Genomic DNA, 57,671 nt, shown 5'->3' on the forward strand with positions numbered 1-57,671 from the left:
TTACTGCTGTACCGGCGTCTATAATGCTTTGATTTAAAATTGTAACCTCGCCTGCATTGTAATCGACGCTATAATCTGAGCCTTCAACCAGACGTACTCCACCTGCCGTTACCACTACCGAACCTTGCGGAACATTGTATGCTCCTAACGAAATAACATTAGCACTTGTACCACGATATTGTCCAACAAGCAAGTATTTGTCTTTCTCTGCAATTTGTTTCGCTACCGTTTTGGTAGAATCGTATAATTCTGTGAAGGCATACTTATTAGCCTTTGCTGCTGGAACTCCTTTCGACACCAAATAGTTGTACATATATTCGCCGAATGGTTCTGTAACGGGAAAGAACACACGACCGTTTGAAATGGTGTATCCTTCTACATAATCGTAATATCCATTTGGGTGCGGATTGTTGTTGTTGTCTAAACGATCGGCACCTAACAGTCTTATAATTGGCTGGCTTTTTACTTGTGGTTCTGGTATGTAGGGTAGATAAACGCCGGCGGTATCGCTCTGATACTTTACATCTAAACGGAACTTATCGCGCTCAACTGTAGAGGCAAGGTAGTACACGTTCTTCATCATTAGGTTCCAGTTTGCTTGCTTTGGATTGCTGCTGGTATTTTTTAATGACTTTACAAACAGTGCTTCTGAGACATCGGTTCGATCGCTCGAAAACTCTCCAACTTGATGGGTAACTCCTCCTGATGTATATTCGTAAGCAATAGCAAGCACTTGATCGGTTTGCAAACCAGTACGTAACGACACGTAGCCTAGTGCTTGGTTTACAGTATATTCGGAGCTATTGAGCAGGCGAGCGTTCGACAGTTTCTCGTAGTCTACTCCTCCTATCATACCTAAACCGTCTAGTACTGTATTTACTTGGTCTATGTTGCGTGCTTGTGGGTGACCTTGTGCTATGGTGTTGTACTCGGTATTAGCGTTGTTAGATGGAGTGTTGCCTGTTCCACTTCCCCATAAATCGGTGCGGCTGATTTTTGAGTTTTCGCCTAAATCGCTTAGTGCTATAATGTTTCGTGTATTGGTAGTTGTACCAGTCTTATTGGTAACCCAAATCTCTACACGATTTATGGTGATGCCCGTTGTTAGGTTAGGCAACGTTTTCATAGCATCGTTATAGTGCTCGCGGAATGTATGTGCTAAGAAGAAGTGGCGATTCTCTTCGTAGTCGGCTGCGTCTATCTCGAACGGAGTAAGCTGTTTTCCTCCCCTTGAACTTACGCTTTTGTTTGCCGATTTTTTCTGCGATAGCACAGTTTGTAGCTTCAACTTTCCAAACTGCATATCGGTTCTGATACCAAAGAGCGATGATGCTCCTTGTACGAGCGAATTGTTAGATGGAAACGACACGTTGCCACCTTCTACAAGTTTTATTATTTCGTCTTCCTTTCCCTCGTAGCGCAGCTTGAAGTTTTGTGCATCAAAATCGAATGTGGCATCTGTGTTGTAGTTTAGGTTCATATTCACCTTGTCGCCCACCTTTCCATTCACATTCAAATTTATCTTTTCATCGAAGTTCATCGTTGTCATCTTGCGATTTCTGATGGGTAACGATGGGTTGTCTATATTCTTCAGCGTAGCCCCAAAGCGTAGTTCGGCTGTTCCTTGTGTTCTTACACGTACTCCGCCGGGGCCGAATATCTTCTCGGCAGGACCAAGTGCAAAGTGCATATCTGTGAAGTCGAACTTCTCTTTGCCCTTCTTTTCCAGTATCTCTTTGTTTTTTTGGCGGTAATAGTCGGCAAAGCTACGTTTCTCGCTCCATGCTCTATACTCGTCGGGAGTCATCATAATAGGTGTCGTAATATAGGTATCGCCTATTTTGTTACCTATTATATACATATTTAGCGAGTCGTTATATTCTACACTTTGTTTCAGGTTTTCGGGGCGGGCTAAGTCGTACGACCCTTGCTGCAAATCGTTATATGTAATGGGGGTAGTGCGTTGCACTTTCCAGCGTGGGTGCAATAGCGAGTCGGGTATGTCTTCGTTTTCTAGCTCAACGTCTAATGCTTTTACCTTCTTCGTGGTGTCTGGTGGCGCAATTAGGCTTTGTAGCACGTTTGTAAATGGCAAACTATTTACAAGCGAGTGCCCCAATGCTAACAAGCTAATGCCTGCAAGCAGTAGAAGAATAGGTAATATGTATTTTCTTTGATTCATTAGCGATGACTTTGCATAGCCTTTCTTATCGGAATGTGTTGTGCGATGGAAACGAATGCGCTACGTCTTTTCTTTATTTTATTTGCTTTAATGCTAATTTTACAACTTGTTCTACGGGTAATTCTGGTTGTTCTGTTAATATAGAAACAACAACTTTGGCAGATGGGGCAGGCGAGAAACCTAACATAGTGAGTGCTCCAACTGCTTCGTCTTTCACAGCGTTGTTTACATTAGATGTGTTAGATTGATTGTTTACGTGTACTTCGTCGGCAATGCCGCTTTGCACAATCTTATCTTTCAGGTCTACAATAATGCGCTGAGCTGTTTTTAGTCCGATGCCTTTTACAGTCTTTAGCATCTTGTCGTCGCCATTGGCTATTACATTGCAGAGTTCGGCTGTTGTGAGCGATGATAATATCATACGTGCAGTGTTCGCTCCAACCCCAGATACTGTTATGAGTAGTCGGTAGAGTGAGCGTTCTTGTTTGGTGGCAAAGCCATATAGTGTGTAATTATCGTCGCGTCCGCCAGTCATAATGGCTTCGTGTACGTATAGTTTTATGTTTTTCTTGCCTTGAACTGTGCTATAAGTGTTTAGCGAGATATTCAGTCCGTAGCCTACGCCGTGTGCTTCAACAACCGCTAATGCTGGCGAAAGGTCGGTTAGTTCACCTTTTATATATTCTATCATAAAAAACTTCTTTTGCTTTCCTGCCCTAACAGGTTTTTGTATATACATTTTGATAAACGGACAGGACCGTTGTTTATTGCATTATACACCGAAAAAGCATATTTTTATATCAAAAGAAAGATGTGTGTTAGAGAGAAGTGCTACTGAAAATATAGCACAGCTCCATAAATAATGTTGTGAATATACATACTGATTTCAAAGGAATTATGCTCTTGTTAAATTGCTAAACACAAAAATATTGACTCAATAAAGAAGAAGTGAAGATATTTTAGGAAGGTGGACGATTGTAATGATTTCCATTCTGATATAACAAAACTCTGAGCAATATATTGTTAATCAGGTATTTGTAATAGTACTTAAAATGCGACAATATATAATACAGGTATGCATAATAATCATCTGAATTAATATCTTTTAAGTAGTATAATATCGAATAATAAAGGAGGCTTTTTTTTGTGATATCTAATTCGCAACTGACAGATATCTGAGACGCAACTGACAGATATCTGAGACGCACGCGACAGATATCTGAAAAAAGAGTGTCTAACATCTGATTAATTTTTATAAAATATCTGAGAGCTTAATTTGGAATATGAGTACCAGTAGACACTGTTTATACTTCTCCCATCTATATTCTATTAAACCCAGATATTGCAGAAACAGAAAAACAAATGCTATTTAGCCATATATAGATATATAGATATAATGAGCAATGCGTGTTTACAATATTTTAAGGGCGGCGATATAAGCAAATGGGGAGAGATGGATACAAATGCGAAACTTTAGTAGTGTTATATTGGTGCTTAACTCGATACAACAGAACCATTTATGCATTAAAAACTCTATTTAGTAAGTATTGTAAGTAAACAATAGCTCGCTAAATAGAATTTTTTACGATATGAATAATGGTTCTCTATGTAAGTGCTTGTTAAATAGTAGTTAAGGTGTGTAAACTTAAAAATTGTAAGCTACCTTTATAGCTTTGTCGCGCGATAGTTGTCCTGGATTTGTGCCAGGTTCTCCTTCTGGTACTTCACGGTGATAGAAAGAGTAGAATTGAATCCAGAAATCTAATATTTTTCCGTTTTCATCGTGAAAAGACATCGGGATAGTTGGAAATACATTGTGTCCACGGTGATCGATGTACGATTTCTGCACCAGTTCGCTGCAATATATTTCCTTGTCATCGGGCATATAAAAATGATCGTAAGGTCTACCCAAATAGTTTAATGCTCGTTTCATAGAAGCGCTCATATCGCAATCGGCAATTACTCTTCCAACAGCAACGAGCGGTTTGCCTTCTTTTCCTTTCGTACGTTCAAGAAATTTAGCTAAAGGTGTAAGTACAACCCCTTTGCTGATAGCTTCTAATGCATAATCGGTACTGTCGGTATGATGAAATATAGCTACGTGGTCAATCTTCAGTCCGTCAATACCTTGTGTAGCATCGGTAATAGGATTACTCTCTTCTTTAACAACAAACATTAAGTCGCCTTCATGTAAGTTCTGTAACGATATATTTTCCTCTTGAATAGATTCAGCAGAACAGCCGGTTAGGAGAATCAGCGATAATAAGATAAGGTTTGATAAGGTTTTCTTTAGCTTCATAATAATTGTGTTTATGTGTATTATTGATTTAAGTTCTTACTAAAAAGGCGACCATCTGTTTGTTGATAGTCGCCTTTTGGTTTTATTTTTAGAATTCTGCATTCTTTGGTGTACGTGCAAATGGAATTACATCGCGAATATTTTGCATTCCAGTAACGAAGAGAATTAGACGTTCGAAACCGAGACCGAATCCACCGTGTGGACACGTTCCATACTTACGAGTGTCGAGATACCAATCGTAAACTTCTTCTTTCATACCACGAATGTGTATTTCTTCGAGCAGCTTATCGTAGCTTTCTTCACGAACAGAACCTCCGATAATTTCGCCAATGCGTGGGAAGAGTACGTCAGTACCTTGCATAGTTTTTCCGTCAGCATTCTTCTTCATATAGAACGATTTAATCTGACTTGGATAGTCGGTCATAATTACTGGACGTTTAAAGTGTTCTTCCACTAAGTAGCGTTCGTGTTCACTACTTAAGTCCATTCCCCATTCGGTTATAGGGAATTCAAATTTTATTCCATCTTCTTGTGCTTTCTTCAATATATTAAAGCCTTCTGTGTAGGTAAGACGCACGAAAGTTTCTTTTAACACACCTTCGAGACGAGCAATAAGTTCCTTATCTATCATTTGGTTCAGGAACTCAAGATCGTCCTTACAGTGCTCTAACGCCCAACGAACACAGTATTTAATGAAGTCTTCTTCTAAGTCCATCAACTCTTGTTGGTCTATAAAAGCCACTTCTGGCTCTACCATCCAAAACTCAGCTAAGTGTCTTGGTGTATTAGAGTTTTCTGCGCGGAATGTAGGACCAAATGTATAGATGGCTCCAAGTGATGTTGCTCCGAGCTCGCCCTCCAATTGTCCAGAAACAGTGAGATGCGTTTTTTTGCCAAAGAAGTCGGCACTGTAATCCACTTCATTCGATTTTGCCACACGGTCTAAATCGAGCGTGGTAACTTGAAACATATTTCCCGCACCTTCAGCATCGCTACCTGTAATAAGCGGTGTATGGAAATAGTAGAAACCATGCTCGTGGAAATACTGGTGAATTGCCATTGCCATGTTATGACGAATGCGAAAAACAGCTCCGAATGTATTTGTGCGAAGGCGTAAGTGAGCGTACTTACGCATATACTCAAAGCTCTGCCCCTTCTTTTGCATAGGGTAATCGCTTGGACAAAGACCATAAATTTCAATCTCTTTACACTGAATTTCAGATGTTTGTCCCTTACCCTGGCTCTCTACAAGTGTACCTATTACACTGATACATGCGCCTGTTGTTATATTTTTGAGTATGTCTGCATTTATTGTAGATGGGTCTACAACCACCTGGATATTCTTAATGGTAGAACCGTCGTTCAACGCAATGAAATCGACAGCTTTACTGTTACGATGAGAACGTACCCACCCTCTAACATTAATATCATTTCCAAAGTCGGTGCAACTTAAAGCATCGACGACTTTCGTTCTTTTCATTGTTATTTCTTTATTACGAAAAATCCTCATACACAATATGCTTCATATAGCAGTTGTGTACGAGGAGTTTGTTCTTTTATTATTCAAAAGCTCCCATACGAAGCATATCTACCTCTTGTTCGGTGAGATAACGCCAATCGCCTCTGCGGAGATTTTTCTTTGTAAGACCAGCAAATTGAACACGATCGAGCTTTACAACGCGGTAGCCAAGACTTTCAAAGATGCGACGAACAATGCGATTCTTGCCACTATGTATTTCTATTCCTACTTGACTTTGATCGCGATCGTCAGCATATTCAATAGCATCAGCCTTTATTTCTCCATCTTCGAGCTGAATACCATCAGATATTTGCTGAAGTGTCTGTGGAGTTACTGGCTTATCTAAGAATACATGGTAAACCTTCTTCTTTAAGAATTTAGGGTGTGTAAGCTTGCTTGCTATATCACCATCGTTAGTTAGCAACAATACACCTGTTGTATTACGGTCGAGTCGTCCTACTGGATATATGCGTTCAGGACAAATACCTTTAACAAGGTCCATAACAGTTTTACGTTGTTGTGGATCATCGCTTGTAGTTACATAATCCTTAGGCTTATTTAAGAGAACATATACTTTCTTTTCGAGTCTAACTGGTTGGTCTTTGAATTTAACCTCGTCAGAACGCAAAATTTTTGTTCCCAACTCTTTAACAACTTCACCATTTACAGTTACAGCACCTGCTTGTATGTATTCATCGGCTTCACGGCGTGAACAAACACCTGCATTAGCAAGATACTTATTTAAGCGCAATGGCTCATTTGGGTCTATATTCTCTTCTTTGTATTCTATACGTTTTTTGAATGAATATTTTGCATTTGGATCATAGTCGGCATTGTGCTGACGATACCCACCTTGTTGTCCATATCCACCTTGACGGTTTTGATATCCACCCTGACGGTTTTGGTATCCACCCTGACGATTGTTATTGTATCCCCCTTGATGGTTGTTGTTATATCCACCACGGTTGTTATATCCACCTTGACGGTTTTGATATCCACCACGGTTTTGATATCCACCACGATTCTGATATCCGCCATCTTCACCATTATTATAGCGTGGACGGTATGAATTCTGTGTTGGGCGACTTTGATAACCGCCTTCCTCACCTTCATTCATATTGTAATGTGGGCGATATCCACCACGATTTTGGTAATTGTTTGGTCGGTTTTGATACCCATTACGATTCTGATAACCGCCATCTTCACCATTATTATTATAGCGTGGTCGGTAGCTTCCTTGTTGCTGACGACTTTGATAGCTATTGCCATAATTGTTGGTACGTGGTCGATAGTTTGTTTTACGATCAGCTAAACCGCCTCCTTGTAGATTAGAACCGAAGCCTTCAGGACGGAATCCTTCCTCTTTGTTGTCTTCACGGTTTATTCCATAGGCACGTTGTGCTTGAATACGAGGACGTTGTGGACGTCCTGTGCTGTGGTAGCTTCTTTCATAATAACTTCCTTGTTCGGTAGTTGAACTGTTTTCTCTGATGTCTTCAGCTTGTCCAGATTGATTTTCTTTCTTCTCGAATTCTTCTGCCATAATTTGAATTTCTTTTGTTTTGAATAATACTTAACCTCACGGTCGAAAACTAACTATATTTGTGTTTAAGTTTTGTTTCTAATTCCGTTGTATATATATATAATGTGCAATTTATTAATATCTTATTTGTTTATATGCCGGTGTAATTGAGTGGTGTGATAGCCATTAATTCAGCCTTCACCTTGTCGCTCACATTCAATGTTTGAATAAAATCGTGAATAGTCTCAGCTGTCATGTGAGCATTTGTACGTGTTAATGCTTTTAAAGCTTCGTATGGATGTGGGTAAGCTTCACGACGCAGTATAGTTTGTATAGCTTCTGCTACTACAGCCCATGTATTTTCTAAATCGGCATTTAGCTTTTCTTGATTCAATATGAGTTTGCGAAGACCTTTTAATGTACTTTGGATAGATATAATGCTATGTCCAAACGGTACGCCAATGTTGCGCAATACTGTAGAATCGGTTAAGTCGCGTTGTAAACGGCTTACAGGGAGTTTCTGTGCGAGGAACTGTAATATGGCATTTGCTATTCCAAGATTGCCTTCGCTGTTTTCAAAGTCTATTGGATTTACCTTATGCGGCATTGCGCTTGAACCTACTTCACCTGCTTTGATTTTTTGTTTAAAATATTCCATAGATATGTACAGCCAGAAGTCTCGGTCTAAATCAATTATAATTGTATTGATTCTGCGCATTGCATCAAATATGCTTCCAAGATGATCGTAGTTACTTATCTGAGTTGTCCATTGTTCACGCTGCAAGCCCAAATAATTATTTACGAACTTATTGCCGAATGTTTTCCAGTCGTATTCTGGATAAGCTATATGGTGTGCATTAAAGTTTCCTGTTGCACCACCGAACTTTGCAGTAAGTTTACAAGCTTTTAAACCTGCAAGCTGTTCTTGCAAGCGATATACAAAAACTTCTATCTCTTTACCTAACCGAGTAGGAGAGGCTGGTTGTCCATGTGTTTTAGCTAACATAGGAACATCTTTCCATTCTTCGGCATATTGTTGAAGTTGTGCAATAAGTTCTTCTACTTGTGGATAATAGACCTCTTTCAATGCTTCAAGCATAGATAAAGGTACACTCGTATTGTTGATGTCTTGTGATGTAAGACCAAAGTGTATAAACTCTTTATACGCATCAAGTCCGCCAATCTTGTCGAACTCTTCTTTTATAAAATATTCAACGGCTTTTACATCGTGGTTCGTAATACTTTCTATTTCCTTTACCCTTGCTGCATCTTCTTCTGTAAAGTTCTTATAGATGTTGCGCAAGTTCTCGAACACCTGTTTATTGAACGTAGCTAATTGTGGTAAAGGTAGTTCACACAAAGATATGAAGTATTCAATTTCTACACGTACTCTATATCGTATGAGTGCGAATTCTGAGAAATAATCTGCGAGTTTCGCAGTTTTGCCTCTATAACGTCCATCAACTGGCGATATGGCTGTTAAAATATCAAGAACCATAAAACTATTTTTAATTTACTTGCAAATTTAGTATTTAAAATTGAGACGGGAGCAATAAATCGCTATAATCTTTGTAATTTAAAGGTTAAAGGTTGCTTATAAAAACAAAAAAGCTCCACAACTAAAAAGTTGTAAAGCTCTATATTTATGCTGTGGGCGTTGACGGATTCGAACCGCCGACCCTCTGCTTGTAAGGCAGATGCTCTAAACCAACTGAGCTAAACGCCCTTTAAAAACTCCCCGCAACCCCGAAAGACTACAGGGAACACCCCTGTGGGCGTTGACGGATTCGAACCGCCGACCCTCTGCTTGTAAGGCAGATGCTCTAAACCAACTGAGCTAAACGCCCTTTAAAAACTCCCCGCAACCCCGAAAGACTACAGGGAACACCCCTGTGGGCGTTGACGGATTCGAACCGCCGACCCTCTGCTTGTAAGGCAGATGCTCTAAACCAACTGAGCTAAACGCCCTTACTTATCGTAAGCGGGTGCAAAGGTATATATAAATAATTTAACTACCAAATTTTTAATTCGTTTTTATTTGTTGCTTTAAAAAATAATAACAGTACACTTTTTTCTTTATATTCTTTCAATAAAGATAATATACCTATTATTTTATCTAAATTTCATAGATAAAATACTACTTTTTGTTTTATATTTATTTTTATTACAAATGATATTTGCATCTAAAAAGATTCCTTATTTAAGGATTACTATTTAATAAATTGAGATTTTTTCTTCTTTTCTTCACTACGAACTACAATACAATGTTCATAATACTAAAGCTGTTTTATTACGTTTTTAAATCGTTTCTATATTCTTACGAAACGTTGTTGTACCAATAAGGCTATTCAACATATAATTACTCAACTTGATGTTATCTTTTTTTGCTACATACTTTGTTTCAAATATGAGATTTTATTGTATTGATATTTTTTTGGGGTTTGTAAATAGTTATGTACCAATATTTCTGTTAGTTTTCCCTTTTACTTGGATTAGAATTGATACTCTTAGAAGCTCAAACTCTTTCTATTTTATATGTACTATACAGAATATCAAAGAAGTTATCGTCTTCGTTTTTTCCCTTACAATCAGAATTACTGGGCATAAATTTATAGCCTGCGTTATTAACTCTGTCGCAAAATTTCTTTAAACGAATTTGTGCATCATCGTTAAATGGTTCTTTTGTATAATCATTGAAACTAGATGTATTACTCAATGGATGATATGGTGGATCAAAATAGAAGAAAGTATCTCTATTTGCATGAATAAAATTCTTCTACTTGTACAATAACAACTTCTTTTTAAGCGCAAAGTTATAAAAAAAATAGAGAAATAAAGATGCCTTTCTTTAGGAATAACTATTTGAAGGCTTATTTTATGCAATGGTAAAAGTTTGCTATGTGTATAGTAGTTGTTTTTATTTTTCATTATTTCTTTTGTCTATTAAAATGGATGTGGATCGGCTTAAAAAACAAGTGAATATAAAATATGAAAGTACGTTGAATTGGGTTACCATTTAGCTACTGTTACGTAAGTTTCTGGGAGCAGAAATATTTTGTTATAATTTTAATATGCTGATAGTGGTATGGGGCACTTCTTTTTACTTTTAGGTTGTAAGGGTATTATTCCGACTTATTGTTGTGGGGTGTTGGTTATTTCTAAATTAAAATTATGTATAGATAGGAACATAAAGTATTCAGATATTGTAATAATGGAGTTTGGGGAGATATATTTTTAGTTTTTTAGTTTATGTCCAAAAAAAGTTTTTATTAGAAGTGATGAGAATTGTAATTATGTTTTTTAATTTTCTAATTATGTTTTTTTATTTTCTAATTAGAAATTCACTCCTTATAAAATTGTATGTTTGTGATTGCAGTGAGAGTAATTTTTAAAAGATAGTTAAGCGAGTATTTGTTTTAATAAGAAAGTTGCATTTTGGTTTTTTGCAACTCCTCTACCTATTTTATATGTATAGGTAACATTAGTGCCAAGTTCTATTTCGAACGAATAATTATGGAATCGTTGTGGGTTTTCGTCTTCGAGTTTAGAAAGTTCTAAATCGTGAGTAGCTATAACTCCTGTAACGTTTCGTTTAGAAATATACTCTAAGAATAGTCGTGAACCATTTAGTTTGTCTAACGAATTTGTACCTTTCAATATCTCGTCGAGTATTATTAAGCTTGGAACATTAGGGTCTAAACTTGCAATGAGTTGTTTTAAACGAAGCAGTTCGGCATTGAAATAACTTATGCCGTGTGTTAAATCGTCAGTTGTGCGCATATTAGTAAAAAGTCGGAATACTGATACGCACATTTCTTCGGCAAATACTGGTAATCCGTTCATTGCGAGAATATAGTTTACCCCCAATGTTCGCAAAAAGGTGCTTTTTCCAGCCATATTTGCTCCCGTTATAATGTAATATTCATGGTTTTGAATATCGAAGTTGTTGCGTATAGCCTTTTCGCCCAAGAAGGGGTGGTAAATGTTGCGTGCTTTGTAGCTTACTTTGTTGCTATTAACAATTGTAGCTTGTTGTGCTTTGTCTTCGTTGAGGCGGAATGTAGCCATTGAAACAAGTGCATCGAAAGTACTCGATGCATAAATCCATTGGTCGGTAATAGGTTCGTATGTATGTTGCCAACGCAAAAAATGACGAATAATGGTAATGTCGAGCAAACCAAAACAGTTGAAAAGTACAATACCAATTTCGTTGCTTCTATTGTCAATTTTCTGAAGAATGCGTTCTAATTGTCCGAACGATTCCATTGCGCCCGATAGATTGTTTTTCAATTCGCATAAATGTGTAGCTGTAAACGATTGTTTATCTATTAATGTAGCCATATTCACGTATCCGTGCACCTGATTTTTTAGTTTAGATATTACTTCGTTCACCAATTTTATATATTTATGGCAACAAAATGTAGCAAGAAAAAAGTTGAATATACCCCACCATATTGGAAGAAATGTAGGAACAAAATTGGCGATAGATAGAAATATACTAAGGTAAAAGCCTGTAAGATTGGCATAAATAAGTGTTCTAAAGGTGCGATTGGCAAAGTAGGAAGGTATTTGCAATGTGTGAATGCTGCTAAAAGCTTTGCGAATTGCTGTGGTATCTATAGTTTTTTCTATGCCTTGTGCTTTGAATTGTGATAGAAAAGGTTCGTTTTTTGCGAGTTCTTCTATGGCTTCTGCGCGCTGTTTTATGTTTTTTAGAAGTTCTGTTGTAGAGAGAGTTTCCCATTTTCCTGCTAAACATTCTGCCAAATAGTCGCTTCCTCCCAACGAAATAGTTCTATTTATTCGTTGAAATAGCGAACCTTGTCCAAATATGTCAAGGTCGAAAGTAAAAGGGTGAGTAGGTTGAAGGTAACGTTCGCCTGCGTCAAACTTTGTGTAATCGCCCTCTTGGTAAGCAATTTCCTTTTCGTACGTAAGTTTTAGAGCCAATGCATCAGTAATATCTCTATCGTTTTTTGTGTCTAAATTCCGAATATAAAAATAAAGAAATAGAACACACAATGCCACACCTAAAGTCCATGAGGCATTGTTGAGAACAGTGAACATTACAACAAAGGCAATGGAAACAGTAAACGATAATATTTCGGTAATAACGAATACACGACTTTTAGTACGCAACCTATAAATAGTTTGTGTAAGTTCTACTATTTGTTTTTTGTATAATTCATTCAAACTTTTATTCATATTGCAAAGATAAATAAAATAATTTTAAAGATGAGAGTTTCTATTCTTAAATGGAATTGTTTGCAAAAAAAAGAACTTTCTATATGGTGTGAGAAGAAAAAACATAAGTAAGCAATAAAGTTGTAAAATAAGAGTATATATTGCATAAAGCTAATATATATAGCTATTATTATGACATAAAGTAAGTAAAAGTGTTTTTATTAGTTATGTGTGTATTAAAATAAGGTTATTATAAAATTGAAAATTATTATTAGGAATACAAAAAGATACAGTTTTTATTTGGTGCTCTAATATAAAATCAATACATTTGCGGTAAATTAGATAATTTGAAATACTAACATAAACGTTTTATCAAAAATTACTATGGAAGTCAAAAAGATTATGCAGAGCCTGGAACAAAAGCACCCAGGAGAAGCAGAGTACTTACAGGCAGTACAAGAAGTCCTCGAATCTATTGAGGAAGTTTACAACCAACACCCTGAGTTTGAAAAAGCCCAGATTGTAGAAAGAATGGTAGAACCAGAACGTATATTTACATTCCGTGTAACATGGATTGACGATAATGGTAAGGTTCAAACTAATCTTGGCTATCGTGTACAGTTTAATAGCGCAATTGGTCCGTACAAAGGAGGCTTGCGTTTCCACAAAGCAGTTACACCTTCAATGTTAAAGTTCCTCGGTTTCGAGCAAACATTCAAGAATGCACTTACAACATTGCCAATGGGTGGTGGTAAAGGTGGTTCAGATTTCGATCCAGTTGGTAAATCAGATGCTGAAATTATGCGTTTCTGCCAAGCCTTTATGCTCGAACTTCGTCACAATATAGGTCCTGATCAAGATATTCCTGCAGGCGATGTAGGTGTTGGTGGTCGTGAAATAGGCTATATGAATGGTATGTATCAAAAACTTACTCGTCAATACCACACAGGTGTACTCACAGGTAAAGGTATAACTTGGGGTGGTTCTTTCTTCCGTCCAGAAGCTACTGGCTTTGGTGCACTTTATTTCACAATGCATCTTTTAAAGAAAGCAGGTAAAGACATTAAAGATAAGAAGATATCTCTCTCTGGCTTCGGTAATGTAGCTTGGGGTGCTGCAAAGAAAGCAACTGAACTTGGTGGTAAAGTTGTTGCAATTTCTGGTCCTGATGGTGTTTGCGAAATACCCGATGGAATTACACCTGAAATGATAGATTATATGCTCGAAATGCGTAACTCTAACCGTAATAAGGTTGAAGATATGGCAACTAAGTTCCCAGGTAAAGCTAAATTTACTGCAGGTAAGAAAGCTTGGAGTATTCCTGTAGATATTGCTCTTCCATGTGCATTCCAAAATGAATTAAGCGAAGACGATGCTAAAGAATTAGTTGCTAACGGTTGCTGGTGCTGCTGCGAAGTTTCTAATATGGGCTGCCAACCAGGCGCAATTCATTATTTCCAAAAGAACGGCATACTCTTTGCTCCTGGTAAAGCGGTTAATGCTGGTGGTGTTGCTACTTCTGGACTTGAAATGACACAAAATGCTGCTCACTTAAATTGGGCTCCTGCTGAAGTAAACGAGAAACTACAGTGGATTATGGAGAGCATTCACGAGCAATGTGTTAAGTTCGGTGAACAACCAGATGGCACTGTAGACTATGTTAAGGGTGCTAATATCGCTGGCTTTATGAAGGTTGCTCAAGCAATGTTAGAGCAAGGCGTAATTTAATAAAAGTCTTCTCCTTTCCCCTTCCTACATTCTTTTTGTAGGAAGAGGGAAATAGAATGTTACGAAAAGGGGAGGACAAATGTAAATTTGTTTTTATGGATAAAACTAGAAATCACCTTTTAGTAACAATGATAATAGGCTTTACTGTTTCGACAAGCTGCTTTGCACAGTCGGACGGTAAAGCCTCTTATTATAGTAATAGCCTACACGGGCGAAAAATGAGTAACGGCGAACGTTACGATAGAAATGGTTTTACTTGTGCACATAGAACTTTGCCTTTTGGTACGCGTTTACGAGTAACAAACCCAAGAAATGGAAAGGAAGTAGAGGTACGCGTTACCGATCGTGGTCCGTATGCACATGGACGAATAGTAGATCTTTCGTATGCAGCAGCCCGAGAATTGGGTATGATTTCTAGTGGCGTAGCTTATGTAAAGGTAGAAGTATTACCAAAAGAAACTGAAATTCCATTTGCATCAGAGCAATCTGCCTTAAAAGTACCAGAGGTTGAGTATGGTTTTGCTGGTGTTTGCTATGAGTTTATTCCAGAATGGGAGGCACAAGGTAATGACGATAAGCCCAAGAATATAGAACGTAAGGTGAAGACTTCGTTGCACCCGAATAAAAATAAACGTCCTACAACAACCACTAATTCAAATACAAAAACTGTTTCTAAACCTATAAACAATAAACGTCAAACACCACAAAAGAAAGAGCAGAATAGCTGGACCAACTTCTTTAAAAATATAAAGAAAGGCGTTAGTAGTTGGTTCGACTAATGTTATTGAGCGTAACCAGCTTAAAATGTTCTACCTGTTATAGGTTGATATTTTCTATTCTCAGTAATATTAACTCAAATCCTCTGATTTGCATTACAGGGTTATAAACAAAAAAGACGCATCGTTTTTCGATGCGCCATTGTTGAGTTATTAGTTACTTAATAGCTATTCTGAGCCTTTTCATCTCTGTATTTTTAAAATATCTTTTTCTCTCTTTTTTCAAATAATGTTTGTATTGAGTCAATTTAATATTATATTGAGTCAGTTTATTTTTGTGTGCTCAGACGTAAATTCATCACTTTCGTTATACTTTTATTATCTTTGAGTATTGTAATTAAAAAGTTATATTCTCCAGTCTTAATACGGTTATCAGCCATTATTGTAGCTGTGTATCTTACAACCTCACTAGGTTTCAATAAATTTATTCTTGTTGTTGGACTAATTCTGAAGTGTCCTGAATATGTTGCTTCGGTTATTGTGGGGTATAAATCGCTTATTGCTTGTGTTCCATTATTATGTATTTCAAATGCGATTTTACCAATCTCGCCCCTTTTTAAGATATTATTTCCATCGTTATCTGCAAAGACAACCTTACTAATTTCTATATTGGGCATCTCGTTTGTAGACGGTGTGAGTCGCTCAATACTCGACTTATTAGAGAAATAGACTGGTTTTGCATTTGTTTCTGTAAAACCATTTGGAGATTCTATTTGAAAACCATATTGTCCATTATCTTCTGCATTTGTACAGTCAGACCCATTCTCGTCTGTAGTTTGTGGCAAGTTGTTATATTGTTCTGTATCTATCTGTTGTTGGTAGTAAGGCTCTTGTACATCTTTTCTGTTCTCTGGCGCTAAGCGCTCATTACCGTAAGCATACTCTCTACTTTTCTTTTTTGTTTTGGCATCTATAGCCGCTCCGGCAGCTGCTCCTCCTGCCATTCCGATAATTGTACCAATATCTGAGCCTCGTGCACCTCCTGCAATGCCACCGATAGCACTTCCAAGTACGCTACCTAATGAGCCTCCTGCATAGATACTGCCCATATTCGAGTCGCAACTACTTAGTAAGAAGATTGTAGCAACTCCTAATACAATTACCTTCTTCATATCTTGTTTATTTCTTTGATGTTGCAAAGGTACTATCAAATAAAGTCTCTTTGAAAATAAAAACCCTATCACATAGGGGAATTTCCCTAAAGTGAATAGGATTTTACGAAGCTGTTTAAAGCGAATTACTGAACTGAAGCGAGGCGATAAGACTTGCAACAAGAAATTATCTTTTTCTTATTGGCATATTGACCTTCTCGCTATATGTTCTTACTCCTTTTTATTAGTGTAACCGGTTTACACCATCTTTGTTTACAAATGTAACGCCTTTTACTTTACTGAAATAGGCTACAGCCTTTTCAATGTCCCAATCGTCTGGAGTTTTAATTGCAATACCATTCAAATTTTTATATTCATACAGCACTGCACAGCCTTTCTTTTGAATAGCTTTCATTAGCGCCTTATTTCCCTTTGTTTTGTCGAAATAAATAATCAGAGTGTGATTATTATTTGCTGCATCAGATTCGTCTTCTCCACTTCCCATAATCTTTTCTTTTATGGGACATTGAGCAGAGGTTGGATTTGGTAAGGCAAACAAAATGCCTATCAATAGCATACTTATTCTAATATATTTCTTCATGTTATGAGTTTGTTTTACATATATTGTTTGCAAATATAGACATTATATTGCATTTAACCACCATTTTCTGAGTTTATTTCTACTCAATAGGGAAGAAGTGGAGATTCTTAGGAAAAGAATGCGATTGTAATGAAAACTAATTTAGTATAATGAATTGTCAGATAATATGTTGGTGTTCAGGATTTTATAATAATATGTGGATTGGAATATTACAGAATAGGGGAATTTATACTTCTTATCTGGCTAAATACTTTTTAAGTATAATGAAATAGAGTTTTAAAGGTTGTGCTTTTTTATGATATCTAATTCGCAACTGACAGATATCTAATTCGCAACTGACAGATATCTGAGACGCAACTGACAGATATCTGAGAAGAGCGTTACAGATATCTGAAACGAACGTAACCAATATCTAAGGTGTTCTGTTCTATTCGTGAGTAACTTGTAAATATTGCTCATAATTCTCCAACCTATCTTCTATAGGCTCTTCATACCAGTATATTTATAAGTTACTATATAGCATTGTTGTAAATACAAACAATTTGCTCGTCAGTACCTACAAAATATATTCAGAATTTTAACTACTTATTTTGTTTAGAACAATTTGTCGCACAAGGAGTCGAAAAATGACATTTCCCACCCCATCCAATTGTAGTTGTTTCCTATTCGGGCAATAATCACATTCTTCTTCTGATTAATATAAAGGAATTGATGTCCGACACCAAACGCATAGAAAGAAGAGTTATCGGCATCGTTATCGCGATACTGATGGTACCAGCAATAATGATAACCTTTATTCTCGGTAGTCTTTTCTAAGCTCTTGTCTATCCACTCCTTGCTGACAATCTGCTTCCCATTCCACGTACCACCATTCAAATATAATCTTCCTATCTTAGCAAGGTCATATACATTTGTAGCAATACCTCCAAAGCCTTGTGTGTGATGATGCTTACGGCTGTCTATTGTAACCCATGCATCGCGTTCCATACCTAATGGTTTCCATACCTTCTCACTCATATAGTCCGCATAGGTTTTACCCGTAGCTCGTTCAATAATCCAAGAGAGTAGAGCTGTCGTTAAACTGTTATATTCATATTTCTCGCCAGGCTGACTTTTAAACTTTATGTGTCGGAAAATTCGGGTGAAGTCGTGCCCATATTGCAGTTGAGTTATCTTGAATATTTTAAACAAACCTTTTAGAGTCAATTCATAGTCCTCGTAAAAATCGAAACCAGCCTGCATATTCAGTAGGTGGACAATCCGTAACTTTTTGAATGTAGCATTGTATTGTGCCAATTCTGGAATATAATCAGTTACATAGTCGTCTACGCTCTTGATATAACCTTCGTCTACGGCAATACCACAAAGAAGTCCCGTCAACGATTTGGAAACAGAGAAAATGGTAGCATTCTTTCCTGGATAAAAAGGCTCTGTCCATTGGTCGTAAACAATACTGTCGTTATGAATAATAAGCAATTGCCCATCTTTTCCAAACCATTGTTCAACGAGTGAATCTATTCGCACCTTCTCTGCATTTCCTGCCTTTTTGTGAGTTATATACATACCTCTATTTATACAACGATGCGATGCCGCAAGTGGAAAACAAAACGGATTGTCTCCTTTGAAAATAGTGTCTCGTTCCAACTTCTGATATTCATATATATCCGGACCAGAAGGACCATCGAGTGCGAGTCCACGGAATACGCTACAACTACTAAGCAACAACATTGCTACAATAAATAGAACGTTATATGTTTTTGACGCCATAATGACAATGTATTTAAGTTTTATAGTACAAAGTTACAAAAAATAGTCTTATATACTAAAATTATCACAAAAATAAACAACGTTACCTCTACACTTATCGCACAGAGATAACGTTGTTATTTGTATGTTGTAAAAGGCACTTACCTATCACAACTCTAAGAGAACTTATTTATTCTTTTAACTCAATATAGTCGGTAGAGTATAAAATTCTACCATCATCAATACAATGTAAATATATCAATGGTTTTATCTTACTAAGATGTTCTATTTGTCTTGTTCGAATATCTATTTTACACAAGATAAATCCCGATGTCAAAAAGCATCGAACATATTTCGGTATATATAAATGGTTGTTGCTCAATAAGAACGGGGCGCCAAAGAGATCGTCTTTACCTATTTTTTTATCATCAACAAATAAGCTACCTATTAGTGGAGACCCCTGTGCGAATTCAGTTAATCCGTCATACCTTATAATATGTTCTCCTATTTTCGACTGCAAAGGAAATACCCAAGGAGTGGCAGATGTGTTATGAATAGTTTCAACTTGCATATCGCTACATCTTTTACCTTAATATTAATGTATGCCGTTATAACTTACATAGAGCATCAACATTCTGAGTAGTTAATTAAAGCCCTGTAGACTAATTAAACAAAATGTGGTGGCTACTCCTTTTTGATATATTCCTATTTAAGAGCAAGTTGGTAAGAAATAAAGGTACCTCGTCCAGTTTTAAACCTTACTTCTCTTCTTCTTTGCTTTCTTGGTTGTCTTCTACTTCTTCCTCTCCGTCAGGTTTCAGCACTTCTTCGAAGTTTGAAATGCCAGCTTTAATCAAAATGTCGTACCACTGTAACAATTTCTTAATATCGCTATTATGCACACGGTCGCGGTCGTAATCTGGAAGAACTTCTGCAAAATAGTTCTGCAATTGCTTTGCAGACGCTTTACGCCAATCGAACGAAGATACTTTTCCTTCTTCCTTTTCACGTACATTTACTAATACTTCGTACAAAGGAACATCGTCTCCTTCTGTAAACATTGAAATGTCGGAAAGGCTTGTTACTCTATCTGTCGCAAAGGTGGGAATACGTTTTTTCTTTTCATCAATAGTCTCAACTATTAAGTTCATTTTCGCATGGTTTACCAATTTGTAAAGTCCAGGCTTGCCTGCAATTGAAAGAATTGTTTGTTTCATTATGTTTTTATTAAATATATTACTTACTCAATTTTTCTATATTGTTTATAATTGCTTGTATTTGTGAATCTAAATCGCGTTGTCCATCGTTTACTATCTCATACTGACTGCGCTTTAAAACTTCGTCTTGTGGCAACTGTCGGTTTATCCACTCTTTGGCTCTTTCTGAAGTAATCTGGTCGCGATTAACAATGCGTTGTATTCTAACATTGATAGGTGCTGTTACACAAATCACCTTATCTATATGTATGCGATTTATAAAACCGCTATCAAAGAGAATAGCACTTTCAATATAATCGTAGCCTGACTTTTCAAAATCAGCAGCAACAGCAGGGTGAATAATATTGTTTATGGCTTGTGTATTTGCTTTGTCGTGTAACAGAAAAGAAGCCAATTCTGCTTTCTGTAGCTTTCCATTAACAAATATATTCGTGCCTACTAAGTCAGATAATTGCTTTTGTATATCAATAGAAGTGTGTATTAGCATTTTTGCAGCTTTATCGCAATCGTACACATCAATGCCGAAGTGTTGTAATCGTTCGCAAACAAACGATTTTCCACTACCAATACCACCTGTTATTGCTACTTTCATTTTTGTTCAATAAGATAGTCCACAACATTCACAACGGGGTAGGCATTACGTATACCATTTGGTGCAGCTTGAAGATACACATGGCATTTGTCCGCCTTATGGTCTGCCACCTCATTATAGTCTGCTACAGCTTTGAACCCTTCAGGTAGCAGCTCTCTCGTTTCTATGTTCTTTGGCATAGAGCGCAATCGTTGTGCTCCTACAGCAAATTTAATCTTTACTTTGCTGGGAAATATTCGCATTGTTTTATCCGCAGGAACATTTATGGCATTAATGGGCACTTCTACATATTCTTCTGTAAGAATATCAGGATATAACTCTACCTTTACGTGGTTAGGTAATATTTTTGCGTTTTTTATCTTTGCAATCCTTACTTGTTGTGTTTTCGGCTCAGTAAAGTTCGATATTGTTAATTGTTCGGTTGATACATATTTAATTTTGTTCAATATATCTTTTGCAGCATAGACAATAACACTGTCTGGAACTGTTTGTGTTCGTGAAAGATAATAGCCTTCTGTAGGAATCGCTATACCGTGAAACCTTACCGGAACTTTTTTATGTCTGCCGTGATTATACGAGAAAGTAAGATTGTTTATCTTTACACTTACTATTTTCGAACTCGAATACATTTGTAGAGCGAGTAATCGTTGTATATCGGTAGTGGAGATCTCACCAGAATTGTCAGACCGAGCACAAGCATCAAAGTCAAAGAACAATGGGCGAAAAGCGTCATCAAACATATAGCTAGCTATAACATAACCTTTGTCGCGCACAACAACCCTGACAATGGAATCTATTTCACTTGTTATGACAACATTCTTAGGTATTCCTGCCAATCTAACATCTACTGTAAACTCGCGTTCATAATAGTCGTCAAGTACATTCGTAAGCCAAAATAGACCACTCAATAAAAGAAAGAACAAAAAAACCAGAAATTCCTTGTTGATTAATTTCGACAAGAAACCTCTGATTATATTTATTATATGTAGTCTCCTATTTATCATTTATGGAATCTACTTCTATTAATTTGCAAATGCTTATTTGTTTTGGCTCATACGCATAGCCTCTGCATCGGCAAATACATAACCTTTATCTACTGTGATAACTACACCACGTGCAATTTCTACATCAATTTTATTTGAGTTTATATCTATGTGTTTTACTTTACCGAATATTCCGCCACCTGTAACAACCGAGTCGCCTTCTTTAAGTGCATTTTGAAATGCGCGAATTTGCTTTTGTTTTTTCTGTTGTGGACGAATCATAAAGAACCACATGATAGCTCCAATAACAAGCATCATCACTATCATTGGTAATGGACTTCCTTGTTTTCCTGCAGCTTGTGCTGCGAGTAAAATAGCTGTATTCATATTTTATCAATTATAACTTTATTTATTTCTTTTGTTTATCTTATGAATTTACTTATTCTTGTTGCTTCCACTTGTTGGAATAGTTCTTCAGTATAACCGTTTTTCGAGTATTTACTCGTTACTGTTCTTAACGGTTATTGTTTCTGTGCTGTTGCTGTCTATGTTCTGGTATTTGTTTCAACATTTTTCCTGTCTCTATAAGATAGCGTGCTATAGCATCAAGCATTCCATTTATATAACCACCACTTCGTGGAGTGCTATAAAGTTTGGCAAGTTCCACATATTCGTTTATTGTAACTGATAGTGGTATATTGGGGAATGTAAGCATTTCAGCAATGGCAATTTGCATTATAACAACATCCATATATGCTAAACGTGAGAAATCCCAGTTTCTACTTGTTTCGCTCATATATCGTTGATAAGAATCGGCGTTCAATATTGTGGCACGGAAGAGTTTCACAGCGAAGTCTCTATCTTCTTCGTCTTTAAACTCTGGCAGCAATTCTTGATTAGCTTTGTTTGCGGGATCGAAACGTTTAATAGTTTTGATAACGAATGTGTCTACAATTTCTTTATCATCGTTCCAATACAAGCTCTTTTCTTCTAGAATAGCATCTAAGTCTTCATTACTTTGAATAAGTGTGCGATATATTTTTCGCCATAATTCACGATCTGCATCATACGAATCGTCATCGCTTCCCATATACTCTTTGTATATAGTGCTCTCTTCTATCTGATCGCACAGTTTTCTCACAGCCTCCATATCATCTTCCCAGCGATACTTTTGTCCTTCAATAAACAAGTTTAGCTGTTTGTTTTCTTCCAGTTGTACTGCAAATTTATTGTAGGCAAACCTAGCAGAAGGAACTTCTGTACCTTCGCGTTGTGCTCTGTTTGTTAATATCTCTACACGACGACGCTCTTCTTGTGTTATTGAAACTATGAGAGATAGCAAGTAATTGTAAAGTCCATACGCTTTTGACAGACTGAAAAGCAATTCTTTTTCAGCTTTATCAATATTGCGTTCTCCATTTTGATAGTAAGCGTAGGTTAGCTGAACGACCTTTATTCTTATTAAATCTCTATTTACCATTGCCGTATAAAAATTGTGTTTTGTGTGAATCTGTTATGTTCTGCAAATGTAGAAAAAATCCTCGTTACTTGCAAGAGAATACCATTATTTTCTTGTTTTTTATTATTATATTTGTACATTCCATCGAAAAGATATAACTTTGCACCGCTTTTTACAAATTGATAACGGCAGACTTTAGGTCTCTCGACTTGTTATTTTAGCAATATCAGTGTGTGATGGCGAATTAAATAATTAATTAATTTAGAGTAACACAACAAAAAAATGAAACAAATTCTTATTTCTGGTAAGAAACGTGAAGCTACAGGAAAGAAAGCTTCAAAAGAACTCCGTAAGGAAGGTATGATTCCATGTAACCTTTATGGTGAAGCTACCGCAGATGGTAAACCTGTTGCTTTATCTTTTGCAGCTCCAATGTCAGAGTTGCGCAAATTGGTTTATACTCCGCACATCTATCTTGTAGAGCTTAATATAGATGGTAAGAATCATGGGGCTATTATGAAAGAAATACAGTTCCACCCAACAACTGATGCTATTCTGCATATCGACTTCTATGAAGTAAACGAGACTAAGCCAATTGTTATGGGTGTTCCTGTTAAACATATTGGTCTTGCACAAGGTGTTCGTGATGGTGGTCGTATGAATAAGTCTATTCGTAAGATAGATGTTAAGGCTCCATACGCACAAATTCCAGAGACTCTTGATATAGACGTTACTAAACTTCGTATTGGTAAGAGTATTAAAGTTGGCGATTTGAGCTTCGAGGGTCTTGAACTTGTAACATCAAAAGATGTTGTTGTTTGTTCAATTAAGAACACTCGTAATGCTGTTGCTTCTGCATCTACTGATGACGAAGAAGGCGATGGCAGTGCAGCTGAGTAAGACAATAACAAGTTTAGATAGCAATTTATAGTAATTCTGTATAGACATATAGAACCTGTCTGACCATTAAATTAAAGGTATTTGAATAGTAGATATCTATGACCGATAAAACAGATATCTAAAACCATTGCGACAGATATCTGTGACGAACGAAACAGATATCTAAAATGAACGAAACAGATATCTGAAATGAACGAAACAGATATCTGAAATTTTAGGGTATCAGATAATAGCGGTTTGAACGGTGGTCTTTAAAAGTCAGAACAGTTAATTAACTTGATGTTAATATACTATTATGAGCTATCTGAATGTACTTTAAAAACGAAACAAATAATATTGGACAAGTATCTAATATGTGGCTTGGGAAACCCTGGGCGTGAGTACGAGGGAACTCGCCACAACACAGGATTTATGGTATTGGACGCTTTTGCTAAGGCGTCCAATATTGTTTTTGAGGATAAGCGTTACGGATATATAGCAGAAACTACCCTTAAAGGGCGAAAGATAATATTGCTAAAGCCAACCACGTTTATGAACCTGTCGGGCAATGCCGTACGTTATTGGCTTAACAGCGAGAAAATAGACGAAAGTCGGTTGCTTGTTGTGTCCGACGAACTTGCTCTACCGTTAGGTGCTTTTCGGCTGAAAGCAAATGGCTCTAATGGTGGGCATAACGGTTTGGGGCATATTCAGCAGCTAATTGGTCAGAATTATGCACGTCTCCGAATGGGTATCGGCAACGATTATCCTAAGGGAGGGCAGGTAGATTGGGTATTAGGAAAATATACTGAAGATGATATGAAAATTCTTCAACCCAGTATAGATCTTGCAACAGAAATTATTAAAAGTTTCGTGCTTGCTGGCATTAACAATACAATGAATCAATACAACAAGTTAGGTAAGAAATAATGACAGATGTTGCACGAATAGACAAATGGCTTTGGGCTGCACGTATATTTAAAACAAGAAGCATAGCTGCTGACGCTTGTAAAAATGGACGTGTTACTATTAGTGGCACTAATGTAAAACCCTCGCATACTATAAAAGTGGGAGAGATTATAAACGTTAAGAAACCCCCTATTACTTATTCGTTCGAGGTTTTGCAAACCATCGAGAAGCGTGTAGGCGCAAAACTAATTCCCGAAGTATATAAAAACGTTACCGATGCTAAGCAATACGAACTTTTAGAAATGAGTAGAATAAGTGGTTTTGTAGACCGAGCACGTGGTACTGGTAGACCAACTAAGAAAGACAGACGACAGCTCGATGCATTTGTAGACCCTACACTCTTTGGCTTTGACGACTTCGAAGACGATGAGGAGTAAATAACACATTATACATATAATATGGTGAACATAGCAATATTTGTATCAGGTAGTGGCAGTAATTGCGAAAACATTATCCAGTATTTCCAAAACAATAAGCAGGCCAATATAGCTTTAGTAGTTAGCAATCGTTCCGATGCCTATGCACTTGTACGTGCCCAAAGGCTGAATGTACCAACAAAGGTATTGCCGAAAGCTGAGTTTAATAACCAAGAGATGGTTATGAAACTTATGGCAGACTATAGAATAGACTTCATTGTGTTAGCCGGCTTCTTGCTAATGATACCCGATTGGCTTATTTCTGCTTATCAACATCGTATGATAAACTTACACCCAGCACTCTTACCTAAGTTTGGGGGCATAGGAATGTATGGGCATTATGTGCATGAAGCTGTACGAAAAGCAAACGAAACCGAAACTGGAATGACCGTCCATTGGGTAAGCCCTGTGTGCGATGGTGGTGAAATTATTGCACAGTTTCGTACTCCTATTACACCCGATGATACACCCGACGATATTGCAGCTAAGGAACACGTTTTGGAAATGAAGCATTTTCCTCAGGTTATTGAGGCTATATTAAAGCAAGAAAAACTTATTCAATAATGCTGAGACTATAAAACTGTAGCAGCATTATAATTAGTATAAGATGAACATACACTACCCTGAAGATAATGATAAGAACATTTAATCATCGTGTAATGCCGTTAGAGTGGTGCGCTATTATATTGTTTTTAATGGGAACACTCTATGGTTTTTGGCATCGCAGCAATCCAGCCTTGGTGGTTTTGGGTGTGTTATTCTTGGTACTCACAACTATAGCTTTAGATCGTGCATTGCACACCAGTTATGTTATTACAGATAAGCAACTGATTGTGAAACAAGGTAGGGTAGCGAGAACTAAATACATAAACATTGCAGATATAACCAATGTAAGCAAACTTCCTTTAGCTTTTCGCATTGGTAGTTATGTATTAATAGAACTAAAGAATGGAAAGGTGGTGAGCTTACAACCCCATAATTGTAAAGCCTTCATTACCGTAATACACAATTTGTTATGAAACTAAAACACTTTCAGGTTCTAATGCTAAGTGTTCTGTTGGCTCTTCCGCTACAGGCACAGGTGCATATAGATAGCGTGGAAGTAGCACACATATTGTACGGTGTGCCACCACAAACATCTACCAATTATACCGAAGAACCTAACGATAGCGATGAAGAGGGCGAAGATGCTGTTCTTCCTTTTCAAACTAATAATAGTTTGTCGTGGCAAGAAAATATAATAACCCGATTAAACTCTATATTGCATACAGATATAGCATCTACTATGCAGATAGGTTTAATGGTATGGGACTTGACAGACGATAAACAACTCTATGCGTATAACGAGCGAATACACATGCGCCCAGCGTCAACAATGAAGTGTGTAACAGCTATTGCAGCACTGTATCGATTAGGTTCGAACTACAACTATCGTACAAATATATACTATACAGGAAGTATAGACGATTCTACACACGTGCTTAATGGCGACATATATTGTGTGGGAGGTATGGACCCATTGGTGTCTAACGCCGACATTACCACCATAGCACAAGCCATTAAGGCTTTAAATATTACGAAGATAGATGGCAATATCTATGCCGATCTGTCGTTTAAAGACAGAGATGAATTGGGCAATGGCTGGTGTTGGGACGATAAGAATCCAAAGCTTTTTCCACTACTTTTAGGCTCTACCGATAACTTTGTTAGTACGCTTTATCGTCGATTGCGCGAAATTGGAGTAGAACCCAGTGGAGTGATGGGCGAACGTGTATTGCCATCTACTGGTGCAACATTCATTACAGCGTGTACACATAGCATTGGCGAGGTAATGAACACCATGATGAAGAAAAGTAATAACCTCTACGCTGAGTCAATGTTCTATCAATTGGCAGCTGTCAGTGGAGGCAAATGGAACACAGCAAAGCAGGCACGTAAAGAAGTGAACGCACTTATACGCAAGTTAGATTTATCGCCTGCGGACTACAATATAGCCGATGGGTCTGGACTCTCGCTATACAACTATGTTAGTGCCGAACTCGAAGTGCAGTTGCTTCGCTTTGCTTACGGTCAGCCAGATATTTATAACACCTTATTACCAACTCTCCCCATTGCTGGAATAGACGGTACGTTAAGAAAACGTATGCGTGGCACACCAGCACAAGGAAATGTACACGCAAAGACTGGTACGGTGTTTGGCGTAAGTTCGTTAGCGGGCTATCTCACTGCATCTAATGGACATCGACTCTGCTTCTCTATTATTGTAAATGGTGGTATGCGTCAAGGACCAATGCGCAATTTGCAAAATAAGGTATGTGTGGCATTGAGCCAATAGTATATAACAAAATCAACATAAAATAACCAACCAAAACTAAACATTATGCATACTATCAGTAAGTTTATAGAACACATACTTGTATCGCTAAACGTAGAGTACACCGCTGCATATATAATACGCCATGCGTTGTTAGTAGTAATTGTGTTCGTTTTTGCATTCCTTGCAGGCTTTCTTTGCCGCAAGGTGCTTGTTCCTTTAGTAATAAAACTAACTTCGAAAACAAATATCGAGTGGGATTCTATATTGTTCGATAAGGCTGTTCTATATACAGCTTGTAATATAGTGCCTGCCGTAGTTATTTGGAAACTCTTACCAAAGGTTTTCTTTCAATATCCATTTGTAGAAGATACTTTACTACGGCTTACGGCTGTTTATATTGCCATAAACTCCACCCGTTTAGTGTTACAAGTTATAGCCCGTCTGCGCTTCCTGCGTCAACAAGAAGGTAGCAAAAGCAGTCAATACCTCCGTTCGTTTCTTGGCGTTCTTCGCATCATTGTTATTTTTATAGCAGTTATTGTTGTAGTTAGCATCTTAATCGACAAGAACCCTATGACGTTGTTTGCAGGGTTGGGTGCAACTTCTGCCGTCTTAATGTTGGTTTTCCAAGATACAATACAGGGATTAGTTGCAGGTATACGTCTTACAAGCAACGAAATGGTGCACGTGGGCGATTGGATTACTGTTCCCGGTACGCCAGTAGATGGTAACGTGGTAGATATAACGCTAACCACTGTGAAAGTGCGGCAGTTCGATAACACTTACACTACTGTTTCGCCTCTAACGTTGGTTAATGGCTCGTTTAAAAACTGGAAAGGAATGATGGATAGTGGCATGCGACAAGTTTGCAAGAAAATATATTTCGATGTACGTAGCATTCGTATTCTGACCGATGATGCAAAGCAAGCTTTGTTAAACAAAAATATGGTAACACAACAGGAGATTGAAGGCGAAACGGTGAATGTTGGGCTTTTCCGTCGCTACGTTGCAGAATACTTAAAGAAACGCAACGATGTAAATAAGTCGGCAACCTTACTTATACACCAATTGGAAGCTACACAGAACGGGATCCCAATAGAACTCGTATTCTTCTTGAACACAACTAATGGAATAGAATTCGAACAGAAAATATCTGATATACTTGAACACGTTTATGCTTATGTAAATGAATTCGGGCTACAGATATACGAAGGACTTCCTGCTGCTAATAAGTAATATCTCTCATTGCTCATATTAGCAAACAATATAGACTACCCTGATAAGGATATTATACGACACCCTAACAAGAAGGTAAACAAATAATCCTTGTTAGGGTGTTATAGCAAAATATGCCCTAACACATAGTTGTCTAATAGATTCTAATGATGTTTAGGTTAGAATATACTAGATAATAACCCCCATTAATATTCAGCCGAATAAATATCTTTTATATATTACAAAATATGGCAATGAAAGGTGTAATTGCTTATGATATCTAATTACTAACCGACAGATATCTGAAACGAACGTGACAGATATCTGAAACGAGTGCGACAGATATCTGAAACGAATGCGACAGATATCTGAAACAAAAAGGCTACATTTTACTATCTTTCTTGAGTATTTAAAACGTTCTATTTAATAGCTAAGAAACCAATAATCGTAGCTTATAATTGTCCACCTTTTCTCTGCTGTGCACCATAAGCAATAAAGAAGTAACCGCCTAAAAACTGAAGACTCTCAAAATAATCTTCACACTAAAAATACCAATGAACAATGCTATCAATTTGCTAGAACTCAGCATAATCAGGAAGAGATGTAACAAGAAACGCTACCAAACTCTATCTGTAAAACAATATAAACTAAGCAGCTTATACAACAACAAAGGCAACGAAACATTTGCTTCGTTGCCTCTTGCTTATTTTTATATTACTTTAGCTTTATTCTTACCAAACAATAGTATATTCATATTTATCATTATTATATGTACGTATAAACGATGTTGGGAAGCCCTTGCTATTCAATGCCCAGCTGAAAGTTGATTTATTATTCTCTAAATCTATACTAAATATAGGCAAATGCTTGGTAGGTTTTCCTAACATTCCAGCATAGTAAATAAACGTTAAGTCTTCGTAATCTAAACCTAATCCGTCGGCAAAGTCCATAATGCAACCTTTGTTTTCGATTGGCGAAGTTACTTTGTCAGAAGTGTAGTATATCTTACAATGAGCAGTTTCTTTACCTTCTTTTTGCGATACTTCTGAAGTCTCTATAGCGTTGCCATTCTTATAGGTAATGGAACTTGTTGTCTTATATCCACCAACTGTTTCAACTATCTTAGTAAGCTGTCTATCCTTGTTGTATTCAAAGTCTATTTTTGCTGTATAAATATTGTTGCTTGTGTTATACTCTATAGCATCGCAATATCTCACATATCCATACTTATTTAAGAATAGATTATATACCACTTTGTTATCTTTATCTTCTACCGACATCACCACATTAGGCTCTTCTGTAGCACCTAAGTTTTTGTTCTTGTATTCAAAGGTAATATATTCTTTCTCTTTCTGATTATAGATGAAAACAACCTGGTCTTTAGAATTCTTGTCAATAGTATAGTCTCCAATAGATTTAGGAAGACCATTAACAAAAACATTCTCTGGATCAACAACAACTTTTCCCTGTTCTACCTCTTCGTTTGGGTCATCGTTCTTTTCACTACACGCAGTAAATACCATCGATGTAGTTAAGACAAGCGCCAATACCCACATAGAATTAAAAATTTTCTTCATATCTTTCAGTTTGTTTGTTATTTGTATCTTATGTTATAATCAATATTTAAATTGCGCTTTAAGTTATTCTAAAAATAAAGATTTAGATATAAAAGCAATAGAACTGTAGTATCTATATTTGCGCATTTAAACTAATCTATTATTTTTATTCCTTGTCTCTTTACCAAACAATGTTTGAGTCTTCTCTGTCGTCATCATCTTTAGCAACAACCTTAATGGGAAATCCATTCGCATCGAAGTACCACTCAAAACTGGTCATATTGTTATCTTTATCTATGTTGTATATTGGCAGATGCTTGGTTGCCTTTCCTAACATTCCAGCAAAATATACATTCTGGAAGTCCTCCAAATCTACACCTAATCCTCCATCGAAAGCCATTATGCAACCTTTGTTTGCTATAGGCGAAGTTACTTTATTCGAAGTATAGTAAATTTTGTAATGGTCTTTTTCTTTACCTTCTTTCTCTGATCTGGTTATTGATTCTACAGCGTCTCCATCTTTGTATATAATGGTATACAAAGTTTTAAATCCATCTTTAGATTGTATGGCTTTAGCAAGTTGTCCGTCAGAATTGTATTCAAAGTTCCATGTAGCCTTCTTATAGGTCTTGTTCTTTTCGTACTCAATTTCGTCGCAGTACTTCACAAATCCATCTTTATTCAGAAACAAGTTGTACACAGTCTTTTCATTTTCTTCGCGCATAGTCATCACAACGTTAGGCTCATCTGTAGAACCTAAAACATTGGTTTTGTATTCAAATGTAACAGTTTCTTTCTCTTCTTTGTTGTATAATGAAGACAATCGACCTTTGGAATCGCAAGTTAATATATAGCCGTCTATAGCTTTTGGCATTCCATTAATAAAAACTTTTGCAGGATTTACCTCTACTGTTCCTTTTTCTCTTTCTTCGCTTCTGTTCGGATCATCTTCGTTTTTGCTACACGACGTAAATACTGTAGTAGCACTTAAGGCTATCGCCAAGAGCCACACAAAATTCAATAATTTTCTCATTGTTTCTATATATTTAATTACCCGTTGGCGGAATTAATCAATAGATAAAATATCAGAAATATGAATGTAAAAAAGTTGCACATGTCGCTAAAAATCAGTAACTTTATGATAATCAACAATACTGTTATCTGCTTTAACTCCATGCACAACTTATATGCAAATTTCGTCAAAATACTTGAGATATGCAAGAAATTCTCCTACGGATTGGTTAATGACCTTGGAAATATTCCTCGTCGTGGTGTTGTCCCTCGCTTCTCTGACCTTGATGTCATAGCCCTGAGTCTGACAGCTGAGCATCTCGGCATTGACAGTGAGAATAACCTCTTTGACCGGCTGAAAGAATACCAAAAGGACTTTTGTCATCTCATCAGTCGTCGCCAGTTCAATGACCGTCGCAAGAACACATATCACCTGTGTGAAATGATTCGTAAGCGTATAGCAAAGGCAATGGATGGTGCAGAGGAATATTTCTGTGTAGATTCCAAACCGATAGAGGTTTGCAGACTCTCAAGAGGCAAACGCTGCAAGATGGGCAAGGACGAGCCTGATAAATCTCCAGCTTTTGGTTACTGCGCCACGCAAGGAGTATATTATTATGGTTATAAGTTGCACGCTGTATGCGGTTTACGAGGTGTTATACATTCATTTGACCTGACGGCTGCTAATGTTCATGATATACATTATATGAAGGATGTGAAGTTTGAATTTTCAGAGTGCAGTATTCTTGCTGATAGAGCTTATCTGAGTGCAGAACTGCAACAAGATCTGTTTTCATCTGCGCACATCAAACTGGAGGTTCCGTATAGATTAAACATGAAGACATGGAAGCCTGCTTTTAAACCTTATGCGAAGGCTAGAAAAAGAATTGAGACTTGTTTCTCTCAACTATGTGACCATCTCATGCTCATCAGGAACTATGCCAAACAGACCACAGGACTATTCGCAAGAATTACTGCCAAAATCAGTACGTTTACAGTACTGCAATACATTAACTACATAAACGACAGACCACTAGGACATGTCAAATATGCATTAAATTAATTCCGCCAACAAGTATTTAATTGTTATTAATTAGCACGTTTATATACTATATCACTACCACGTTGGTTTAGTGTTTGCTTTGTTTTATCTATATCGAAAGTGTCAGTGAGTTCTGTCTTCTCTCCATCTAAAACACTTGTTCCGTGAATAGCAACGGTGCTGTCATTCACTTTCTTCCAATGGTCGTACGGCAAAGTCGGCATATTAATAGACGAAGCCACACCGTTTACTTTTAGTTCAATGCCAATCTTAACAGCAGAGTCGTTAGGAGCATCAGTAGTCCATCTTCCTATTATGTTAATGGTATCAACATTTGCAGTGTTGCTTTTTTTAGATAAACCTGCACAGCCAACAAATAACATTGAACTAACAAACAACATAGATATTATACAAAAAGGTAATATTCTTAATTTCATATCGTAATATTTAAGTCATTTTGTCGGCAAAGATATATATAAATGGTTACATTAAAGCGAGAGTACTTCATAAAAAAGCTAAACAATAATTTAAATTCTTTTATATTTGTATTCTGACACGTAATACATAAAAATATAGTACAATAGTTTAAAAATATCGTTTTATTTGTCTATCTTTGCACACAATAAAAGGCTATCATTCACATACATATCATTAAAACTATGAAGGAATTAGAACTTAAATATGGTTGTAACCCCAACCAAAAGCCCTCTCGTATATTTGTAACCGAAGGTGAATTACCTATTGAAGTTTTAAATGGTCGTCCAGGATACATAAACTTCCTTGATGCTCTCAACAGTTGGCAATTGGTAAAAGAACTGAAAGATGCTACAGGTATGCCTGCCGCTGCATCTTTTAAACATGTTAGTCCAGCAGGAGCTGCCATTGGGTTACCATTGAGCGATACACTAAAAAAGATTTACTTTGTAGACGATGTGGAGTTCGAGCTTACGCCGCTTGCTTCTGCATACGCACGTGCACGAGGTGCCGACCGTATGTGTTCGTATGGCGATTTTTGTGCGCTAAGCGACACTTGCGATGAAGCTACAGCACGACTGATTAATCGTGAAGTAAGCGATGGCGTTATTGCTCCCGACTATACGCCAGAGGCTCTCGCAATACTAAAAAAGAAGCGTAAAGGCAACTATAATGTAATAAAGATAGACCCTATCTATAAACCAACTCCCATAGAACGTAAGCAAGTGTTTGGCATTACTTTCGAACAAGGTAGAAATGAGATTCGACTCGACGATCCTAAACTCTTCGAAAATATTCCTACTACAAATAAGATATTCCCAGAAGAGGCTCGTCGGAACCTTGTTATAGCGCTTATTACGCTAAAATATACACAAAGCAATTCGGTATGTTACGTTAAAGACGGACAAGCCATAGGTATAGGAGCAGGACAACAAAGTCGTATTCATTGTACACGTTTGGCTGGCAGTAAAGCCGATGAATGGTGGCTGCGCCAGTGCCCTAAGGTAATGAATCTTCCTTTTAAAGACGGAATACGCCGTGCCGACCGCGATAACTCTATCAATATTTATATATCTGATGAGTACGAAGACCTTTTACAAGAAGGAACATGGCAGTTATTTTTCACTGAGAAGCCAGAACCATTAACCTTAGCCGAACGTAAAGTATGGATTGCACAGAACAAGCAAGTGGCTTTAGGTTCAGATGCATTCTTCCCCTTTGGCGACAATATAGAACGTGCACACAAGAGTGGTGTTGAATACATTGCTCAAGCTGGAGGCAGCATACGAGACGACCATGTTATAGAAACATGTAATAAGTATGGCATAGCAATGGCATTTACAGGTGTACGTTTGTTCCATCATTAATAAAATATAAGCTAGATTGACTAAGTATACAAAGTATGAGCGATATAGACGAGATTATAGAAAACGGAATGGTTTTCAGAGGAGCGCCTAAAGCCAAAGCCGATGATGGCAAAATAAAAACTAAAGCAAAGAAAAAGAAATACATAACAGGAGCTCATGGTTCTGGAAGTGCAAAGCAGAAAGCAAAGTATAGACAACAAAGGGCTAACAGACATAAGTAAGTATTACAAATAACTGTATAAAATGCCTTAATATACGACTATAGCGCCTTGAGTTATGTCATATTTTATTAGATTAAACGTAATTAACAGAAATAGTTTGATGATATAAAGGATTATGGTTTATCTTTGCACACATTATTTTTAAAGCAATAAAGATATGAAGAAAGTATTCATTTTAATGGCAGTTTGCGCCACAATGGTTGCTTGCCAGCAGAAGGGAAAACAAAATGCTAATGCAAAAGCAGGAGATACAACAAAGGTAGAGGCTACTGACTCTATGCGTTATGCGGGCGAAGTGCCTGCAGCCGATGGACCAGGTATCCGCTACGAGATTGCATTGGCAAATGACAGCACAAACGGTTTTAGCTTAAAAGAAACCTATTTAAAGGCTGAAAATGGTAAAGATAAGGTGCTCAACTATACAGGTAAAGCAGAAAAGATAGAGAAAGACGTTAAAGGCGAAAAGAAAGTAGGCTACAAATTTACTACTGGTAAAGATGATGCTCTCTACTTCTTGCAAGCAAACGACTCTACGCTTCGTATGGTGAACGACCAGTTGGAAGAAGCCGCAACAAAAGATCTTAACTATGACTTAAAGTTGGTTAAGTAAAGTGGTTTAATACGGATATGAAATTTATAAATAGGAGATAATGACCGCAAGGCACATTGTCTCCTATTTTTGTTTATATATACTATACGTATAACGACCGTATAGCAGAAAGAGGGTGGGAGAATTATAAGCTGTGCCTACTGTCTGCACACTACTTAAATGGAATGCCACTAATGTTTATAAAAGTCTGTAAAATGTAGACTCTATTTTTTTAGACGTCTGTAACGTTCGTCTCAAATATCTGTCGCGTTCGTTTCAGATATCTGTAAAGTTCGTTTTAGATATCTATCATTTTCAGCTTAGATAACACAACAAAACACAACCTTTGTTATCTCACACTCTAATACTCGAAATATGTTTCTTCGGCTGCGTAATATAAAATTTTTTATTCTGCATTGTTCTAATTTGCGTGTTATTATAATAGCCCAATAAACAATATCCTTTTCGGTGCTATATTGCATAAAAGAACAATTCATAACAACTATATTCTTGCTTAGAATATCTTCATCTCTTTTCCATTGAAACATAAAAAAGCCAGCCAAAGCTACCGAGAACACAAAGAAAAGCATTACATTTGTGAGCAATTAAAATAAAAGAAGAGAATGAAACAGCAAATTGTTTTTACACATAAATTCGAGCAAAGTCTTTCAGATTCTATAGCAAAATGTAACCCCGATAAGATATTTGTTCTTGCCGACGACACTACAATTAGAATGTGCTATAACAGAATAAAGCACTTCGAATGTCTTAAAAAGGCACAACCCATAACTATTCCAAGTGCAGATGTAAACAAGAACCTAACTTCGTTATCTTGTGTATGGATGGTTTTGCAAGCAGCAAAGGCCACCAGATATTCAATGCTTATAAATCTTGGTGGTGGAATGGTAACCGATATTGGGGGATTTGCCGCAGCTACATTCAAGCGTGGCATTAATTTCGTGAATGTACCAACTACGTTGTTGGCTATGGTAGATGCTAGTGTAGGTGGCAAAACTGGTATAAACTTTGGTGGATTGAAAAACGAAATAGGAGCATTTGCTTTCCCCAAAACTGTTATAATAGACACACAATGGTTAGAAACCCTGGACCATGAGAATTTATTAAGTGGATATGCTGAAATGCTAAAACATGGTTTGATTACTGAAAGAAAATTGCTACCAACACTACTAAACTTTGATACTGCTACGTTTAATCTGCACCAACTATCAGATATGCTAAAGGTAAGTGTAGCTATAAAAGAGCAAATAGTGGAGCAAGACCCCCACGAACAAGGAATAAGAAAAGCATTGAACTTTGGTCACACATTTGGACATGCTTTTGAAGAGTGGGCTATGACACGGCACCCCATTTTGCACGGTTATGCTGTGGCATACGGAATGGTTTGCGAACTTTATCTGTCGGCAATAAAGCAAGGATTTCCTCAAACTATTATGCGGCAGACGGTTAATTTCATACGCAACAACTATGGTACACTGCCCATTACTTGCGACGACTACGATGCGCTCATTAGTTTAATGATACACGATAAAAAGAATGCAGGAAACAACATAAACTTCAGTCTATTGCACGACTTAGGCTCTGTAGTAATAAACAGAACTGCAACCGAAGAGGAAATAAAAGATGCCTTAGATTTTCTGCGCGAAGGAGTATAGCGATAACAAAACATTGATGGACGTTGCACTATAGTAAAATCGCTTTTGGATAAATATATAGAAACAGAAAGCATTTTCGTTGCTAACGAATATGTTTAATGGTGCAATAACGATACAATACAACGTTATGTGTTTCAACATTAAGCATTTGGCAGTTTATGTGTTTATGTCAAACCCCAATAGCGTATAGCTTAGTTTCATTACTCTTTAAAACAAAAGAGCCCCATTAAACAGCATAGTTCAATGAGGCTCTTTTATAGTTTGGTGTAGTTTATTTGTAAATCTCAGCTAACTTTTTCTGTAACTCTTCGCCACGTAAGTCGCTTGCTACAATCTTACCTTGTGGGTCTAACAAGATGTTTGAAGGAATAGAACGAATGCCATAAACCTTTCCAGCTTCACATTGCCAGCCCTTTAGGTCCGACATTTGTGGCCATTCCATACCAAGTTTCTTTACCATTGCTGTCCACGCATCTTTCTTTTGATCGAAGCTAACACCAACAATTTCTAAACCTTTTGAATGATATTTATTGTAAGCTTCAACCACGTTTGGCATTTCTGCACGGCAAGGACCGCACCAACTTGCCCAGAAATCAACAAACACATAGTTACCTTTACCTGCAAACTGACTTAACTTAATTTCCTTGTCGTTCATATCTTTCATAACCAAATCGGTGTACATAAGTCCTGGTCGGCGAAGTTCTAACGATGCGAGATATGCTTTTGCTTCTTTTAACGACTCTTCTTTGTAATAGCCACTCGTTGGTGCTAAAGCTTCCTTTAGTTGGTCGTAAGTGAAACCTGAATATGCGTCAGCAATATATTTCGCAGGATATTTAGTGTCTTTAAATTTCTTTATAATCTCTAATGTAAGTGCAGTGTGCGCTTCAGATAGCGAGTCGCCCTTAGCCATAATGCGTTCAATCTGCTGTTTGTCGGCATCGGTTATGGTTTTTGGGTCTTTCCCGCGGAATGTAGCATATTCCTTATTTAACGCAGTAAACTCTGCATAGAGCTTATTCATCTTCTCTTCGTAAGGTTTGAAATCTTGCGCTTGTGCAAATCCTGTAAGTGTCTGTGCAGCCAAAAGCGCTGCTAAAAACATTTTCTTCATATAGTCTTTTTCTGTTTTATGGTTTGTTAATAACACTCCAAATAAACTAAAGTGTGTACAATTGAAGTGCAAAAATAAAGAAATGTATTGATAAAACTACTATTCTTTAAGACTTTTTTTGTACCTTTGCCACACTTTTAATGATAGGGGTACTTGCTCAACCCCCTTTAACAAAACAAGACAATGATAAAACAAAAACAACAAGTGAGTGTGCTGTTTATGCTTTTCAGCATCCTCTTCTGTGTTTGCTTGATAGCAGCAAACGTTCTCGAAACAAAGCAAATATCAGTATTAGGTATCTCATTGACGGGTGGGCTCATCGTATTCCCTATCTCTTACATCATAAACGATTGTGTTTGTGAAGTGTGGGGATTTAAAAAAGCACGTCTGTTGATATGGACGGGCTTTGCAATGAACTTCTTCTTTGTGGCAATGGGTGCACTGTGCGACTGGATACCGGGTGCTCCTTATTGGACTAATGAAGCTGGATTCCATGCTGTCTTTGGTCTTGCTCCACGTGTAGCAGCAGCTTCTTTCGTAGCTTTCATTGTGGGTTCATTTGCTAATGCCTACGTAATGAGTAAGATGAAGCTACGTGATGGTGGACGACATTTCTCATGGCGTGCCATCTTGAGTACCATTGCAGGAGAAAGTCTCGATTCTCTAATTTTCTTTCCACTGGCATTAGGCGGTGTTGTTCCTACTCCCGAATTGCCGAAACTAATGCTTTGGCAGGTAGTGTTAAAGACACTTTACGAGGTGATTGCTCTACCACTTACCATTCGTGTGGTGAAGAAGCTAAAGCAATATGAAGGCGAAGACGTTTATGATGAAGGTGTAAACTACAGCATTTGGAGAATATTCTCTTTGAGTTAGGTCTAATCTAATGTAAGTGTTAAGAATAGGAGATAGGCGTTTATAATGAGTCTATTTCCTATTTTTGTTTATACCTACGATACTAATTGTAAAGTAGCTTTCTGCCTTGTGTATTACCTGCTTTTTCATAAATATATGAAAGATTTTCCTGATTGTAGTCTATCCGAATACTGCCATCAGCATTAAAGCGAATAGCGAAGAGTCTCTTCACGTATAATATATCGTGAAGGTGTTTGCTGTTTTCTAACAATATATTACCTTTGCACATAGAACAAAAATAAACAAAACTATTATGGAACGAAACGAAGAGGGCTTGCAGTTGTTAGGTTCTGCAACCAAATATAGAATGGATTATGCACCAGAAGTGTTGGAAACGTTTGAAAATAAGCATCAGGATAACGACTACTGGGTGCGCTTTAACTGTCCGGAATTTACGAGTTTGTGCCCTATTACAGGACAACCAGACTTTGCAGAAATTCGTATATCATACGTCCCCGATGTACGTATGGTAGAAAGCAAGAGCCTGAAACTCTATTTGTTTAGCTTTCGCAATCATGGCGATTTCCACGAAGATTGCGTTAACATTATAATGAAAGACCTTATAAAACTAATGCAACCTAAGTATATAGAAGTAACAGGAATCTTCACTCCTCGTGGCGGTATTAGTATTTATCCGTATGCAAACTATGGAAAACCCAACACTAAATATGAAGAATTGGCTGCAGTTCGTTTTGCTAATCACCAATAGCATAGAAGTGGAAGGAAAAAAGAAATAGAAAATCCCCGAGTGCTCACGCATTCGGGGATTCTTTTATTACTAACAATTATTTCTCATTATATTATGAATAAACTATTATCATCACTATTCATTCATTCTATTTAGGGAAGCTTCTATTCCGAAGCATTAAAGTGATTGTAGAAATCGTATTATGAGATGGAATTAACCAACTTCAATTTGTCTTGCTACTTTCTGAACTGTCTTGTTTAGTTTTGGCAGTGTAATGTTCAACACACCATCACTCATTCTTGCACCAACCTCGTCTTTGTTTACATCGTCTGGCAAAATAAGTGTTTGTTCATATTTGCTGTATGCAAACTCTCTGCGTAAGTAGTGTGCTTTCTCATCTTTCACTTCGTTCTTCTTCTCCATCTTAATAACTAAGTCGCCATCGTTATTAATACTAATGTCAAAGTCTTCCTTTCTTAAGCCTGGTGCAGCCAACTCTACAATGTATTCGTTTTCGTTCTCTAATACGTTGATAGCTGGTGCTGTTGCATTTGTTTTGGGCATATTGTTGTTATAAAAGAAGTCGTTAAATACTTCTGGTAACCATGAATTCTTATACATCATAATTTTATCTCCTATTTTATTTGTTTATTTTTTATGTTTATACCTCGTATAATACAATACTCGTACCAATACAATGAAAGTGTCATACTGTCGCTATCGTCTGACAATATGTCCGTGTAAGGTAGAGTAGTGTTTCTTACCACTTCGTCTAAACAGTTTCTTATCACTAAAATAAGTGCATTCTTATTCCTATTTAATCTGAAGTTAAGAGTGTCTCAGCAGGAAATAATACACGACTATAAATATCGTATTTTTTATGACGTCTAAAACGCAACTGACAGATATCTAAAACGAACGTTACAGATATCTGAGACGCAACTCACAGATATCTGAAAGAAAAGTAACAATATTGTACAGACTTTTATGCGTATTAGTGGTGTTCTATTTAGTTAGTGTAGATGCTGTATTTGCTGTTTAAAATAGCCTCACTTATTTTGTATAGAGGCAAGAAACTGAAAGGTAGTAGGAGAAGTAATAGTATAAATAACATGCAACGATGTTATAGCTTATTTTCCTACCTAACTTAATTTTCCTATCGTTGTTAGTTGTTTTTGCTACATTGTAAATGCAACTGCAATCGTTTTTTCTTGGTATATGGAAGGAGAGTAGACAAGTAAAAATCCTTCTTATCACTCTAATTTACGTTTATCTATTTTATAATACAAAAGCAGCCCCTCAAACTTGCGTCTGAGAGGCTGTAATTATATAATTATGAAAAGTTATGTTTACTCTGCTACTGGGCGAACACCGTAACCATTCGCATAAGAACCAAGGTCATCTGTTGCAGGAGAATTAATTGTTGCTATTGTACCATCTTTCATTGATGTACGGTAACCAAATCCAAGACTACCAGCACCATCAGGCTTAGGGACTGATTGCCAGTAAAAACCAACAATACCATTAGCAGTTAATGCTCCACTTGTACCATAACGGGCACCTCCTGCTTGGAAGTAGATTTCCTTATCGTTATCAACTTTGAATGTATAACCATTGCTCCATACAGCTCCTGTCGTGCTAAAGCCCATGAATGCATGTGCATCAGGCACCTTGAAACCTACAGGAGAAGGGTCATAGATTGTTTTCACATCATTGCGAACAGAACCATCAAGCTTATTGTTGTTTGCAGACCACATATTAATAATCTGTTGATATTGCCAGCCTAATTTACCACCACCAACTTTTGGAAGCATTATGCCTGGATTTTGAATACTACGTCCAATAGTACGGGTCTTCATCTTAATTACATTAGCAGGTTCATCTCCCTTATCTTTAGGTATCTCTACATAGTTGTTATCGAAGGCAAAACCTGTTGTATTGATACCAGGCAGTGGATCCTTACGTCCCCACTGATAAAGATTTCCATATCCTTCGCGAACATTATTGCCTGCAGCTTGTTTAAGCGTAATAGTAGCAGTCTTCTTTTCGCCTGTTTCAGCCTGCTGTTCTATCTTAACAACAACTTCACGCTTAAGTCCACCTGTCCATTTGGTGTATTTCCAACCAAGGTTATCAGTCATAAACTTATATTCAGCCCCATCACTGGTAACAGCAATTTTCTTAAGAGAACTCTTAGGAGTAAACCATAAGTGCCATGACCACATAACCTTACCTGTCGCATTTGTAACTGCAACAACGGCATTTCCATTCTGCAGGTTCTCTTTCTTGATTGTAAAGGTAAGGTAAGAGTCTGCGCCACTTCCTGTAACTTTAGGGGTTGTAACGATGTTCTGGCAATCCTCCCAAATGACTTTTGCTTTTGTTGCTTGGTCTGCAGCATTCTGTATGTTGATATATGGAGAAGTAATTGGATCATCGTTATGATCAACAAATGTATGCAAGATTAGGTCTTCGGGATAATATCCGCCACCCGGTTTCGGTAAGTGAGTAGTTGGTGCTGTACTTGTATATGCAGAAGCGTTAGTATCACCTCCCTTAATAGCATTACCATAAACCAATGGAATACGGTATGTACCAGGTGCACTGATAACGTAACAGTTTGCAGTATTCTCTATTGCTGCCTCGCCTTTAGCATTAGCAAGATTGTAGTTTGTAACAGGATCTGCAGTCTTCATTGCATTGTTGAAGTCTGCCAAAACATCGCGTTGGTTGGCTTTGAAGGTAGCAGTATATTGTTCAACATCTTGCGTTGTAGTTCTGCCTTCATTAGGAATAGTCAGCCAATCAGGCTTCTCATTCATAGAGAAGGTACCATCTCCATCAGCGTCATAGCTAACTACCTTCCATTTAACAGGACGATGCAGCTTGTCATCGTCTACGTATGATGTAATCTGATATGATGTAGTTGCACCTTCTGTGTTTGCTGCTTCACTTGGGTTAGGAGTAGCTTCGAAGGTATATTTGAGATTATTAGCCGACTGTGATAATGCGTATGTCTTTGTAGTACCAGCCTTCCAAGTGCCAGCGAGCGGTGCTACAATAGCAGGATTAGGCTGATTGTCGAAGTATACCTTAACCTTGAGACCCGATAAACTCTGTGGAATCATATAGAAAGTGAAGTTGTCGCCATCTTTACCAACGATAGTCTCGTTGACGTGTCCTGCTGTGCTAACATTGATATCATCGAGAGTGAAGGTAGCAGGAGTGCTAACATCAGACCATGCACTGTTGAAAGATGCACCAGTAGTAGCCTGTACTGATGAAGGTAAAGTGAACTTACCTTTGCTCATTGCGTTAATAATCTCAATCTTTGTAATATGATGAGAGCCTGATAAGCGGTCGCCAATTTTGAAGCGAATAGCTGTCATTGCATGTTGGAACTGCAAAGGAACAGCAGGTGCCGTTCCAAACGTAGTATATTGAATAGGTGTTGTTCCAGAACAAGCAGTCATCAAATCTTTCTGATTTTGTACAGTTGGTTCAACCTCAATGTTCACGTATGGAGTTGAAGTGTTGCTTGATGGAGCAAGTGTTAGCCTGTGGTCAGTAGTTGTAACCTGTGGATAAACAGCATAGAAACGTGCGTATGGCTCGCTCCATGACCATAGCTGAGTATTTGCGAGTGTACCGTTTGCATTTGTTTCAGCATTATAGAACCACGGAGTTGTGCTGATGCTTGCTGCAGAAGTACCACGATAAGCGATAGTAGAGAACTTACCAAGAGTTGCTGTTGTGGTAACTTTAGCGCGAGTAGCTACTGCATCGGTGTTCGTTAATTCGTTGTCAATACCAGCAACTGTACTCTCTATAATACAATACTTGTTGTTACCCGGAATTTCAATTTTGCGTGTTGCAAGGTCTTCTGGTGTTAATCCCTGTATATTCAGTTGATTTGCGAAGCCTGCACGCGTCATTGCCAATGCTGGGTTAGCCTTTGCAGCCTGTTGAGCCTGCTTGTCGGTTGTTGTTACCTGGAATGTTACGGCAGCGCCATTGTGGCTACTGTCAGTAGAATCAAGTTCATTATCTGAACAAGAAGTCAGCCCAAAAGCAGTAAGTCCACTAAGACATACAAACGTGAGTGCCGCTGTTGATTTGCGTCCAGCATAGCACTTGCGAATATTATTAAACTTCATGAGTTGGTAATTTGTTTGTTTTTACATTTAAATAGACAACATCTCTTAATCAATTCTCTGGTACGAGGTCTGTATCTTCATTGTCCTCTGTAGGGTCAACTACCGTTGGAGTTGTACTAACAGGAGGACTACCAGCTAAGATAGGGCATTCGCCAACTAAAGTGTAAATAATAGTCTGTGGCATAACATAGCCCATCTTTTCATTTTTACATTTCATCACCATCAATTATTTATTTAGTTTTCTTTTCTCTTGAAATTTACTTTTTGAGTTTATTTTATACAGTGTTAATCTATTACTGTGACAATTAAAATGATTTACTAAATGCTTTCTGCGAGATAAGTCTATCGTTTTATAAATCAATGTGATATTGTCCTAAACATGGTGCAAAGGTAATGAAAAGCTATGAATAAAACAAAATAAAACTTAATATATTAATATTAATTAATTGTTTAAGCTGTTTATTTGTTGCTTTATTCGCTATAAGCATTGATTTTATACGAATTCTCTTTAATTATTAGCGATTTACCATATATTGGAGTAGGTGTAGAAAGGGTGAAGATATTTTGAGAAAGAAGATGATTATACAGATATTCTTTTCTGTATAATATAATATCGAGCAACATATTGTTGGTTAGGTGCTTATTATGATATTTAAATCAAAATAATGCAGAATAGGGGAGTTCGTATTACACAGCAGGATAAATATATTTCGAGTATTAGAATATGAGATAACAAAGGTTGTAATTTGATGTGATATTTAAGTTGAAAATGATAGACATCTAAAACGAACGTTACAGATATCTGAGACGCAACTGACAAACATCTGAAACAAACGTTACAGACGTCTAAAAAAATAGCGCCAATATTTAGCAGACTTTTATAAACATTAGCGGCATTTCATTTTGTTAGTGTGTAGGTAATAGGGGCAGCCTACAATTCTCCCACCTATATTTATAAATTCGGTTAAAGTCCACGGGCTTTATATATACGCTCTTTAGCATTGTTTATCTCTTGGAATTTCTTTTCGGCAGCCTCGCGGACGTCATCGCCTAAGGAGCTTACGCGGTCGGGGTGATGTTTTAGTGCCATTTTACGATACGCAGCTTTCACTTCGTCGTTGGTAGCATTCGGCGATATTCCCAATATTTTGTATGCTTCATCGAGTCCTATTTGTTGATTGGAAGAGGCTTCCATATTCAGCATTGAGTCTACATCTTGTGCAGAAAGTCCAAGATAGGTTGCAACTTCTTTCAGGGCATACACCTCTTCCGGACTTACGTTACCATCAACTTTAGCTATTATAATAAGATAGTCGAGCAGTTGTAAGCGCTGTCCAATGTTCATGTGGAATGATATTTCCACACAACTTTTGCGTATAGTTTCTTTGAATGTAGTGGCACCCTGTTGTTTTTGCATTTCGAATAGCTTTAGCAATATATCTTCGCCTTGCCGAACAGCCTGTTCGCCAAAGTTGTTGCGTAGAAAGTTTCTAACGCAATTCATTTCTGAATGCATTATTTTGCCATCAGCTTTTATAATATACGATGAGAGCACAAGCATTGAGAAGAGAAACGAATTACGGTCTTCTTCGAATGGACGTTGATTAAATTGCGTGTCCGAATAGTCGTTTCTAAATGTATTTCCGTTTCCGTTGAAACCATTTTCTCTTTCCGCAGTGCTTGTAGCCTCGCTTAGCAGGCTTCCTATGCAGTATCCTGCAATTGCACCTAAAACATTACCACCACTTAATATCCAGCCGAGTGCACTGCCTATCCATTTTCCTAATGCCATAACCTTTTGTTCTATTTATTTGCTACTGTGTGAATGCTAAAAGCGTGCCAAATAGTTAAAAGCCTATTGTGTTTTTAAATTCTATGTACTTTTTGAATAGCCACAGATGACTATCGTAAATAACGTTTGTAAGTACCGATAGCAGATATAAGCCAACAAAAACCGATAGGATAAATATGAAGCTACCTACAAAGAATATCCACAAATCGCCGTCTTTGTATTTTTCTTGGAATGCTTTTAGTTTCGACGACGATTTTGCAATGTATTCCGATGTAGCCGCTGCTGTTGTTGCTGCCAATGCCGATGCGTGTAGCGACTGGCTACTTATTTTTGCTTTGGCAGCCTGAAGCATATCGGCTGTTGCCATCTTTAGAAATTTAGCTTTTGCTGTTGGCTGTGTTTCTGTTGTTTTAGCGTCTATTTTTCTAGCATCAGTTATGGGAATCACAGCTCTTGCTTGTGTTCTGAAGGGTTTACCATTACCCAATTGGCAGTTTAGCACACTACCGCAATAGGGGCATCGCACTTTTTGTAATCCTTGGCGTTCTGTGCTTGCTTTGAAGACATCGCCACATTTGTTACACCTAATCTTATATTCCATAATGGCGCAAAATTATAAAAAATCTTTTATTTGAGAAAAGAAGAAGCCTATAAGGTTGCTATTTTGTATATTATTTTAAATCAATCTGTGATAATATAGATATTGATAATTGACTATTGATATACAAAATAGACAGTATATTTCTTTTTATTCTAACTAAAATAAGTATCTTTGCACCGTTAAATAAGTATTTATGGACTGGTTAATTAAATTATTTACTACTGACGATAGTGTAGCCCATATAGTGTTACTCTATTCTTTGGTTATTTCGTTAGGTGTTTATCTTGGGAAAATAAAGGTAGGCGGAATATCGCTTGGCGTTACTTTTATTCTCTTTGTAGGTATCTTGGCAGGGCATATAGGCTTTACTGGACCAACGGGAACACTTAACTTTTTGCAAGACTTCGGTCTTATTCTGTTTGTGTTTATGATAGGTCTGCAAGTCGGACCAGGTTTCTTTGAGAGCTTTGGAAAAGGAGGATTGAGACTGAATTTGTTGGCATGTTTAGCCATTTTGCTGAATGTGCTTGTTATGTTTTCTTGCTACTTTGCCTTTTTCGACACTACCGATCATAAGAATCTACCTATGATGGTGGGAACAATGTATGGTGCGGTAACAAACACTCCTGGGCTTGGTGCTGCAAAGGAAGCTTTGTACAGCGTGTTTCCTAATGGTATGAATTTCGATATTGCTTCGGGTTATGCTTGCGCCTATCCATTGGGTGTTATTGGTATTATTGGTGCAACATTAGCAATTCGCTTTATATGTAAGGTAGACATAGATAAGGAAAATGCACTTTTAACCGAAGCAGAAGGCGACAATCCTAATGCTAAACCCCACACTATGTATTTACGTGTAGAGAACTCGTATATAGGTGGACGAACTCTGCAAGAAATAACCGACTTCTTGAATCGTGATGTTGTTTGCACACGTTTAATGCACAATGGAGAGTTGTCGATACCATCTACGGACACTGTATTCCACGTTAATGATGAAATTCTGATTGTATGTGCTGAAGCAGATGCCGAAGCTGTTGCTGCATTTATTGGACCACAAATAGACGTGGACTGGCATGAAGAAGAACAACCACAACAAATGGTGAGCCGCCGTATTGTTGTAACCAACAGTGGTATGAATGGTAAGGTGCTTAGCAAGCTACACTTTCGCTCTGTATACGGTGTAAATGTAACACGCATTAGCCGTCAGGGTATGGACTTGTTTGCAAGCAATAACTATCGTTTTCAGGTGGGCGACAGAATTATGGTTGTAGGTTTTGAAGAAAATGTGCAGCGTGTGGCTGAGCTGATGGGAAACTCAGAAAGACGGTTGAATGCACCAAACATAGCCACGATATTCGTGGGTGTCGTAGTAGGTATTCTGTTTGGAAGTTTGCCTTTGGCAATTCCTGGAATGCCCGTTCCATTGAAGTTGGGTTTGGCTGGTGGTCCGCTTATTATAGCTATTTTGCTTGGAAGGTTTGGCCATCGTATGAAACTTGTAACCTACACTACTACGTCTGCAAATATGATGTTACGCGAAATTGGCTTAGCACTATTCTTAGCATCGGTTGGTATTAAAGCCGGAGCAGGATTCTGGGACACAGTGGTTCAGGGCGATGGATTGAAATACGTTTACACGGGCTTCTTAATCACCATTATTCCTATTCTTATAGTAGGTACAATTGCTCGTCTGAAATATAAGCTCAACTATTTTACCGTAATGGGTGCAATAGCAGGTGCCTACACCGACCCACCAGCATTGGCATACGCTAACTCTGTTTGTAGCGTAGAAGCACCAGCCTTAGGCTACTCTACGGTTTATCCACTGAGTATGTTCCTCAGAATACTTGTAGCCCAACTTATAATACTTTTCTGTTGTGGCGCTTAGCCTATTGCTTTTGCAGTGCCAATAGCATTCAGCTTAAATAGTAGCTGTATTGCTGTGGGACGATAACAGAAGCGTAAGGAAAATATAACAAATTTAATTCGTTTATTTTTTATAATTAATAATATAAGGTATGCCTTACAAACGTTTGGTATACCTTTTCTTTTTATACCCTTTATAATATTCTTCGCTTTCGCATAAAAATAGCTGGAGAGTTTATAAGCAGCACTACTGTTTACACATTAATAATATAAAACATCTAAATGTTTGGGAGAAACGGTTGGGTGTAGTTCTACTTCTGTTTTAGATATCTGTTACGTTCATTACAGACATCTGTCACGTTCGTCTCAGATATCTGTCAGTAGCGTTTTAGACGTCATAGTAAATTGCAGCCTTTATAGACTTACATAATAGCACATAAAAGATATTTATTCAGATGCGGATAATGGAAGTATTTATTCTGTAATATTTCGATTCAAATATTAATGTAAACTACTGGTTAGCAGTGTGTTGCTTAAAACTTATTGGCATAAAACAGAAAATTATTACAGCACACGCTTTTCTAAAATATTCTCATCTCATTTCTCTTGTGTTCATTTGTTGTTTTCTTGTCAGCAATCTTTATTGCCTTTTTAACTTTACGTAGCTTGCCATGCCTTCATAATAAAGTTAATAAATCTGTACCCTCATAGTACAAAATCAGTCTATTCTCTAATATCTTATAGGGTGAGAAACCGTTTATAAATCATAACTTATATGCACTTGTGGCATACATTCGTATGTTTTTTTGCCATAGTCTCCCTAAGTTGCTACTTAGCCAATATTTGTAAAAAAATGGGCTATTATACCGCAATATAATATTTTTTATCTAATTTTGCACACTGTAATGCTCGTGCGCATTACATATTTTAGACAAGAACAAGAAGAAAGAATAAAGTATAAAAGATGGCAAAGAAAATTCAGTTTAGTCTCATTTATCGAGATATGTGGCAGAGTTCAGGTAAGTTTCAGCCACGCAAAGACCAGTTAGTGCGCATTGCCCCAGTATTTGTAGAAATGGGTTGTTTTGCTCGCGTAGAAACAAACGGAGGCGCATTCGAACAAGTTAATTTGCTTGCAGGCGAAAATCCAAACGAATCAGTCCGTGCATATACAAAGATATTACACGATGCTGGTATACAAACACACATGCTCGACCGTGGTTTGAACGCACTACGTATGTATCCAGTGCCCGATGATGTTCGTGCCATGATGTACCGTGTGAAGCATGCGCAAGGTGTAGACATTCCTCGTATCTTCGATGGTTTGAACGATATTCGTAACATCGCACCTTCTATAAAGTGGGCTAAAGAGGCAGGAATGATTCCACAAGCTGCACTCTGCATTACCACTTCGCCCGTACACACTTTAGAGTACTACTGCGAATTGGCAGATAAAGAGATTGAGGCAGGTGCCGAAGAACTCTGTTTGAAAGATATGGCAGGTATCGGACAGCCAGCATTCCTTGGCAAACTTACCAAGATGATAAAAGACAAACACCCAAATATTATTATAGAATATCACGGTCACTCTGGTCCGGGTTTGTCAATGGCATCAATGCTCGAAGTAGCAAAGAACGGTGCCGACATACTTGATGTAGCAATCGAACCGTTATCTTGGGGAATGGTGCATCCAGACGTAATTTCGGTGCAGAGTATGCTGAAGAACGCAGGTTTCGATGTTCCCGAAATAAATATGGACGCATATATGAAGGCGCGTGCTATGACACAAGAATTCATAGATGAATGGTTGGGCTACTTCATTAACCCTAAAAACAAGATAAGCAGTTCGCTATTGTTAGAATGTGGTTTGCCTGGTGGTATGATGGGTTCTATGATGGCAGACCTTGGTGGTATTCACACCACCATAAACAACCTTCGTAAGAAGAAGGGCGAACCAGAACTATCGTTAGACGACCTATTAGTGAAGCTCTTCGACGAAGTAGCATACGTTTGGCCTCGTGTAGGCTATCCTCCATTGGTAACACCATTCTCTCAATACACTAAGAACATAGCCTTGATGAACCTTCTTACTATTGAGCAGGGAAAAGGTCGCTTTGCAATGATGGACGACTCTATGTGGGGAATGATACTTGGAAAGAGTGGTAAAGTTCCTGGTAAAATAGCCGACGAACTTGTAGAGTTAGCGAAACAAAAAGGTTATGAATTTACCGATGCCGACCCACATACTTTGCTACCAAACGCATTAGACAGCTTCCGCAAAGAAATGGACGAAAACGGTTGGGAGTACGGACAAGACGACGAAGAACTCTTTGAACTAGCTATGCACCCAGAACAGTATCGCAACTATAAGAGCGGTCAGGCTAAAAAGAATTTCTTAGCAGATTTGCAGAAGGCTAAGGACGCTAAGCTTGGTGCTAAAGTTAGCATAGAAGAGGCAACAGCATTTAAGCACGCAAAAGCAGATGCCATTGTAGCACCCGTTAAAGGACAAGTGTTCTGGGAATTTCAAGGTGATGGTGAAGCCGCTCCTGCAGTAGAGCCATTTATTGGTAAAGAATACAAAGAAGGCGAGAAGTTCTGCTACATTCTTGCTCCGTGGGGCGAATTTGTAGAAATACCTGCCGCATTGGGTGGTAAGTTGGTAGAAATAAATGCAAAACAAGGCTCTAAAATTAATAAGGGTGATGTGCTTGCATATATCCAGAGAAACGAAAAGTAAGTATCTCTTTGATATATAAATCGAATAACGATTCATTCACGACACACAAAGCTTATAGGCTTTCGACTGCAGTGAATGAATCGTTGTCGTTTTAGAATATATAAAAAATACATACAATGGACTATCAAGCCATCATTAATCAATATTATCCAGAAGAAAACAAACTCAAACACATTCTTCTGGTACACAGTCGTAGCGTTGCCAATAAAGCATTGGCAATAGTAGACCAGCATCCAGAACTACATATAGACCGCCAATTTGTGGAAGAAGCTGCTATGCTACACGACATAGGCATATTTAAATGCAATGCTCCAGGCATACAATGTTTCGGCAATGCACCCTATATACAACACGGACGAATAGGCGCCGAACTGCTACGAAACGAAGGCTATCCACAACATGCACGTGTTTGCGAACGCCATACAGGTGCAGGACTTACCAAAAAAGAGATAATAGAGCAAGAACTTCCATTACCACAACAAGACTTTCTGCCCGAAACCACTGAAGAGAAACTTATTTGTTATGCTGATAAGTTCTTTTCCAAAACTCATTTAGATATAGAGAAAACCTTCGAACAGGCTGTAAAGAGTTTAGCAAAGTTTGGCTGCGAAGGTGTAGAGAGATTTATAGTTTGGCACAATATGTTCGAGCCAACAACACGATAACTTTACTCCAACTATACAATAGTTTTACTCCAACTATACAATAGTTTTACTCTAACTATACGATAGCTTTACTCCTACAAAAAGTTAAAATAAAGAAATAGCCACTATTTATTCTATTATTTGCGTAATTTTGTACGCAATTAGATAATGAAAGCAAAGATACTCATATTCATTTTTACGTTTGTCATAGCATTCGCAATGGCATCTTCTGTCGTATCTTCTCTTCTCTTACCTTTTATTAATGCTGTTAGCGAAAGCAATGTAACAGGTGCTAAACGCCTAAGACCATTGCAAAAAAGTGCAGACACAGTGCAGACAACGATTGATACCACACAAATGGACTCGTTGCAACTCGCCATTTATAAGCACAATAAAGCTATAGACGATTCTATTCGTGTTGATAGTATAATGAAATCGAAATCGAATGGAATAGAAGCTCCTGTAACATATTCGGCAGACGATTCACTCGTTTACGATGCAAAGACACGTGTAGCGCATCTGTATGGCTCTGCAAAGATGAACTATCAGAATATGAAACTTAGCAGCGACAATGTTTCTATGAACTTAGATAGTAATCTTGTGCGAGCCAATGGAACTACTGACTCTACAGCAGAAGGTGGTATAAAAGGAAAGCCAGAGTTTACACTTAGTGGTCAAGAATATACTAGCGACTCAATGGCATTTAACATTAAGTCGAAGCGTGGAATGATTAAGGGAGTGTACACAGCTCAAGACGATGGCTTCTTAACTGGCGAGCGAGCTAAACGCGACTCTTCTGGCGTTGTTTATATTCAGCACGGTCGCTATACAACATGCGATAAGCCGCACCCAGATTTCTACATAGCTCTTTCGCGTGCAAAGGTTCGTCCTGGTAAAGACGTTGTTTTCGGACCAGCCTATCTTGTGGTTGCCGATGTTCCGTTACCTTTAGCAATACCTTACGGCTTTTTTCCATTCTCCAAGAAGTATTCTAGTGGTTTCATTATGCCAAGCTATGGCGAGGAGAACGACCGTGGTTTCTACCTTCGTGATGGTGGATATTATTTTGCCATCAGCGATAAATGGGATTTGAAACTCTTAGGCGAAATATACACACGTGGCTCGTGGGGTGTGAGTGCTGCAAGCAATTACCGTAAACGCTATAAATATTCAGGGTCTTTCCTCTTTAGTTATCAGAATACTAAAACTGGCGATAAAGGATTGCCTGACTATATTTCTGAACGAAGTTTTAAGTTGCAATGGAACCATCAGCAAGACCCAAAAGCAAACCCAAACAGTACATTGGCTGCCAGCGTGAACTTTGCATCGTCAAGTTACGAACGCAACAACCTGAACAGTATGTATAATCCGCAGACGTTGAGCCAGTCTACACGTACTTCATCTGTTAGCTGGTCGCGACAGTTCCCTAATATTGGACTTTCTATTAGTACTACTGTAAACCTATCGCAAAGTATGCGCGACTCTACCATTAATTTAACCTTACCCGACCTTAATGTTAGTTTGAGTCGCCTCTATCCATTTAAACGCAAGAAAGCGATGGGCAAGGAGCGTTGGTATGAGAAAATAGCAATGAGCTACACTGGTCAGTTATCTAACTCCATTGCTGGTAAGGAAGACCGTATTCTGAGAGCTAACTTTGCCAAAGAATGGAAGCATGGCTTTCAGCACAATATCCCTATACAAGCCAATTTTACATTGTTCAACTATATCAATCTTAATCCTTCGTTCAATTTCACTGACCGTATGTATACTAATAAGATTATGCGCAGTTGGGATAATGTGCATTCACAAGAGAAACGCGATACTATAGCTGGTTTCTATAACATATATAACTGGTCGCTAAATCTTGCAGCCAGTACAAAGCTATATGGTTTTTGGATTCCGAACAAAAAGATATTTGGTAATAAAATACAAGCAATACGCCACGTTATTACGCCACAAATAACATTATCGTATTCGCCTAACTTCGGGGCACCACGCTACGGATACTATGCCAGCTACCAATATACTGATGCAAGTGGTAATGTAAAGCTTGTTGACTATTCACCATTTCAAGAAGCAATGTATAGTGTGCCTGGAAAGACGAAGACTGAAATGATAACTTGGGACGTTAGTAATAACATAGAAATGAAAATCCGTAGCGATAAGGATTCCACTGGTTATAAGAAGCTTAGTATCATTGATGAGCTTGGAGCATCTATGTCGTATAACGCTGCAACCGATTGGCATAGATGGAGCGACCTTAGTGTGCGCCTTCGTTTGAAATTGTGGAAGAACTATACTTTCTCTATGAATGCTCAATTTGCCACATACGCTTACGAGTTAGATGCGAATGGCAAACCGTTTGTTGGCAATCATACCGAATGGGGATATGGTAGGTTGCCACGTTTCCAAGGTATGTCGCAAAACTTCTCGTTTACGCTTACGCCAGATAAGATAAAGAAATGGTTTGGTGGTGGCAAAGCAAAGTCTGGCGATAAGCAGAAAGATGATGACGAAGGTCCAGATCCTAACATAGAGTCGAATATGGACGACACGATGGAGAAGGGTAAACATGCAGCGCAAAAGACAGGAGGGAGTATTGCCGAAACCGATGCTGACGGCTATATGCGCTTTAATATGCCATGGTCTTTAACATTTGGTTATGGTATAACAATGCGTGAAAACCAACAAGGTACGTTTAATAAAAAGCGAATGCGCTATCCTTATAAATTCTCGCAAACACTGAATGTTAGTGGTAATATACGCATTAGTGATGGTTGGAATATAAACTTCTCAAGCGGTTACGACTTTGACAACCACGCTATTAGTATGACTACGGCTAGTTTGTCGCGCGATTTGCATTGTTTCAATATGAGTGCTTCTATCGTGTTAGCGCCTTATACATCGTATAATTTCACTTTCCGTTGTAATGCATCAACACTTACCGATGCTCTTAAATACGACAAGCGTAGTGGAATTACACAGGCTGTTCAGTGGTATTAATGGAATAATGACAAAAGCTCTAATAGATAGATGCTTTTCTTACTTTTTATATAATAGGGCTAGCCTATAGTTTATAGGGTAAACTTATAATTGTTTATTGTTGCAAAATGTTCTTCTGTGCTCACCATATTCTGTAGCGGTGCCCAATAAGTTAGGCAATACTGCTATAGTTGTAATGGTTCAGTAGAATATAGACGAGGGAATTATAAGCTGCGACTACTGTTTATACAGTAATCAAATAGAGTGTTTCTTATATCCATAAAAGTCAGTCTGTTACAGTTACTCTTGTTTCAGATATCTGTAACGTTTGTCTCAGATATCTGAGACGATCGTGACAGATATCTGAGACGATCGTTTTAGATATCATAGAAAACTATAACCTTTATAAGTTAGTATCTACCATTTGTAGCGCTTTTGCACGTGCTATTTTACCAGTTTCGGTTATTGGTAGCCTATTTATGTGCTGATAGTGCGCAGGTTGCCAATATCGTGGCAATACTTTCATACAAACTTTACGTATCTCTTCTAAGTCATTAGTCTCTGTTAGTAGAACTATTTCCTCGCCAAACTTCTTATTCTTTCGTTTTGTTATTAGAAATGGAGTAACTATATAAGTACGCAATGCCTTTTCCACCTCTTCCATCTGTACTTTTATCCCCCCCGTATTGATGGTATTATCTTTGCGTCCCAGTATGCGAAACTCTGTTCGTTTTCCATCGTCCGATAGTCGCAATTCTGCTATATCATTTGTTTCTAAGCGTTGTGCACAAACGGCAGGGGCATCTATTACCAGACAGCCATTGCTGTTTAACGACACCTTTACACTATCAAATGGCGTATACCAATCGCTTCTTTCGTTTCCATTTAAACGGCGAAGAGCAATGTGCGAAAGTGTTTCTGTCATACCGTATGTGCTCCATACCGCATTCGGAAAGTTCTTTAGCTGTGCTGAAAGATTATCATCTATACTCCCGCCACCTATTATTAGATGACGAATGCGCTTTAATCGTTCGCATTCCTTACTGTTTTGCAGTGTGTTGAACACTTGTAAAGGCACCATTGCAGCAAATGTAATGGGCGTATCGGGATTTGATAGCTGAGCAAGAGAAGCATCAGAAAGGGGGTGTCCAGATGGTTTAACATTCAACAGCTGCAATTTTCGCTCAATGCTACGCACCACAACCATCTTTCCTGCAATGTAATCGAGCGGCATACACAGCAAGGCTGTATCGTTAGGGTGTAAATTAAGAAAGTTGCAAGTGATGTGTGCAGAATTCAGCATACGTGTCTTTTCGACACGCAACGGTTTTGGTAGTCCTGTAGAACCACTCGTATGGACCAGCAAAGTAGGGTCTTTGCTGTGCCATTCGCTAAGGAACTGTTCTAAAGTCATTGTTGTTTTCTTGTTAAAAAGTGCTGTTATCAGCCCTTTCTTACATATATATTTACAGCCTATTATACAGTTACTGCGTTATCCAAAGTTTATCGTCAATTACCTTTAACGGCATTCTTATGTTGTCGGCAAATAATTGTCCAGTTCCTAAACCTTGCGCGTGGTGTATGTTTGTGCCATAAATGTGAGCTGTTAGTTGCGCAATAGCATTAAGCCCCACATTACTTTCGAGAGCTGAAGTAATCCAAGAACCAATGTGTCTTGCACGAGCAAGTTGTATCCATTCCTTCGTTCCAGCCATTCCGCCGTGCAAACTCGGTTTTAAAACAATGTATTGAGGGCGAATAGAGTCTAATAGCTCAATCTTCTTTTGCTTATCATTAACACCAATCAGTTCTTCATCAAGCCCTATTGGTAAAGGCGTTTCAGCGCAAAGGCGTGCCATTTCTGTCCATTGGTGTTGCTTAATGGGTTGTTCAATGGAATGAATGTCGTATTGTGCCAACGCTTCTATGCGTGAAAGAGCTTCTTTAGGTGTGAAACCGCCATTAGCATCTACTCTCAACTCAACATCATTACGGCTGAAAGAAGCACGAATATGTTGTATCAGTTGCAATTCCTGCTCAAAGTCAATTGATCCTATTTTAAGCTTAACGCAATGGTAGCCTGCCTTTAGCTTTTCTTCCATACGATTAAACATTTCATTGAACGTTCCCATCCATACCAGACCATTGATAGGAATGCCTTCTTCGCCACGTCCGAAAGGCGTACCAAAGAAGTTTAAACTGCCTTTAGCATTAAATTGCGCCACTGCAGTTTCAATACCGAAGAGCATAGACGGGTAGGGGCGCATAGCTTCATAATTAATTATTCCCGTACGTTCATACTCGTCGCAAAACGCTCTTAGCTTGCGTTCATATTCGTTTGGTGGCATCGCATCGCACGAAAGGTCAGGCAACGTAGCACATTCGCCCACTCCCACCACGTTAGGTTGCTCGTCGGAAGTAAGTTTTAAGTAAAAACTAAGACGTGTATTGTACACCCCACGCGATGTTTCTGCAGGCTGAAGAAAGTGTAACAGCTTGGAAGTAATCGTTATTTTGCGCATTCCACTTATGGAAATTGAGGATATTTGTCAAAGTCAGGCTTACGTTTCTCTAAGAAAGCACGTCCGCCTTCTTGTGCTTCGTCCATTGTGTAGTATAGCATTGTTGCATCGCCCGCAAGTTCTTGAATACCTGCCTGACCATCTAATTCAGCATTCAGTCCAGCTTTTATCATACGTAATGCCAATGGCGAACGTTCCATCATAGTTTCTGCCCACTCTACACACTCATCTTCGAGTTTACTGAAAGGAACAACCTTATTTACCAAACCCATACGCTCAGCCTCAACAGCAGTATATTGACGACATAAGAACCATATTTCACGAGCCTTCTTTTGTCCTACTATGCGTGCAAGGTAGGAAGCACCGAAGCCAGCATCGAACGAGCCAACTTTCGGACCAGTCTGCCCAAAGACTGCATTCTCAGATGCAATACTTAGGTCGCACATAACGTGGAGCACGTGTCCGCCACCGATAGCGAAGCCATTTACCATCGCAATGACAGGCTTAGGCAAACGGCGAATTTGCATTTGTACGTCTAATACATTTAGTCTGGGAACTCCGTCGCCCCCAACATAGCCTCCACGTCCTTTCACATGCATATCGCCACCTGCACAAAATGCTTTATCGCCTGCTCCCGTAAGCAACACTACACGAATATTTAAAGCCTCGCGGCAATATGCAAATGCCTGCGACATTTCCCAAACCGTTAACGGCGTAAACGCATTTCTATAGCGTGGGCGGTTGATTGTTATCTTCGCAATGTGATTATATTCCTCAAAAAGAATTTCTTTAAAGTTGAAACCTTCAATGGTTTTCCATTCTCTGTTAGCCATATTATGATTGTTTTAATTTATTGTTCTGTTCTAATAGCTTGTAAAAAGTGTTCCACGCCTTGGCATCTTCTTCCGATTTGGTGAATATCTCCAATAATGCTGAATTGTCTCTGATGTTGAGGAACGATGATAAACCACTTTCCAATTCATCTGAATTAACTGCTGAAAGGTAGTTTATATTATGTG

At 37.9% G+C, this 57,671-nt stretch carries 50 protein-coding genes, 3 tRNA genes and 1 pseudogene (2 of these 54 only partly in view); 20 read left to right on the forward strand and 34 right to left on the reverse strand.

Annotated features, from left to right (window positions below; genetic code table 11):
• From sov to DX009_RS03065, 11 genes and pseudogenes are all read right to left on the reverse strand, one after another.
• Positions 1-2,182 carry the beginning of a T9SS outer membrane translocon Sov/SprA gene (gene sov / locus DX009_RS03015; RefSeq protein WP_115082964.1) on the reverse strand. Its footprint begins 5,429 nt before the window's first position, so 2,182 of the gene's 7,611 nt are visible here — the first part of the coding sequence; the start codon lies at positions 2,180-2,182; its stop codon lies off the left edge, out of view.
• Between the two features lie 73 nt (positions 2,183-2,255).
• Positions 2,256-2,873, reverse strand: a complete 618-nt coding sequence (ruvA, locus tag DX009_RS03020) for a Holliday junction branch migration protein RuvA (RefSeq protein WP_115083800.1) — start codon at positions 2,871-2,873, stop codon at positions 2,256-2,258.
• Between the two features lie 954 nt (positions 2,874-3,827).
• Positions 3,828-4,481 carry a YiiX/YebB-like N1pC/P60 family cysteine hydrolase gene (locus DX009_RS03025; protein WP_115082965.1) on the reverse strand — a complete coding sequence of 218 codons (654 nt, stop codon included), beginning with the start codon at positions 4,479-4,481 and terminating at the stop codon, positions 3,828-3,830.
• 88 nt (positions 4,482-4,569) lie between these two features.
• Complete coding sequence (gene asnS, locus DX009_RS03030) at positions 4,570-5,961, reverse strand: asparagine--tRNA ligase (RefSeq protein ID WP_040595661.1); 1,392 nt, start codon at positions 5,959-5,961, stop codon at positions 4,570-4,572.
• A 79-nt stretch (positions 5,962-6,040) separates the two neighbouring features.
• Entirely contained in the window at positions 6,041-7,543 is a 1,503-nt protein-coding gene (locus tag DX009_RS03035) for a pseudouridine synthase (RefSeq protein WP_006045445.1), read from the reverse strand.
• Between the two features lie 130 nt (positions 7,544-7,673).
• Complete coding sequence (purB, locus tag DX009_RS03040) at positions 7,674-9,020, reverse strand: adenylosuccinate lyase (protein ID WP_115082966.1); 1,347 nt, start codon at positions 9,018-9,020, stop codon at positions 7,674-7,676.
• Positions 9,021-9,173: 153 nt separating this feature from the next.
• Positions 9,174-9,248, reverse strand: a tRNA-Val gene (locus DX009_RS03045).
• A gap of 46 nt (positions 9,249-9,294) precedes the next feature.
• Positions 9,295-9,369: transfer RNA gene (locus DX009_RS03050), tRNA-Val, on the reverse strand.
• Positions 9,370-9,415: 46 nt separating this feature from the next.
• A tRNA-Val gene (locus DX009_RS03055) sits at positions 9,416-9,490 on the reverse strand.
• Positions 9,491-9,909: 419 nt separating this feature from the next.
• Positions 9,910-10,274: pseudogene (locus DX009_RS13810) on the reverse strand (DNA adenine methylase); the annotation flags it as partial.
• Positions 10,275-10,921: 647 nt separating this feature from the next.
• Positions 10,922-12,727 (reverse strand): MutS-related protein, encoded by a 1,806-nt coding sequence (locus DX009_RS03065; protein WP_115082967.1) that lies wholly within the window; start codon positions 12,725-12,727, stop codon positions 10,922-10,924.
• A gap of 363 nt (positions 12,728-13,090) precedes the next feature.
• On the opposite strand from DX009_RS03065, the gene gdhA reads away from it, so the two are divergent.
• Together gdhA and DX009_RS03075 are read left to right on the forward strand one after the other, a co-directional pair.
• The gene (gdhA, locus tag DX009_RS03070) at positions 13,091-14,434 is read left to right on the forward strand and encodes an NADP-specific glutamate dehydrogenase (RefSeq protein ID WP_115082968.1); all 1,344 of its coding nucleotides are present in this window, start codon (positions 13,091-13,093) and stop codon (positions 14,432-14,434) included.
• A 95-nt stretch (positions 14,435-14,529) separates the two neighbouring features.
• The gene (locus tag DX009_RS03075; RefSeq protein ID WP_040595660.1) at positions 14,530-15,213 is read left to right on the forward strand and encodes a septal ring lytic transglycosylase RlpA family protein; all 684 of its coding nucleotides are present in this window, start codon (positions 14,530-14,532) and stop codon (positions 15,211-15,213) included.
• A 266-nt stretch (positions 15,214-15,479) separates the two neighbouring features.
• On the opposite strand, the gene DX009_RS03080 is transcribed toward DX009_RS03075, so the two are convergent.
• The 9 genes from DX009_RS03080 to nusB form a co-directional block, all read right to left on the reverse strand.
• The gene (locus tag DX009_RS03080) at positions 15,480-16,322 is read right to left on the reverse strand and encodes a hypothetical protein (protein ID WP_115082969.1); all 843 of its coding nucleotides are present in this window, start codon (positions 16,320-16,322) and stop codon (positions 15,480-15,482) included.
• Positions 16,323-16,545: 223 nt separating this feature from the next.
• Positions 16,546-16,902, reverse strand: coding sequence for a hypothetical protein (locus DX009_RS03085; protein ID WP_006045438.1), 357 nt, complete (start codon positions 16,900-16,902; stop codon positions 16,546-16,548).
• 594 nt (positions 16,903-17,496) lie between these two features.
• Positions 17,497-18,669, reverse strand: coding sequence for a serine hydrolase domain-containing protein (locus DX009_RS03090; RefSeq protein ID WP_115082970.1), 1,173 nt, complete (start codon positions 18,667-18,669; stop codon positions 17,497-17,499).
• A 169-nt stretch (positions 18,670-18,838) separates the two neighbouring features.
• Positions 18,839-19,219, reverse strand: coding sequence for a hypothetical protein (locus DX009_RS03095; protein ID WP_115082971.1), 381 nt, complete (start codon positions 19,217-19,219; stop codon positions 18,839-18,841).
• 187 nt (positions 19,220-19,406) lie between these two features.
• Complete coding sequence (locus DX009_RS03100) at positions 19,407-19,865, reverse strand: DUF5606 family protein (RefSeq protein ID WP_006045435.1); 459 nt, start codon at positions 19,863-19,865, stop codon at positions 19,407-19,409.
• Between the two features lie 19 nt (positions 19,866-19,884).
• Complete coding sequence (gene coaE / locus DX009_RS03105) at positions 19,885-20,457, reverse strand: dephospho-CoA kinase (protein ID WP_115082972.1); 573 nt, start codon at positions 20,455-20,457, stop codon at positions 19,885-19,887.
• Complete coding sequence (locus tag DX009_RS03110; protein ID WP_115082973.1) at positions 20,454-21,461, reverse strand: CdaR family protein; 1,008 nt, start codon at positions 21,459-21,461, stop codon at positions 20,454-20,456. Before DX009_RS03110 ends, coaE begins: the two co-directional genes overlap by 4 nt.
• A gap of 33 nt (positions 21,462-21,494) precedes the next feature.
• The gene (yajC, locus tag DX009_RS03115; protein WP_115082974.1) at positions 21,495-21,827 is read right to left on the reverse strand and encodes a preprotein translocase subunit YajC; all 333 of its coding nucleotides are present in this window, start codon (positions 21,825-21,827) and stop codon (positions 21,495-21,497) included.
• A gap of 127 nt (positions 21,828-21,954) precedes the next feature.
• Positions 21,955-22,920 carry a transcription antitermination factor NusB gene (nusB, locus tag DX009_RS03120; RefSeq protein WP_006045431.1) on the reverse strand — a complete coding sequence of 322 codons (966 nt, stop codon included), beginning with the start codon at positions 22,918-22,920 and terminating at the stop codon, positions 21,955-21,957.
• 261 nt (positions 22,921-23,181) lie between these two features.
• Here nusB and DX009_RS03125 point away from each other — a divergent pair, with 261 nt between their 5' ends.
• The 7 genes from DX009_RS03125 (at position 23,182) to DX009_RS03155 (ending at position 28,716) form a co-directional block, all read left to right on the forward strand.
• Positions 23,182-23,799 (forward strand): 50S ribosomal protein L25/general stress protein Ctc, encoded by a 618-nt coding sequence (locus DX009_RS03125; protein WP_006045429.1) that lies wholly within the window; start codon positions 23,182-23,184, stop codon positions 23,797-23,799.
• A gap of 336 nt (positions 23,800-24,135) precedes the next feature.
• Entirely contained in the window at positions 24,136-24,708 is a 573-nt protein-coding gene (gene pth, locus DX009_RS03130) for an aminoacyl-tRNA hydrolase (RefSeq protein ID WP_040595659.1), read from the forward strand.
• On the forward strand, positions 24,708-25,124 hold the full coding sequence (locus tag DX009_RS03135; RefSeq protein WP_115082975.1) for an RNA-binding S4 domain-containing protein: 417 nt from the start codon (positions 24,708-24,710) through the stop codon (positions 25,122-25,124). Before pth ends, DX009_RS03135 begins: the two co-directional genes overlap by 1 nt.
• A 21-nt stretch (positions 25,125-25,145) precedes the next feature.
• Complete coding sequence (gene purN, locus DX009_RS03140; protein WP_115082976.1) at positions 25,146-25,727, forward strand: phosphoribosylglycinamide formyltransferase; 582 nt, start codon at positions 25,146-25,148, stop codon at positions 25,725-25,727.
• Positions 25,728-25,795: 68 nt separating this feature from the next.
• A complete protein-coding gene (locus DX009_RS03145) occupies positions 25,796-26,182 on the forward strand; it encodes a PH domain-containing protein (protein ID WP_245944572.1) in 387 nt (128 codons plus the stop codon).
• A complete protein-coding gene (dacB, locus tag DX009_RS03150; protein WP_115082977.1) occupies positions 26,179-27,498 on the forward strand; it encodes a D-alanyl-D-alanine carboxypeptidase/D-alanyl-D-alanine endopeptidase in 1,320 nt (439 codons plus the stop codon). The genes DX009_RS03145 and dacB overlap by 4 nt, the downstream gene beginning before the upstream one ends.
• Before the next feature lie 45 nt (positions 27,499-27,543).
• Complete coding sequence (locus tag DX009_RS03155) at positions 27,544-28,716, forward strand: mechanosensitive ion channel family protein (RefSeq protein ID WP_115082978.1); 1,173 nt, start codon at positions 27,544-27,546, stop codon at positions 28,714-28,716.
• A 710-nt stretch (positions 28,717-29,426) separates the two neighbouring features.
• Here the strand turns inward: DX009_RS03155 and DX009_RS03160 are convergent.
• Both DX009_RS03160 and DX009_RS03165 read right to left on the reverse strand, forming a co-directional pair.
• Entirely contained in the window at positions 29,427-30,272 is an 846-nt protein-coding gene (locus tag DX009_RS03160) for a DUF4595 domain-containing protein (RefSeq protein WP_115082979.1), read from the reverse strand.
• Between the two features lie 160 nt (positions 30,273-30,432).
• Entirely contained in the window at positions 30,433-31,284 is an 852-nt protein-coding gene (locus DX009_RS03165; protein WP_115082980.1) for a DUF4595 domain-containing protein, read from the reverse strand.
• Between the two features lie 81 nt (positions 31,285-31,365).
• Here DX009_RS03165 and DX009_RS03170 point away from each other — a divergent pair, with 81 nt between their 5' ends.
• Positions 31,366-32,325 (forward strand): IS982 family transposase, encoded by a 960-nt coding sequence (locus DX009_RS03170; RefSeq protein ID WP_115082768.1) that lies wholly within the window; start codon positions 31,366-31,368, stop codon positions 32,323-32,325.
• Between the two features lie 26 nt (positions 32,326-32,351).
• Here DX009_RS03170 and DX009_RS03175 read toward each other — a convergent pair whose 3' ends face one another.
• Positions 32,352-32,741, reverse strand: coding sequence for a lipocalin family protein (locus tag DX009_RS03175; RefSeq protein ID WP_245944573.1), 390 nt, complete (start codon positions 32,739-32,741; stop codon positions 32,352-32,354).
• A gap of 222 nt (positions 32,742-32,963) precedes the next feature.
• Here DX009_RS03175 and DX009_RS03180 point away from each other — a divergent pair, with 222 nt between their 5' ends.
• The 4 genes from DX009_RS03180 (at position 32,964) to aroB (ending at position 36,628) form a co-directional block, all read left to right on the forward strand.
• On the forward strand, positions 32,964-34,145 hold the full coding sequence (locus tag DX009_RS03180; RefSeq protein WP_115082981.1) for a phosphoribosylaminoimidazolecarboxamide formyltransferase: 1,182 nt from the start codon (positions 32,964-32,966) through the stop codon (positions 34,143-34,145).
• Positions 34,146-34,180: 35 nt separating this feature from the next.
• The gene (locus DX009_RS03185) at positions 34,181-34,366 is read left to right on the forward strand and encodes a hypothetical protein (protein WP_004366450.1); all 186 of its coding nucleotides are present in this window, start codon (positions 34,181-34,183) and stop codon (positions 34,364-34,366) included.
• A 157-nt stretch (positions 34,367-34,523) separates the two neighbouring features.
• Positions 34,524-34,976 carry a copper resistance protein NlpE N-terminal domain-containing protein gene (locus DX009_RS03190; RefSeq protein WP_006045418.1) on the forward strand — a complete coding sequence of 151 codons (453 nt, stop codon included), beginning with the start codon at positions 34,524-34,526 and terminating at the stop codon, positions 34,974-34,976.
• Positions 34,977-35,578: 602 nt separating this feature from the next.
• Positions 35,579-36,628, forward strand: coding sequence for a 3-dehydroquinate synthase (aroB, locus tag DX009_RS03200; RefSeq protein ID WP_115082983.1), 1,050 nt, complete (start codon positions 35,579-35,581; stop codon positions 36,626-36,628).
• Positions 36,629-36,899: 271 nt separating this feature from the next.
• Here aroB and DX009_RS03205 read toward each other — a convergent pair whose 3' ends face one another.
• Positions 36,900-37,742: a TlpA family protein disulfide reductase gene (locus DX009_RS03205; protein WP_006045414.1), complete on the reverse strand. Its 843-nt coding sequence runs from the start codon at positions 37,740-37,742 to the stop codon at positions 36,900-36,902.
• A gap of 183 nt (positions 37,743-37,925) precedes the next feature.
• Between DX009_RS03205 and DX009_RS03210 the strand changes: the two genes are divergently transcribed.
• Positions 37,926-38,618, forward strand: coding sequence for a queuosine precursor transporter (locus DX009_RS03210; RefSeq protein WP_006045413.1), 693 nt, complete (start codon positions 37,926-37,928; stop codon positions 38,616-38,618).
• A gap of 82 nt (positions 38,619-38,700) precedes the next feature.
• Here DX009_RS03210 and DX009_RS13720 read toward each other — a convergent pair whose 3' ends face one another.
• The gene (locus DX009_RS13720) at positions 38,701-38,829 is read right to left on the reverse strand and encodes a hypothetical protein (protein ID WP_262510423.1); all 129 of its coding nucleotides are present in this window, start codon (positions 38,827-38,829) and stop codon (positions 38,701-38,703) included.
• Between the two features lie 81 nt (positions 38,830-38,910).
• On the opposite strand from DX009_RS13720, the gene queF reads away from it, so the two are divergent.
• The gene (queF, locus tag DX009_RS03220) at positions 38,911-39,366 is read left to right on the forward strand and encodes a preQ(1) synthase (RefSeq protein ID WP_006045411.1); all 456 of its coding nucleotides are present in this window, start codon (positions 38,911-38,913) and stop codon (positions 39,364-39,366) included.
• A 192-nt stretch (positions 39,367-39,558) separates the two neighbouring features.
• Here the strand turns inward: queF and DX009_RS03225 are convergent, their stop codons facing one another.
• From DX009_RS03225 to DX009_RS03240, 5 genes are all read right to left on the reverse strand, one after another.
• A complete protein-coding gene (locus DX009_RS03225) occupies positions 39,559-39,966 on the reverse strand; it encodes an Hsp20/alpha crystallin family protein (RefSeq protein ID WP_040595421.1) in 408 nt (135 codons plus the stop codon).
• A 728-nt stretch (positions 39,967-40,694) separates the two neighbouring features.
• Positions 40,695-43,502, reverse strand: a complete 2,808-nt coding sequence (locus tag DX009_RS03230) for a fimbrillin family protein (RefSeq protein WP_115082985.1) — start codon at positions 43,500-43,502, stop codon at positions 40,695-40,697.
• A gap of 49 nt (positions 43,503-43,551) precedes the next feature.
• Complete coding sequence (locus DX009_RS13275; protein ID WP_181792344.1) at positions 43,552-43,719, reverse strand: hypothetical protein; 168 nt, start codon at positions 43,717-43,719, stop codon at positions 43,552-43,554.
• Positions 43,720-44,466: 747 nt separating this feature from the next.
• Entirely contained in the window at positions 44,467-45,294 is an 828-nt protein-coding gene (locus DX009_RS03235; protein ID WP_115082986.1) for a DnaJ domain-containing protein, read from the reverse strand.
• 55 nt (positions 45,295-45,349) lie between these two features.
• Positions 45,350-45,895, reverse strand: a complete 546-nt coding sequence (locus DX009_RS03240; protein ID WP_006045405.1) for a TFIIB-type zinc ribbon-containing protein — start codon at positions 45,893-45,895, stop codon at positions 45,350-45,352.
• A 193-nt stretch (positions 45,896-46,088) separates the two neighbouring features.
• On the opposite strand from DX009_RS03240, the gene DX009_RS03245 reads away from it, so the two are divergent.
• The 4 genes from DX009_RS03245 (at position 46,089) to DX009_RS03260 (ending at position 54,151) form a co-directional block, all read left to right on the forward strand.
• Entirely contained in the window at positions 46,089-47,783 is a 1,695-nt protein-coding gene (locus DX009_RS03245; RefSeq protein ID WP_115082987.1) for a putative transporter, read from the forward strand.
• A 942-nt stretch (positions 47,784-48,725) separates the two neighbouring features.
• The gene (locus DX009_RS03250; RefSeq protein WP_006045401.1) at positions 48,726-50,501 is read left to right on the forward strand and encodes a biotin/lipoyl-binding protein; all 1,776 of its coding nucleotides are present in this window, start codon (positions 48,726-48,728) and stop codon (positions 50,499-50,501) included.
• A 116-nt stretch (positions 50,502-50,617) separates the two neighbouring features.
• Positions 50,618-51,166 carry an HDIG domain-containing metalloprotein gene (locus DX009_RS03255; RefSeq protein ID WP_115082988.1) on the forward strand — a complete coding sequence of 183 codons (549 nt, stop codon included), beginning with the start codon at positions 50,618-50,620 and terminating at the stop codon, positions 51,164-51,166.
• 147 nt (positions 51,167-51,313) lie between these two features.
• Positions 51,314-54,151 (forward strand): putative LPS assembly protein LptD, encoded by a 2,838-nt coding sequence (locus tag DX009_RS03260; RefSeq protein ID WP_115082989.1) that lies wholly within the window; start codon positions 51,314-51,316, stop codon positions 54,149-54,151.
• Positions 54,152-54,533: 382 nt separating this feature from the next.
• Here DX009_RS03260 and DX009_RS03265 read toward each other — a convergent pair whose 3' ends face one another.
• The 4 genes from DX009_RS03265 to menD form a co-directional block, all read right to left on the reverse strand.
• Positions 54,534-55,544 carry an AMP-binding protein gene (locus tag DX009_RS03265; RefSeq protein WP_115082990.1) on the reverse strand — a complete coding sequence of 337 codons (1,011 nt, stop codon included), beginning with the start codon at positions 55,542-55,544 and terminating at the stop codon, positions 54,534-54,536.
• Positions 55,545-55,614: 70 nt separating this feature from the next.
• Positions 55,615-56,652, reverse strand: a complete 1,038-nt coding sequence (locus DX009_RS03270) for an o-succinylbenzoate synthase (RefSeq protein WP_115082991.1) — start codon at positions 56,650-56,652, stop codon at positions 55,615-55,617.
• 5 nt (positions 56,653-56,657) lie between these two features.
• Positions 56,658-57,485 (reverse strand): 1,4-dihydroxy-2-naphthoyl-CoA synthase, encoded by an 828-nt coding sequence (menB, locus tag DX009_RS03275; RefSeq protein WP_006045395.1) that lies wholly within the window; start codon positions 57,483-57,485, stop codon positions 56,658-56,660.
• Position 57,486: 1 nt separating this feature from the next.
• Positions 57,487-57,671, reverse strand: partial view of a 2-succinyl-5-enolpyruvyl-6-hydroxy-3-cyclohexene-1-carboxylic-acid synthase gene (gene menD, locus DX009_RS03280; protein WP_115082992.1) — the 3' portion only. Its footprint extends 1,501 nt past the window's final position; 185 of the gene's 1,686 nt are visible here — the last part of the coding sequence; the start codon falls outside the window, past its right edge — the gene reads right to left on this strand; the stop codon is at positions 57,487-57,489.

Origin of the sequence: Prevotella pallens (genome assembly GCF_900454935.1) — a bacterium.
Classification (GTDB): Bacteria; Bacteroidota; Bacteroidia; order Bacteroidales; family Bacteroidaceae; genus Prevotella; species Prevotella pallens.

What these genes read in the sequence shown, in the direction of transcription:
- DX009_RS03135 (WP_115082975.1), top strand. Translation starts at nt 24,708, where the DNA reads ATGACAGATGTTGCACGAATAGACAAATGGCTTTGGGCTGCACGTATA.
- DX009_RS03035 (WP_006045445.1), bottom strand. Translation starts at nt 7,543, where the DNA reads ATGGCAGAAGAATTCGAGAAGAAAGAAAATCAATCTGGACAAGCTGAA.
- purN (WP_115082976.1), top strand. Translation starts at nt 25,146, where the DNA reads ATGGTGAACATAGCAATATTTGTATCAGGTAGTGGCAGTAATTGCGAA.
- ruvA (WP_115083800.1), bottom strand. Translation starts at nt 2,873, where the DNA reads ATGATAGAATATATAAAAGGTGAACTAACCGACCTTTCGCCAGCATTA.
- queF (WP_006045411.1), top strand. Translation starts at nt 38,911, where the DNA reads ATGGAACGAAACGAAGAGGGCTTGCAGTTGTTAGGTTCTGCAACCAAA.
- dacB (WP_115082977.1), top strand. Translation starts at nt 26,179, where the DNA reads ATGAAACTAAAACACTTTCAGGTTCTAATGCTAAGTGTTCTGTTGGCT.
- purB (WP_115082966.1), bottom strand. Translation starts at nt 9,020, where the DNA reads ATGGTTCTTGATATTTTAACAGCCATATCGCCAGTTGATGGACGTTAT.
- yajC (WP_115082974.1), bottom strand. Translation starts at nt 21,827, where the DNA reads ATGAATACAGCTATTTTACTCGCAGCACAAGCTGCAGGAAAACAAGGA.
- DX009_RS13275 (WP_181792344.1), bottom strand. Translation starts at nt 43,719, where the DNA reads ATGAAATGTAAAAATGAAAAGATGGGCTATGTTATGCCACAGACTATT.
- DX009_RS03230 (WP_115082985.1), bottom strand. Translation starts at nt 43,502, where the DNA reads ATGAAGTTTAATAATATTCGCAAGTGCTATGCTGGACGCAAATCAACA.
- DX009_RS03175 (WP_245944573.1), bottom strand. Translation starts at nt 32,741, where the DNA reads ATGAAATTAAGAATATTACCTTTTTGTATAATATCTATGTTGTTTGTT.
- DX009_RS03085 (WP_006045438.1), bottom strand. Translation starts at nt 16,902, where the DNA reads ATGAAGAAATATATTAGAATAAGTATGCTATTGATAGGCATTTTGTTT.
- aroB (WP_115082983.1), top strand. Translation starts at nt 35,579, where the DNA reads ATGAAACAGCAAATTGTTTTTACACATAAATTCGAGCAAAGTCTTTCA.
- DX009_RS03075 (WP_040595660.1), top strand. Translation starts at nt 14,530, where the DNA reads ATGGATAAAACTAGAAATCACCTTTTAGTAACAATGATAATAGGCTTT.
- DX009_RS03155 (WP_115082978.1), top strand. Translation starts at nt 27,544, where the DNA reads ATGCATACTATCAGTAAGTTTATAGAACACATACTTGTATCGCTAAAC.
- DX009_RS03245 (WP_115082987.1), top strand. Translation starts at nt 46,089, where the DNA reads ATGGACTGGTTAATTAAATTATTTACTACTGACGATAGTGTAGCCCAT.
- DX009_RS03235 (WP_115082986.1), bottom strand. Translation starts at nt 45,294, where the DNA reads ATGGCATTAGGAAAATGGATAGGCAGTGCACTCGGCTGGATATTAAGT.
- nusB (WP_006045431.1), bottom strand. Translation starts at nt 22,920, where the DNA reads ATGGTAAATAGAGATTTAATAAGAATAAAGGTCGTTCAGCTAACCTAC.
- DX009_RS03190 (WP_006045418.1), top strand. Translation starts at nt 34,524, where the DNA reads ATGAAGAAAGTATTCATTTTAATGGCAGTTTGCGCCACAATGGTTGCT.
- DX009_RS03100 (WP_006045435.1), bottom strand. Translation starts at nt 19,865, where the DNA reads ATGAAACAAACAATTCTTTCAATTGCAGGCAAGCCTGGACTTTACAAA.
- DX009_RS03260 (WP_115082989.1), top strand. Translation starts at nt 51,314, where the DNA reads ATGAAAGCAAAGATACTCATATTCATTTTTACGTTTGTCATAGCATTC.
- menB (WP_006045395.1), bottom strand. Translation starts at nt 57,485, where the DNA reads ATGGCTAACAGAGAATGGAAAACCATTGAAGGTTTCAACTTTAAAGAA.
- DX009_RS03125 (WP_006045429.1), top strand. Translation starts at nt 23,182, where the DNA reads ATGAAACAAATTCTTATTTCTGGTAAGAAACGTGAAGCTACAGGAAAG.
- DX009_RS03165 (WP_115082980.1), bottom strand. Translation starts at nt 31,284, where the DNA reads ATGAGAAAATTATTGAATTTTGTGTGGCTCTTGGCGATAGCCTTAAGT.
- gdhA (WP_115082968.1), top strand. Translation starts at nt 13,091, where the DNA reads ATGGAAGTCAAAAAGATTATGCAGAGCCTGGAACAAAAGCACCCAGGA.
- DX009_RS03095 (WP_115082971.1), bottom strand. Translation starts at nt 19,219, where the DNA reads ATGCAAGTTGAAACTATTCATAACACATCTGCCACTCCTTGGGTATTT.
- DX009_RS03225 (WP_040595421.1), bottom strand. Translation starts at nt 39,966, where the DNA reads ATGTATAAGAATTCATGGTTACCAGAAGTATTTAACGACTTCTTTTAT.
- DX009_RS03145 (WP_245944572.1), top strand. Translation starts at nt 25,796, where the DNA reads ATGATAAGAACATTTAATCATCGTGTAATGCCGTTAGAGTGGTGCGCT.
- DX009_RS03065 (WP_115082967.1), bottom strand. Translation starts at nt 12,727, where the DNA reads ATGAATAAAAGTTTGAATGAATTATACAAAAAACAAATAGTAGAACTT.
- coaE (WP_115082972.1), bottom strand. Translation starts at nt 20,457, where the DNA reads ATGAAAGTAGCAATAACAGGTGGTATTGGTAGTGGAAAATCGTTTGTT.
- DX009_RS03180 (WP_115082981.1), top strand. Translation starts at nt 32,964, where the DNA reads ATGAAGGAATTAGAACTTAAATATGGTTGTAACCCCAACCAAAAGCCC.
- DX009_RS03110 (WP_115082973.1), bottom strand. Translation starts at nt 21,461, where the DNA reads ATGATAAATAGGAGACTACATATAATAAATATAATCAGAGGTTTCTTG.
- DX009_RS03090 (WP_115082970.1), bottom strand. Translation starts at nt 18,669, where the DNA reads ATGGCGTCAAAAACATATAACGTTCTATTTATTGTAGCAATGTTGTTG.
- DX009_RS03170 (WP_115082768.1), top strand. Translation starts at nt 31,366, where the DNA reads ATGTCGCTAAAAATCAGTAACTTTATGATAATCAACAATACTGTTATC.
- DX009_RS03185 (WP_004366450.1), top strand. Translation starts at nt 34,181, where the DNA reads ATGAGCGATATAGACGAGATTATAGAAAACGGAATGGTTTTCAGAGGA.
- DX009_RS03255 (WP_115082988.1), top strand. Translation starts at nt 50,618, where the DNA reads ATGGACTATCAAGCCATCATTAATCAATATTATCCAGAAGAAAACAAA.
- DX009_RS03205 (WP_006045414.1), bottom strand. Translation starts at nt 37,742, where the DNA reads ATGAAGAAAATGTTTTTAGCAGCGCTTTTGGCTGCACAGACACTTACA.
- DX009_RS03250 (WP_006045401.1), top strand. Translation starts at nt 48,726, where the DNA reads ATGGCAAAGAAAATTCAGTTTAGTCTCATTTATCGAGATATGTGGCAG.
- DX009_RS03160 (WP_115082979.1), bottom strand. Translation starts at nt 30,272, where the DNA reads ATGAAGAAAATTTTTAATTCTATGTGGGTATTGGCGCTTGTCTTAACT.
- asnS (WP_040595661.1), bottom strand. Translation starts at nt 5,961, where the DNA reads ATGAAAAGAACGAAAGTCGTCGATGCTTTAAGTTGCACCGACTTTGGA.
- DX009_RS03080 (WP_115082969.1), bottom strand. Translation starts at nt 16,322, where the DNA reads ATGAAGAAGGTAATTGTATTAGGAGTTGCTACAATCTTCTTACTAAGT.
- DX009_RS03210 (WP_006045413.1), top strand. Translation starts at nt 37,926, where the DNA reads ATGATAAAACAAAAACAACAAGTGAGTGTGCTGTTTATGCTTTTCAGC.
- DX009_RS03265 (WP_115082990.1), bottom strand. Translation starts at nt 55,544, where the DNA reads ATGACTTTAGAACAGTTCCTTAGCGAATGGCACAGCAAAGACCCTACT.
- DX009_RS03025 (WP_115082965.1), bottom strand. Translation starts at nt 4,481, where the DNA reads ATGAAGCTAAAGAAAACCTTATCAAACCTTATCTTATTATCGCTGATT.
- DX009_RS03270 (WP_115082991.1), bottom strand. Translation starts at nt 56,652, where the DNA reads ATGCGCAAAATAACGATTACTTCCAAGCTGTTACACTTTCTTCAGCCT.
- DX009_RS03240 (WP_006045405.1), bottom strand. Translation starts at nt 45,895, where the DNA reads ATGGAATATAAGATTAGGTGTAACAAATGTGGCGATGTCTTCAAAGCA.